This window comes from Njordella aestuarii (genome assembly GCF_056494165.1).
The window spans coordinates 1,153,428-1,211,098 of the sequence record NZ_CM151397.1 but is presented as its reverse complement, the minus strand read 5'-3'; the positions used below and the strand labels follow the sequence as shown (position 1 = coordinate 1,211,098).

General features: G+C 51.0%; 44 protein-coding genes (1 of these 44 only partly in view). 27 read left to right on the top strand and 17 right to left on the bottom strand.

The window, feature by feature from the left end:
• Positions 1 to 412, top strand: the 3' portion of a protein-coding gene (locus tag SH451x_RS04720) for a 3-keto-disaccharide hydrolase (RefSeq protein ID WP_479361290.1). The gene continues 254 nt to the left of window position 1, outside the view; 412 of the gene's 666 nt are visible here — the last part of the coding sequence; its start codon lies beyond the left edge, outside the window; its stop codon occupies positions 410 to 412.
• 36 nt (positions 413 to 448) lie between these two features.
• Here SH451x_RS04720 and recJ read toward each other — a convergent pair whose 3' ends face one another.
• Positions 449 to 2,236, bottom strand: coding sequence for a single-stranded-DNA-specific exonuclease RecJ (gene recJ, locus SH451x_RS04715; protein ID WP_479361289.1), 1,788 nt, complete (start codon positions 2,234 to 2,236; stop codon positions 449 to 451).
• 270 nt (positions 2,237 to 2,506) lie between these two features.
• On the opposite strand from recJ, the gene SH451x_RS04710 reads away from it, so the two are divergent.
• Together SH451x_RS04710 and SH451x_RS04705 are read left to right on the top strand one after the other, a co-directional pair.
• The gene (locus SH451x_RS04710) at positions 2,507 to 6,493 is read left to right on the top strand and encodes a TIM barrel protein (protein WP_479361287.1); all 3,987 of its coding nucleotides are present in this window, start codon (positions 2,507 to 2,509) and stop codon (positions 6,491 to 6,493) included.
• Between the two features lie 5 nt (positions 6,494 to 6,498).
• Positions 6,499 to 9,036, top strand: a complete 2,538-nt coding sequence (locus tag SH451x_RS04705) for a prolyl oligopeptidase family serine peptidase (RefSeq protein WP_479361286.1) — start codon at positions 6,499 to 6,501, stop codon at positions 9,034 to 9,036.
• Between the two features lie 98 nt (positions 9,037 to 9,134).
• On the opposite strand, the gene SH451x_RS04700 is transcribed toward SH451x_RS04705, so the two are convergent.
• The 4 genes from SH451x_RS04700 to SH451x_RS04685 form a co-directional block, all read right to left on the bottom strand.
• Positions 9,135 to 10,412, bottom strand: a complete 1,278-nt coding sequence (locus tag SH451x_RS04700; protein ID WP_479361285.1) for a diaminopimelate decarboxylase — start codon at positions 10,410 to 10,412, stop codon at positions 9,135 to 9,137.
• Positions 10,413 to 10,752: 340 nt separating this feature from the next.
• Positions 10,753 to 14,082, bottom strand: coding sequence for a PVC-type heme-binding CxxCH protein (locus SH451x_RS04695; RefSeq protein ID WP_479361284.1), 3,330 nt, complete (start codon positions 14,080 to 14,082; stop codon positions 10,753 to 10,755).
• Positions 14,083 to 14,299: 217 nt separating this feature from the next.
• Complete coding sequence (locus SH451x_RS04690; protein WP_479361283.1) at positions 14,300 to 15,478, bottom strand: GIY-YIG nuclease family protein; 1,179 nt, start codon at positions 15,476 to 15,478, stop codon at positions 14,300 to 14,302.
• Between the two features lie 137 nt (positions 15,479 to 15,615).
• Complete coding sequence (locus SH451x_RS04685) at positions 15,616 to 17,100, bottom strand: alkaline phosphatase family protein (protein ID WP_479361282.1); 1,485 nt, start codon at positions 17,098 to 17,100, stop codon at positions 15,616 to 15,618.
• Between the two features lie 202 nt (positions 17,101 to 17,302).
• On the opposite strand from SH451x_RS04685, the gene SH451x_RS04680 reads away from it, so the two are divergent.
• The 6 genes from SH451x_RS04680 to SH451x_RS04655 all read left to right on the top strand — a co-directional run bounded on the left by SH451x_RS04680 (position 17,303) and on the right by SH451x_RS04655 (position 23,489).
• The gene (locus SH451x_RS04680; RefSeq protein ID WP_479361281.1) at positions 17,303 to 18,253 is read left to right on the top strand and encodes a WecB/TagA/CpsF family glycosyltransferase; all 951 of its coding nucleotides are present in this window, start codon (positions 17,303 to 17,305) and stop codon (positions 18,251 to 18,253) included.
• Positions 18,254 to 18,780: 527 nt separating this feature from the next.
• On the top strand, positions 18,781 to 19,563 hold the full coding sequence (locus SH451x_RS04675) for a glycosyltransferase family 2 protein (protein WP_479361280.1): 783 nt from the start codon (positions 18,781 to 18,783) through the stop codon (positions 19,561 to 19,563).
• Between the two features lie 37 nt (positions 19,564 to 19,600).
• Positions 19,601 to 20,827: a DegT/DnrJ/EryC1/StrS family aminotransferase gene (locus tag SH451x_RS04670; protein ID WP_479361279.1), complete on the top strand. Its 1,227-nt coding sequence runs from the start codon at positions 19,601 to 19,603 to the stop codon at positions 20,825 to 20,827.
• Between the two features lie 101 nt (positions 20,828 to 20,928).
• Entirely contained in the window at positions 20,929 to 21,939 is a 1,011-nt protein-coding gene (locus SH451x_RS04665; RefSeq protein ID WP_479361277.1) for a Gfo/Idh/MocA family protein, read from the top strand.
• Positions 21,936 to 22,553, top strand: coding sequence for an acyltransferase (locus SH451x_RS04660; protein WP_479361276.1), 618 nt, complete (start codon positions 21,936 to 21,938; stop codon positions 22,551 to 22,553). The genes SH451x_RS04665 and SH451x_RS04660 overlap by 4 nt, the downstream gene beginning before the upstream one ends.
• A 3-nt stretch (positions 22,554 to 22,556) precedes the next feature.
• Positions 22,557 to 23,489 carry a polysaccharide deacetylase family protein gene (locus SH451x_RS04655; RefSeq protein ID WP_479361275.1) on the top strand — a complete coding sequence of 311 codons (933 nt, stop codon included), beginning with the start codon at positions 22,557 to 22,559 and terminating at the stop codon, positions 23,487 to 23,489.
• Positions 23,490 to 24,094: 605 nt separating this feature from the next.
• Here the strand turns inward: SH451x_RS04655 and SH451x_RS04650 are convergent.
• Both SH451x_RS04650 and SH451x_RS04645 read right to left on the bottom strand, forming a co-directional pair.
• On the bottom strand, positions 24,095 to 25,183 hold the full coding sequence (locus SH451x_RS04650) for a hypothetical protein (protein ID WP_479361274.1): 1,089 nt from the start codon (positions 25,181 to 25,183) through the stop codon (positions 24,095 to 24,097).
• Between the two features lie 59 nt (positions 25,184 to 25,242).
• The gene (locus tag SH451x_RS04645) at positions 25,243 to 27,288 is read right to left on the bottom strand and encodes a hypothetical protein (RefSeq protein ID WP_479361273.1); all 2,046 of its coding nucleotides are present in this window, start codon (positions 27,286 to 27,288) and stop codon (positions 25,243 to 25,245) included.
• A gap of 194 nt (positions 27,289 to 27,482) precedes the next feature.
• Between SH451x_RS04645 and SH451x_RS04640 the strand changes: the two genes are divergently transcribed.
• From SH451x_RS04640 to SH451x_RS04625, 4 genes are all read left to right on the top strand, one after another.
• Positions 27,483 to 29,966 carry a CehA/McbA family metallohydrolase gene (locus SH451x_RS04640; RefSeq protein WP_479361272.1) on the top strand — a complete coding sequence of 828 codons (2,484 nt, stop codon included), beginning with the start codon at positions 27,483 to 27,485 and terminating at the stop codon, positions 29,964 to 29,966.
• A gap of 165 nt (positions 29,967 to 30,131) precedes the next feature.
• Positions 30,132 to 33,512: a PVC-type heme-binding CxxCH protein gene (locus SH451x_RS04635; protein ID WP_479361271.1), complete on the top strand. Its 3,381-nt coding sequence runs from the start codon at positions 30,132 to 30,134 to the stop codon at positions 33,510 to 33,512.
• A gap of 104 nt (positions 33,513 to 33,616) precedes the next feature.
• On the top strand, positions 33,617 to 34,855 hold the full coding sequence (locus SH451x_RS04630; protein WP_479361270.1) for an endonuclease/exonuclease/phosphatase family protein: 1,239 nt from the start codon (positions 33,617 to 33,619) through the stop codon (positions 34,853 to 34,855).
• 133 nt (positions 34,856 to 34,988) lie between these two features.
• Positions 34,989 to 36,542: a DUF1598 domain-containing protein gene (locus tag SH451x_RS04625; protein ID WP_479361268.1), complete on the top strand. Its 1,554-nt coding sequence runs from the start codon at positions 34,989 to 34,991 to the stop codon at positions 36,540 to 36,542.
• 22 nt (positions 36,543 to 36,564) lie between these two features.
• On the opposite strand, the gene SH451x_RS04620 is transcribed toward SH451x_RS04625, so the two are convergent.
• The gene (locus tag SH451x_RS04620; RefSeq protein ID WP_479361267.1) at positions 36,565 to 37,932 is read right to left on the bottom strand and encodes a dihydrolipoyl dehydrogenase family protein; all 1,368 of its coding nucleotides are present in this window, start codon (positions 37,930 to 37,932) and stop codon (positions 36,565 to 36,567) included.
• 303 nt (positions 37,933 to 38,235) lie between these two features.
• Here SH451x_RS04620 and SH451x_RS04615 point away from each other — a divergent pair, with 303 nt between their 5' ends.
• The 5 genes from SH451x_RS04615 (at position 38,236) to SH451x_RS04595 (ending at position 41,893) form a co-directional block, all read left to right on the top strand.
• Positions 38,236 to 38,595, top strand: coding sequence for a 2Fe-2S iron-sulfur cluster-binding protein (locus SH451x_RS04615; RefSeq protein WP_479361266.1), 360 nt, complete (start codon positions 38,236 to 38,238; stop codon positions 38,593 to 38,595).
• A 54-nt stretch (positions 38,596 to 38,649) separates the two neighbouring features.
• Positions 38,650 to 39,411, top strand: a complete 762-nt coding sequence (gene pyrH / locus SH451x_RS04610; RefSeq protein ID WP_479361265.1) for a UMP kinase — start codon at positions 38,650 to 38,652, stop codon at positions 39,409 to 39,411.
• A 95-nt stretch (positions 39,412 to 39,506) separates the two neighbouring features.
• Positions 39,507 to 40,070 carry a ribosome recycling factor gene (gene frr, locus SH451x_RS04605; RefSeq protein ID WP_479361264.1) on the top strand — a complete coding sequence of 188 codons (564 nt, stop codon included), beginning with the start codon at positions 39,507 to 39,509 and terminating at the stop codon, positions 40,068 to 40,070.
• 79 nt (positions 40,071 to 40,149) lie between these two features.
• The gene (locus tag SH451x_RS04600; RefSeq protein ID WP_479361263.1) at positions 40,150 to 40,965 is read left to right on the top strand and encodes an SDR family oxidoreductase; all 816 of its coding nucleotides are present in this window, start codon (positions 40,150 to 40,152) and stop codon (positions 40,963 to 40,965) included.
• Positions 40,966 to 41,023: 58 nt separating this feature from the next.
• Complete coding sequence (locus tag SH451x_RS04595; RefSeq protein ID WP_479361262.1) at positions 41,024 to 41,893, top strand: phosphoribosylaminoimidazolesuccinocarboxamide synthase; 870 nt, start codon at positions 41,024 to 41,026, stop codon at positions 41,891 to 41,893.
• Here the strand turns inward: SH451x_RS04595 and SH451x_RS04590 are convergent.
• Positions 41,881 to 43,086: a cysteine desulfurase family protein gene (locus SH451x_RS04590; protein ID WP_479361261.1), complete on the bottom strand. Its 1,206-nt coding sequence runs from the start codon at positions 43,084 to 43,086 to the stop codon at positions 41,881 to 41,883. The two genes, SH451x_RS04595 and SH451x_RS04590, sit on opposite strands and share 13 nt — an antisense overlap.
• A gap of 173 nt (positions 43,087 to 43,259) precedes the next feature.
• Between SH451x_RS04590 and SH451x_RS04585 the strand changes: the two genes are divergently transcribed.
• Positions 43,260 to 44,471: a glycosyltransferase family 4 protein gene (locus SH451x_RS04585; RefSeq protein ID WP_479361260.1), complete on the top strand. Its 1,212-nt coding sequence runs from the start codon at positions 43,260 to 43,262 to the stop codon at positions 44,469 to 44,471.
• Between the two features lie 22 nt (positions 44,472 to 44,493).
• Here SH451x_RS04585 and SH451x_RS04580 read toward each other — a convergent pair whose 3' ends face one another.
• From SH451x_RS04580 to SH451x_RS04555, 6 genes are all read right to left on the bottom strand, one after another.
• On the bottom strand, positions 44,494 to 45,042 hold the full coding sequence (locus tag SH451x_RS04580) for a hypothetical protein (protein ID WP_479361259.1): 549 nt from the start codon (positions 45,040 to 45,042) through the stop codon (positions 44,494 to 44,496).
• Between the two features lie 104 nt (positions 45,043 to 45,146).
• The gene (locus SH451x_RS04575) at positions 45,147 to 45,866 is read right to left on the bottom strand and encodes a hypothetical protein (protein WP_479361257.1); all 720 of its coding nucleotides are present in this window, start codon (positions 45,864 to 45,866) and stop codon (positions 45,147 to 45,149) included.
• 11 nt (positions 45,867 to 45,877) lie between these two features.
• A complete protein-coding gene (locus tag SH451x_RS04570; RefSeq protein ID WP_479361256.1) occupies positions 45,878 to 46,546 on the bottom strand; it encodes a MotA/TolQ/ExbB proton channel family protein in 669 nt (222 codons plus the stop codon).
• A 416-nt stretch (positions 46,547 to 46,962) separates the two neighbouring features.
• Positions 46,963 to 47,361, bottom strand: a complete 399-nt coding sequence (locus SH451x_RS04565) for a hypothetical protein (protein WP_479361255.1) — start codon at positions 47,359 to 47,361, stop codon at positions 46,963 to 46,965.
• 213 nt (positions 47,362 to 47,574) lie between these two features.
• Positions 47,575 to 48,054, bottom strand: coding sequence for a hypothetical protein (locus SH451x_RS04560; RefSeq protein ID WP_479361254.1), 480 nt, complete (start codon positions 48,052 to 48,054; stop codon positions 47,575 to 47,577).
• A 104-nt stretch (positions 48,055 to 48,158) separates the two neighbouring features.
• On the bottom strand, positions 48,159 to 48,719 hold the full coding sequence (locus SH451x_RS04555; RefSeq protein WP_479361253.1) for a four-helix bundle copper-binding protein: 561 nt from the start codon (positions 48,717 to 48,719) through the stop codon (positions 48,159 to 48,161).
• A gap of 159 nt (positions 48,720 to 48,878) precedes the next feature.
• Here SH451x_RS04555 and SH451x_RS04550 point away from each other — a divergent pair, with 159 nt between their 5' ends.
• The 5 genes from SH451x_RS04550 to SH451x_RS04530 all read left to right on the top strand — a co-directional run bounded on the left by SH451x_RS04550 (position 48,879) and on the right by SH451x_RS04530 (position 53,554).
• The gene (locus SH451x_RS04550) at positions 48,879 to 49,454 is read left to right on the top strand and encodes a MiaE family protein (RefSeq protein WP_479361252.1); all 576 of its coding nucleotides are present in this window, start codon (positions 48,879 to 48,881) and stop codon (positions 49,452 to 49,454) included.
• Between the two features lie 62 nt (positions 49,455 to 49,516).
• A complete protein-coding gene (gene mtnB, locus SH451x_RS04545) occupies positions 49,517 to 50,149 on the top strand; it encodes a methylthioribulose 1-phosphate dehydratase (protein WP_479361250.1) in 633 nt (210 codons plus the stop codon).
• A 134-nt stretch (positions 50,150 to 50,283) separates the two neighbouring features.
• Positions 50,284 to 51,249, top strand: coding sequence for a nucleotidyltransferase domain-containing protein (locus SH451x_RS04540; protein WP_479361249.1), 966 nt, complete (start codon positions 50,284 to 50,286; stop codon positions 51,247 to 51,249).
• A complete protein-coding gene (locus tag SH451x_RS04535) occupies positions 51,236 to 52,084 on the top strand; it encodes an HD domain-containing protein (RefSeq protein WP_479361248.1) in 849 nt (282 codons plus the stop codon). Before SH451x_RS04540 ends, SH451x_RS04535 begins: the two co-directional genes overlap by 14 nt.
• Positions 52,085 to 52,606: 522 nt before the next feature.
• Positions 52,607 to 53,554 carry a GGDEF domain-containing response regulator gene (locus SH451x_RS04530; RefSeq protein ID WP_479361247.1) on the top strand — a complete coding sequence of 316 codons (948 nt, stop codon included), beginning with the start codon at positions 52,607 to 52,609 and terminating at the stop codon, positions 53,552 to 53,554.
• Between the two features lie 607 nt (positions 53,555 to 54,161).
• Here SH451x_RS04530 and nhaR read toward each other — a convergent pair.
• Positions 54,162 to 55,067, bottom strand: coding sequence for a transcriptional activator NhaR (gene nhaR / locus SH451x_RS04525; protein ID WP_479361246.1), 906 nt, complete (start codon positions 55,065 to 55,067; stop codon positions 54,162 to 54,164).
• A 151-nt stretch (positions 55,068 to 55,218) separates the two neighbouring features.
• On the opposite strand from nhaR, the gene SH451x_RS04520 reads away from it, so the two are divergent.
• Together SH451x_RS04520 and SH451x_RS04515 are read left to right on the top strand one after the other, a co-directional pair.
• Complete coding sequence (locus tag SH451x_RS04520; RefSeq protein ID WP_479361245.1) at positions 55,219 to 55,575, top strand: hypothetical protein; 357 nt, start codon at positions 55,219 to 55,221, stop codon at positions 55,573 to 55,575.
• A 35-nt stretch (positions 55,576 to 55,610) separates the two neighbouring features.
• Positions 55,611 to 56,501: a sigma-70 family RNA polymerase sigma factor gene (locus tag SH451x_RS04515; protein WP_479361244.1), complete on the top strand. Its 891-nt coding sequence runs from the start codon at positions 55,611 to 55,613 to the stop codon at positions 56,499 to 56,501.
• A 143-nt stretch (positions 56,502 to 56,644) separates the two neighbouring features.
• On the opposite strand, the gene SH451x_RS04510 is transcribed toward SH451x_RS04515, so the two are convergent.
• Positions 56,645 to 57,100, bottom strand: a complete 456-nt coding sequence (locus tag SH451x_RS04510) for a hypothetical protein (protein WP_479361243.1) — start codon at positions 57,098 to 57,100, stop codon at positions 56,645 to 56,647.
• A gap of 239 nt (positions 57,101 to 57,339) precedes the next feature.
• On the opposite strand from SH451x_RS04510, the gene SH451x_RS04505 reads away from it, so the two are divergent.
• On the top strand, positions 57,340 to 57,663 hold the full coding sequence (locus tag SH451x_RS04505; protein ID WP_479361242.1) for a hypothetical protein: 324 nt from the start codon (positions 57,340 to 57,342) through the stop codon (positions 57,661 to 57,663).
• The last annotated feature ends 8 nt before the right edge of the window (positions 57,664 to 57,671 follow it).

Genomic DNA, 57,671 nt, shown 5'->3' with positions numbered 1-57,671 from the left:
CGATTTCGAACTGAAAGTCACTGTTCGCTTGCAAGGGACGGAAGGCTTTGTCAATTCGGGAATTCAAATCCGAAGTGTCCGCGTTGAGGGCAGTCCAGAGATGAGCGGCTATCAAGTCGACGTCGGAGATGGCTGGTGGGGAAAACTTTATGATGAATCACGACGCAACAAGGTCATCAGCGAATCGAAAGAACTAGACAAAGTTGCCGCCGCTGTCAAAAAGAACGAATGGAACGAAATCCGAATCGTTGCCAAAGGAAAACGCATCCAGAGTTGGGTCAATGGCGTCCCAGCAATCGATTACACCGAAGAAGACGATTCGATATCCCAAGAAGGTAAAATTGGCCTGCAAGTCCATGGCGATGGCAAGACCTTGGTGCAATTCAAGGATATTACCATTCAGAAACTTTGACACCTAGTTTGTGAATGAGTCCTAAGGCGACCAGCGTTACGACGCTGAAATTGCTGCTTCGGTCGCAGTGCTGGCCGAAGCTGTCTTGCTGAACCGCCAGTCGACAACGTGCATCTCAACGCGTTTATGATTGTTGAACTCATTGATCACTGGTCGAAATGCGATATCGATAGGGGCGCTTGATTCGTTCAACTTACTGACCCACTCTCCTTGCCCAAAGGCAATTCCACGCAGGATGGTGCTGCCCTGCTTGAAACGTCCGGCGAAGTGGCGATCGCCATTCCCCATCGGCTTCGACGGTTCCGCGAGTCGAACATTGGTTGCAGCCAAGATCGGTCGCGGATTTCCCGCACCGAACGGTGCCATCTGGTCTATCTTGGTCACGGTATCCAAATCGAGCGAACCTAAGTGCACCTGAGCATCGATCGAAATCTCGGGCTGAACCAATGTATTCTTCGTCTGCGACGCGACATACTCGCAAAAAGCCGCGCGAAAGGCTGGCAGATTGGACTCGACGATCCTCAGCCCCGCCGCCGCCGCATGCCCGCCGCACGTTACCAAATGATCACGACAGGCCATCAGGGCCTGATGAAGATTTACATGCGAGGGAGACCTTGCCGAACCGGTTCCCGGCTTTTGCCCAATCGCATCTAGAGCGATGATAATCGTGGGGCGATGAAACTTTTCCGCAATGCGTCCCGCGACAACGCCAATGATGCCCGGATGCCACTGTGGAGCTGCTAATACGAACGCAGGATCGTTGTCGGCATCGTACTGTTCTTTGATTTGCTTCATCGCAGAAAGCACCATACTGCGTTCGAGCGTTTCTCGGTCGCCGTTCAGCTTTTGCAAGTAAGCAGCCAACGCTTCGGCTCGCGTCGAATCGTCTGTTGTAAGTAACTCGACCGCTAGCTGTGCTTGACCAAGCCGCCCGGCAGCATTCAACCGCGGAGCCAGCGAAAATGCGATATCTTCAGTCGACAGCGAGCTCTTGCTTAACAAATTTGTTAGGTCCAGAAGCTTTAAAAGACCAACGGTCGGCCTCGAGTTCAGCGTGGCCAGGCCATGACGCACGAGCGCTCGATTTTCATCGATTAAAGGGACAACGTCGGCAATGGTACCGATCGCCGCAAGCGAAAGTGCATCGAGTAAATATTCGCGAAGCGCCGGAAGAACACGTGTCGCATTGCTGGCCCGTTGACAAACTCCCCAAGCCAGCTTGAGCGCAACCCCTGCACCACAAAGGCCCGCGAATGGATAATCGCTTCCAGGCAACGCCGGATGCACAATGGCATCAGCACATGGCAGTTCTTGATCCATTTGATGGTGATCGGTAATGATCAACTGCAGACCCAGCTCTTTGCACAGCTTGGCCTCTTCCACCGAACAAATCCCACAGTCAACCGTCACGACGACTTCACGACCACGCTGAGCAAGCATTCGCAACGATTCGCAGCTGAGCCCGTAACCATCTTCAAGCCGATTCGGAACGAAATATGTCACGTCAGCCGAAAGCGCCTTCAGGCAGTTAACCAAGATCGACGTCGCGGTCATGCCATCCGCGTCATAATCGCCGTAAATTACGATGCGCTTGTTGGCCTTCACCGCAGCGAACAAAATGTCGGCAGCCTGATTAAGGCCGGGCAGTAGTTCTGGATCGCGAAGATCTGTCAGCTTGGGCTCTAAGAAAGCCCGAATACGATCGGGATCATTGATCTTACGAATCGCTAGCAACTGCGCAATCACCGGGGAGATTCCGGTCTGTTTGATGATCTCTTTTATTACCGTCGTATCAGACGGAATCCATCGCCAGATCTTCTCCATGCTGTCTTGTCCAATCCCTGTCAGTGCGCTCCGTAGAGATCGCTTCTCGATTTGGGTTCAAAATTTAATAACCCGCGATTGTAGCTCGATTCGACCTCATTGCACACCCGAAACGCTCCGCGCCGACTGCTCGACTAACCTAGTATGTGCAAAAATGAAAACAGTAATTGCCGGTGGTACCGTACGCTCACGAACTTTCAAGTAAAATAGTCCCAGTCCGTCGCGACTCCCACCTCATACCTCACCCGCACGTTCAAGAAGATTCTCGCCATGCTTCTGCCAAAACGGATTTGGAATTCACACCACTCTTTTGCTGCCATTGCAGTGCTCGCGATATGTATCATCTCCGTCGGATTGCCCCATACCCGAGCTCAAGACACAAGTGGCGACGTCTTTCGCAGATCAAACCTCATGGCTTGGTGCATTGTGCCCTTCGATGCGAAACAACGTTCACCTCTGCAACGGGCTAAGATGCTGAATGAGTTGGGTATTGAACATTTTGCATACGACTATCGTGCAGAGCACATCCCGACGTTTGAAGAAGAAATCAAAGTCTTGAAAGAGCATAACATCGCGTTGTCCGCGTGGTGGTTTCCAACAACGTTGAACGACGAAGCTCGATTGATTCTGAGTCTCCTAGAAAAGCATGACGAACACCCGCAACTGTGGGTGATGGGAGGCGGCGATGTGAACATGGATCAAACGAGCGAAGAGGCGTTTATTCAAAGCGAACTTGATCGGTTACGGCCTATCGCAAGGGCAGCAGCCGCAATCGGATGCTCCGTGGGTCTCTATAATCACGGGAGTTGGTTTGGTGAACCAGAGAATCAACTAAAACTGATCGACGCGTTGAATGAGCCTAACGTCGGGATTGTCTACAATCTCCATCACGCTCATGACCAGATTGATCGTCTGCCTCAAATTCTTGAAAAAATAAAGCCACATCTCTACGCGCTAAATCTAAATGGCACCAAAACAGACGGCGATAAACTTGGTTACAAGATCCTGCCGATAGGTGAAGGAGATCGCGATCAAGAAATAATTCAACAGATTCGCATGAGCGGCTACGAGGGCTTAATCGGAATTCTCAACCACACTGACGAGGATGCGGAAGCTCGCTTACAAGACAACTTGGATGGCCTCGACTGGGTGCTCAGCCAAATTGCTGGCCAGCCAAAGAACAAACCTCTATGGCGGTCTTTTTCGGGCCTACCAGAACGCAGCGACGCTTTAGTAAATTCACTTGTCCTGGAAAGTGAAAGCCTCGGCGATGCATTACGTGGCGTGAAAGTCTTCACGAATCACACGACGGCGTGCGTATCTTGCCACAAGGTTGGCAACTCTGGTGGAATAGTTGGGCCAGCACTCAGCAAGCTTGGAGTGGAACGGAAGGCAGAACAAATTGTTGCGTCAGTGCTGTGGCCAAATCTGGAGATCCACCAACAGTATCGCTCGATGCAAATTTTAACTTCCGAAGGCATAGTGCTCAAAGGTTATATCCAATCCGAAGATGAATCGACTGTTCTCTTGCGAGACCCTTCGTCAGGCGAATTGACGGCACTTAAGAAAGATGAGATTGAAGAAAGCAAGGAGGCGGCGTCCTTGATGCCAGAAGGAATTGCGTCAGCGCTTGATCGCTCAGAATTGCTCGACTTATTCGCATTTCTACGCCAACTGGGAACAGAAACGTCAACAACTGAAGCGGCTTTAGAGCAAGCAATTGCTACAAATTTCAGGCATGAAGTTGCGTCGTTTGCCTATGATAAGCCGCCGCTATTTCCGCACTTTCATCCGGCGCACAACGAGTTTGTAAATCGCGATCGAATCTACGACTACTATGCCAAGCAAGCCGAACATTTCCGCATATTCGATAGGACGTCGATGTTGCTTCCAGAGTTCCCTGGCGTTGACGGTGCCGATTTTGGCCACTGGGGTAATCAAGACGAAGCATCTTGGGAAGATGACTCCTGGAGCAAAATGGATCTGGGCACAGTGCAGACGAATGCTTTCTGGGGCAAATCAAGTGTTGTGCCACGAGCAGTCTGCGTAAAGGTCAGTGAAAATCCGCACGTAGCGGTCTGCTATAACACCGATTCGATGCAATTCGAAGACGCTTGGACCGGAGCTTTTGTAAATTACTCGGCTGTGCGACATGGCTTTATGGATGGCATGCGTGCCGAAGGCGAATCCCTGAATTCCATTGCTCCGTACGAATGGCCGAAAGGGGCTCGCTATGGAGGGCGATATCGCTACGGTGCGAAAACGATCTTCAAAGTCCTGGTCACCGACCAGATCATGCTCGATTCGATTGAGTACGTCGATGGCAAGCTCGTTCGAACGACTGATGTCGCATCCAGACATCCAGATCGCAACTGTCTTGCCGGTGGTCCTACGCTCTGGCCGCAAGAGTTCACTACAAGAGTATCGAACCGGAACGATTCGCCGTACGCGATCGACACGATTGAGCTTCCATTTAACAACCCGTGGAATGTTCAATTTTATTGCGGTGATTTTGATTTCCTGAGCGACGGCAGCCTTCTTTTGTGCACCATGCGCGGTGAAGTCTGGCACGCGAAAAATTTTGCCCGCCCTAGCTCGGAAGTTGTATGGCGACGTTTTGCCAGGGGACTATACCAACCGTTAGGCATGGTGGTTCACGAAGACATCGCATATGTGTTAGGTCGCAACGAAATCACTACACTTCACGATCTGAACAGTGACGGTGAAGCAGACGAATACCGCAGCTTCAGTCGCGCAATGACTACTTCCACAGCAGGGCATGATTATATTTGCGGTCTGCAGCGTGACACGGACGGCAATTTCTATACAGCATCGGGGAACGAAGGCATTCTGAAAATTAGCCCGGATGGCTCTCAAGCTCAAGTGCTCGCATCCGGCTTTCGAAATCCAGACGGGCTAGGGCTGTTGCCCAGCGGATACTTGTCGGTCCCAGCATCGGAAGGTGAATGGACCCCCGCGTCAATGATTTCTCTGGTTTCCACTGAAAATGACCAGCCTCTTTTTTATGGTTATCCAGGCTCTAAGCGTGGCGGAAGCCCGGAGCTTCCTTTGCTGTACTTGCCACGCGGCGTCGATAATTCAAGTGGCGGGCAGACCTACATAGATAGTGATTCTTGGGGACCATTAAGTAAGCAACTCGTACATCTTTCCTACGGTGCCGGTTCGTTTATGCCAATTCTCATTGACAACGTAAGGGGACGACTTCAAGGTGCAGCGCTGTTAATGCAAGGCGAGTTTCGCTCGGGCGCACACCGCTGCAAAGCTTCTCCGCATGATGGGCAATTGTACGTTTGCGGCATGAAAGGCTGGGGAACTTATACGACTGATACCGGCTGCTTGCAACGTGTCAGTTACATTGAAACCGACCACGAACCGCCCACTGTCACCGGTTTCCACGTGCACGAGAACGGAATCGCACTCCATTTCAGTAACCCCCTACGCGATTCATCGATTGAAGGCTGGGCAGAAAACGTTGAACATCATTTTGCCCAAGCATGGAACTACCGCTACAGTTCTAACTATGGATCTGCGGAATACTCAGTCCAACACCATGGCGTGCGTGGACACGATCGCTTGACAATCCAAAGTGCTCATCTTACAAACGACGCCAAAACGCTCTTTCTTGAGCTACCAGACTTACAAAGATCGAATCAGGTGCATTTAAGTGTTTCGCCGCTACCTGATCTGCGATATGAACTTATGGCGACATGCCATGAACTTGATAAACCGTTTGAATTTCCTGGCTATCGTCCAATTCGCAAGCGTCTCATGAAGCATCCCTTAGGACTGGATCTGGCGATGGTCGAGAAGAAGAAGTTTAATCCTTACACTGCAAAACTGGATGAAGCCAGGGAAATTACAATTTCAGCTGGTCAAAATCTCAGCTTCTCCGCTAAAGAAATCTACGCTGCCGCCGGCGAAGCAGTTAGCTTAACCTTCAAAAATCCAGATGTAGTACCACATAACTGGGCATTGCTGAACGAAGGTAGCTTGCAAACCGTTGGAGAACTTGCAAATCGATTGATTGGTGATCCTGACGCTGCGATTAACCAGTACATTCCTCGCTCCGATCAGATCATCTGTTATACTGATATCGTAGAAGGAAGCGAACAATTCACGATCTATTTTCACGCGCCGATCAAGCCCGGTCGCTATCCTTACGTCTGCACCTTTCCTGGCCACTGGATGGTTATGAATGGTGAACTGATTGTCCAACCTTCAACTATCGAAAAATAATGCCAATGACAGCTCGCATCTGGTTTCTGACCGTCGCATTGACCTTCTTGATATTGGGGGCCTATAAATCCGTATCGGCCCAAGGAACTGCCGCTCTGTACGCTGCTGCTGAATCAATTGATGTGAGCCGACCACTTGTATGGCGAGACAAAGTGAAGCTCAACTGGTTTGGGGAAAATGACGCTTTCGCTTGGTATCGCGTTAGCACAGGGGAAAATCGCTGGGAATTTGCACTAGTTGATACGGCCAAGAAGCAGCGTCTTCCCGCCTTTGATCATCAAGCTTTGGCCAACGAATTGCAATTGGCGTCTCAAGTTCAAACCGCATCGCAAAACTTGGATATCAAGTCAGTTGAATTCTCCCACGATGCTTCCGTGGTCAGTTTCAATTTTGCCTCGCAGCGTTGGCAGTGGAACCGATCCGACAATACACTCACGTCAATTGAGAACATATCTGAAAACGACACTTCAGGCTTACCATTCGAAAAACGTTGGCGACGGTCCCGAAATGGCGGCGAGGATACTGCGATTGTTTTCGTGAATCGCCGCGAGGAGGCTGTTCAGTTATTTTGGATTAGCACCGATGCGAGTCGCATCAAATACTCCATCGTAGAACCAGGCAGTACATTTCGGCAACATACTTTCAGTGGACATGCGTGGTTGATTGCCAAACTAGACGCGAGTCCAATCGGGGTTGTCGTAGCACGTGACGACGTCGGGGAGGCAATCGTCGACGAAACGACTCAACCACCGACAGCTCTTGAGCGAACCCGTATCAACGAGGAAGATCGGGCTCAACTCCAACGGATCATCTCACCCGATGGAAGTCAACACGTTTTAGTACGCGACCATAACTTGTTCTTGGTCGACAATGTATCCAATCAAGAACTACCGCTTACTCACGACGGGCTAGAGAGCCACGCCTATACACGTCAGGTATGGTGGAGCCCTGATTCGAAATCCTTTGTTGCCATGCGACGCAAGATCGGCCAAGATCGCCAGATTACTTTGATCGATTCTGCGCCGGACGACCAATTGCAGCCGAAGCTGATCACGGTTGACTATGACAAACCAGGCGACACCATCGACATACTCGAACCTTATCTCTACTCCATCGAAAATGGCTCGATGCAAGCGATCGAGAACTCCCGATTCCCGAATCCGTTTGAGATTTCTGGCATCAGCTGGAAACCAGACAGCAGTGAATTTCGGATCCTGTACAACGAACGTGGGCACCAGCGATTGAGCTTACTGGGAATCGGTGTCGATGGTTCTGTTCGCACAATCGTCGACGAGAAAAGCGATACATTTATTTGTTATTCCCAAAAGCAATTCCTCGAACTTTTGGATGCAAACAATCAAGCGTTTTGGATGAGTGAGCGAAGCGGGTGGAATCACTTGTATCGTTTCGATCAGTCGACCGGCGAGATCATAAACGCTGTAACACAGGGCGATTGGGTCGTGCGAGACGTGGAGCAAGTCGACCACGAAAATGAACAAGTCTGGCTGACGGTGAGTGGCATTGATGGCGACCAGGATCCTTACTTTCGTCATCTTGTCCGCGTCAACTTGGATGGCAGCAACCTGACGCGAATGACGCGGGACGAGGGGGATCACACTTGGGAATTTTCACCTTCTCGTCGTTGGATCGTAGACCGGTTTAGCCAAATCGATCAGCCACACGTCACGCAGGTCAGAGACGCAGCGTCTGGAGAACTTGTCTGCGAACTTGAACGCGCAGATTGGAGCGACCTTCTTGAATCTGGTTGGCAAAAACCCCAACCATTTGTCGCTCCTGGGCGAGACGGAAAGACTCCCATTTATGGCGTAATCTACCGTCCTTCTCATTTCGATCCAGCAACGAAATATCCCGTCCTCGAATATATCTATGCCGGTCCGCACTCGTCGTTTGTACAGAAGTCGTTCGGTCGAAACGCGATGTTTGAAAAGTTTGCTGAACTTGGTTTTATCGTTGTCCAGATTGACGGCATGGGCACATCCAATCGCAGCAAAGTCTTCCATGACGTCTGCTGGAAAAACCTGGGCGATAGTGGTTTTCCCGACCGGATCGCTTGGTTGCGAGCCGCCGCTGCTCAACACGCCGAAATGGATTTGACGAAAGGCGTAGGAATCTGGGGTGGCTCTGCCGGCGGACAAAGCGCGCTGCGAGCGTTACTCGCCCACGGTGATTTCTACACCGCAGCAGCTGCGGACTGTGGTTGCCATGACAATCGGATGGATAAGATCTGGTGGAACGAACAATGGATGGGTTGGCCCATCGGCGACCACTACGCTGCACAGTCCAACGTAGCGTGTGCTTCCCAACTTCAAGGAAATCTTCTGTTGATGGTTGGAGAGCTGGACCGCAACGTCGATCCTGCGTCGACGATGCAAGTTGTCGATGCGTTGATCGCCGCCGACAAAGACTTTGATCTAGTTGTCTTCCCTGGCCAAGGTCACGGTGCCGGTGGATCTCGATACGGTGAACGTCGCACAATGGATTTCTTCGTCCGTCATCTATGGCAACGCGAGCCGCGCCGTTAACGCGGCTGAATTCGGCTAAAGATCGCTCCCAAGATGTGCTCGAATGCATACAGCTTCGAGCTGATTAATTCTACGTTGTAGGACAACCAGGTTGCGCCCTACGCGAGTGCTCGCTGGGTCTTTTCAACAGGGGCAGGGAAGGAAACGGTAGCAAAGTAATCATCCAATGTTTCAGCGCGTCGAATTTGCCGATAGCTACCATCTTCAGACAGCAAAAATTCCGCCGATCGCAAGCGCCCGTTATATTGAAAGCCCATCGAATGGCCGTGCGCACCGGCGTCATGAATGATCATCAAATCACCCACCTCCATTGTCGGCATCTCGCGATCAATTGCAAATTTGTCGTTGTTTTCGCATAACGATCCGACGACGTCGATCACTCCCGCCGGACTTTGATGCTCCTTGCCTAACACGGTAATGTGATGGTAGGCGTTGTACATGCCCGGTCGCATAAGGTTCGACATACAAGCATCTACACCAACATATCCCTTGTACGATTGTTTGTTATTGATGACTTTGGTAACCAAGAAACCAAACGGTCCTGTCATCGCACGCCCGTTCTCCATCAAGATCCGCACAGGGCTCAAACCAGCTTCGCCCAAAATAGAATCGTAAAGTTCCTTAACACCGTTGCCGAACGCCATCAAGTCAACCGGCTTTTGTCCAGGGCGATAAGGCACACCGATTCCGCCCCCCAAATTGATGAACTCAACCTGAACGCCTGTGGCGGCATGAATGTCAACTGCGAGCTTGAAGAGCATCTGAGCTGTGTCGAGCAACGAGGTGACTTCCAATTCATTGCTCACAATCATCGCATGCAAACCGAACCGTTCGACGCCCAGGTCTTTAAGTCGTCGGTAGCCTTCGATGATTTGCTCCCGAGTGCAGCCAAACTTAGATGACTGCGGGTCGCCAATGATAACGTTGCCGCGACGTTCCGCTCCTGGGTTAAAGCGAAACGAAATTAATTCGGGCATCTCTGGCAGCTTCAATAAATCGTCGATGTGATGCGGCGTATCCAAGTTGATGATCGCACCAAGTTTCGCCGCAGCTTCGAATTCCTCGACCGTCGTGTTATTCGAGGTAAACATAATATCGTGACCGGCAAGCCCCAGCCGATCACTGATCACCAACTCCGCCACGCTTGAGCAATCAGTCCCGCAGCCTTCTTCGGCCATGATTGCAACGATATGTGGATTCGGCGTCGCCTTGACCGCGAAGTACTGACGGAAACCTTCGTTCCAGGAAAAAGCGTCGCACAGATCACGGACTCGCTGCCGAATTCCAGGCTCGTAATAAACATGAAAAGGCGTTGGGTTGTCGCGAGCGATCCTCTCGATGGATGTAGATTCGAAGGGTAGGTCGTATTGGGCCATGTCGTTAAATTTTAACTAGAGTGGGGACGGAGTTCGTTGAGCTTCAATTTAGCTAGACCGTCGAATTTGTTATAGGGTTCACGACCAAATTCTGCCGAGAAAGCTAGCCTGACGGGAGCGCGCAGCAAATCGCCCGCTTGCAACGACCGAAAACTCTTCATTTTCGGTATTTGCAAACGGGCGACTAAGCGATTGTCTTGAATCAACTTTCGCAGATCAATTGTAGCGGTCGGGCGCGAACCCTCCGATTCTGTGACACCAGACGATTTGCACCGCTCCGCCAAAATAGGAAACTGTTTGGGAACAATTCCTAAGCGATTCAATGGTCGATTACAACAAGCTATTTTAACGTGCTGAGGTAGTCAATCAGATCCAAAAACTCGGAAGGCGCGATGGTGCCACCTAGATTTTCAGGCATGCTGCTCTGCAGCGCCGTCTTCTGTTCGACAATGTCGTCCTTCTTGATTTGACGCGTCTTGCCTTCCGGCATCAGCAATGTGATTTCGTCGTCGGTTTCTTGGCTGATAAAGCCGGTGACAACTTCATCGCCTTCCAGCATGATGACCTCGCTCTGGTATTTCTTGTCCATCTTTGCGCTAGGCTCGATGATCGATTCGATCAAATCATGCCGAGTCAGGCGGCGTCCGACGTCGGAGAGATCAGGGCCATAGGTAAAACCACGACCTTTGACGACATGGCAATTAGCACAAACCCGTGTGAATACTCGAGCACCGTTACGCGAGTTCCCCTTCAGTTTTTCCAGGGCAGCATAAGCATTGTTGCGTCGCACCTGAGCTCGCACTTCCGTTTCGGTCAGCAATGTTTTCAGGAACGGAGCGGCAGCGATACCTGGCCGAGCAGAAGCTAGATAGTCGTCGACAGCCTTAAGTCCTGCTTCGCTTACATTGTTAAGCTTGCCTTCCTGATGCAGATCACTCCAAACTTGCTCTGTCGCTCCGATTGAGTGCTCTACGACGTAGTTCAACCACTTGTCGGTCGGTTGTTCTACAACTTGTAATAACAGTTCAACTGCGCGCATTTCTTTTTTGAAGCTGAGTGCCCGAGCGGCTTCGACTCTTACACGCGGACTAGGATCTTTAACTGCGACAGCGTAAATATCTAATGCGTCCGGAATTCGATCGTCCATATCGCTGACGAAACGTACGGCAGCAGCACGAGCGTTATCCGTTTTGCTGGTCAGCAAGGTGTCTAGAAGTTCGCGATCAATATGTTCGTGTCGCTGTAAAGCCCACAATGCTTCGGTTCGAAGGCGGTCCGCGTCTGCAACATCTCCATCCAGAGTCGGTAGCCATTTGGCGATAGCGGCTTGGACATCTTCAAGCTTTCGTTCTTGCAGCTCGCGGCGAACACGGTAATGCGTCCGAGCTTCGTAAACTTTAAACTGTTCAAGCAGTTCGAATTCACTCTTCTCAAATTGCGTGACAGGCTCTAGAAGCGGACTGTCCTTGACAACCAAACGGTAGATGCGGCCGCGTACGTGGTCGCGATTGGGGTCGCGCTGCGAATATTGCATGTGACCAATCAACGCGTTGCACCAATCGCCAAACCACAGCGCTCCATCTGGGCCAATCTGCGGATCTGTAGGCCGGAAGTTTTTATCCGTACTGCTGATCAAATCGGCCACACGCTTGCCATTGAACGCAGCCCCGTCCTCTTCAACGGTAAACCGTGGCAAGCCGTTCATGTTGATGACGCAGCCATAAACAAACTGTCCTTGGACATCATCCGGAAAGTGCTTCGAATAAAGGAACTCGCTACCAACCGCGGGACGCATGCCTTGATTATCAAAGATCGGATCAAGACCACGGCGCGGGCCTTCTTGCGCCCCCGACAATCCGGTTGCCCAGTGTTGCTGTGCGTTCGTCCCGTCCCCAACAACACCTTGTCCCCAAGGATTGAAAGTCATACACCACGGGTTGCCGTAACCAGGCGTCGTAAACCGCTGCAACTTGAGCGTACGAGGATTCAACACATACGCACCAGCCGCGCCGCGCCAACGTTGCGGTCCCCATGGACTTTCAACTGTGGTCGTCATCGATACGCCCTCCAACATATACAGAAGGCCGCTAGGTGACATTTCGAAAGCGCCGATCGTATGATGCGTATCGTCTGTTCCCCAACCATCTAGCAAATCGATTTCCAAATCTGCTACGTCATCACCATCGGTATCCTTGAGAAAAACCAAACGTGGTTGATTCGTCACGATAACTCCACCGTCATACAACTCAAACCCCGTTGGACAATGCAGTTTGTCGTAGAAGACAGTGCACTTATCAGCCTTACCGTCCTTGTCCGTATCTTCAAGAATCAACAAGCGATCATCTGGCTTAGGGTCACCTGGTTTCCATTGCGGATACGTGGGCATGCAAGAAACCCATAGACGACCTTTGTTGTCAAAGCAGATTTGAACGGGCTTGGCCAACTCAGGAAACATTTTTTCGTCGGCAAACAACTGTATTTCGAAACCTTCCGGCACTGTCGCGGTCTTGATGAACTCTTCCGGCGAGTTATATCGCAATTCCTCTGGCTCCGAGTAATCTTGGCGCGGATCGCCAAAGCGAGTCGGCGGTACAAACAGTTCCCCAAGTTTGGCATCGTCGATTTGAGGTGGCTCTTTGCCGTTTGCAATTGCCCAAACCGCTTCGTCTCGAGCGCGAGCCATGGCACGAATACGGTTGTATTCTAGCGGGAAGGTCTCGATATCCCAGGTTCGGCGACCGCCGTAAACGTACCAACCGTTCAGCATGCGGTAGTCCTGCATATGGACCCAACTCTTATCCTGGACCATCTTCAGAAGCTTGTCATATTGGTCATTCTTGATCGACAAAGCTTTGTCATTGAATAGCTGCTGGTCAAGCAACTGAGCGATGAAGCGATAGCCTTCATCATTCAAGTGACAACCGTTCTGCGTCCATTGCAGTCCGGGCATCTCAGCAAATCTCTCCGCAGTCGCAGAGTATATGTCCAAGAACGGCAAGTTGTTTTCGGCCGCAATCGCTTCAATTGCGTTGCTGAACAAGAGTAGCGAACGGTTCAGTTCTTCGGAGTTTGGTGCGAGAGGATCATTGGCATCTTCGAAAGCAACAGGACTAACTAAAACATAACGCACCTTTGCCCCTTCCGAATTTCGCGGGTAACGCTCGGCAAATTTGGTCAAGAAATCCTGGTAGCGTTTTTTAAATTCCTCTAAAGACCCTTCTCCACCGTAAGCTTCGTTGAACCCAAAAAAGCAGAAGACGGTGTCGGGACTAAATGCACTGATCGGGTCGTCTAGTTCGTCGTAGTTACTTGGCCGCTCTTGGACGCCAACCTCATCTGCAGGACGACCGAAATTCCGAACAACCAGCCCCTTACCCGGGTTTCGCAGATGCAAGTAGGTTTCAAAATGGCCAAACAAATTCATCCGTTCTGCCAAAGAGTTGCCGACGAATGCAACATGTTCGCCTTCCGCGAATTCAAGTGGCAGCTTGGCAGGAGGCAGTTCTGGAAGGTTTTTACGCTCGAGATATTTTAGGAATTCGCGGCCAGGAAAACCTTGCGCTGACAGCTCGGAAGTCATCAAGCCAGCGCCCGAACATGTAAGAACCGCGCCGATTGCTGCGAGGGTTGATAGCCGCATCAAAGAGGCCAAATGAATAATCTTTTGCATGAATACTTTATTAGGTGAGTCGGAAGTGCGAGCGAAGAAAGCTGTTCGCAGGGTGAGCAAGGTTCTTTCCGCCGCCAAGCTTACGGGCGGGGAATCCCAAATCTACTCCGTAGGACGGTGTATATTTTAATCATCCGCTCCGTCGCTGCCACCTGGGTAAATCAAATACGCAGTCGCGTTTAGGCAACGTTTTCCCGAATCGCTGGTGATTTGCCGCTTAAATAGTTTCAAACTGGCTTTCGTCAGGCAGCTGGGCAATTGACTTGACCATTTTCAAGTCGTCACGATTCTTGCGGAACCACGCGGCAACGATATGCAAAGTATTTGCGCCGCCATCATACATACCTTCCAAACAACTCGTCGCCGCAGCCCAACTCAGAATTTCGGCGCGAGCCTGCCTCCATGCAACTCGAGAAGTCGGGCGAGCAATCGCATGTTCAACTTTTCCAGCCCGGATCAGATACCAAATATCACGACCATCACAACCTTTTAGTGGAAAGATAAAGTTGTACTGGCTGCGAGCCTGTTCGTTGTCGAAGAGTTTTCGAGTAATCCAGTGCACCATCTGCCAGTCCTCACGCAGCCTCGCTGCCAACTCGAACTGCTGGCGTCCTGCGGCTCGCAACATCGCGGCTTCTAACTCGTCGACCAGTTTCACATTATTCCCTTTGAGAAACTCGACCGCGGCCGCAATTTGCCGATCATATTCGCCGCGTGTACAAAACGCAGCACAAGGGCCTAAGCACGTTTGCAGCTCGGCTCGCAAGCAACCCGCACGACGCGGATCATCAAACAGCGTCAACTGGTCACGGAAATCGAACTTGGTTTTGTCGTTGCAATCTCGCAGCCGCATAATGTGGTTCAGAAGTTCGACAACGCGTCGCAATCGAGTCAGTCCATGAAAGGGGCCTTCACTCGCACGCGCCTTCTTGTCAGGCTTGCTACTAAGATAAAAACATTCCGCAGGCCCACGCCCAACACACAAATACGCAGTCCGCTGTCGGCGCGGCATTCCGACGACGTTGAATCGAGGCTGCCACCTTGAGATCAGCTTCTGTTCTCGCAGCAGTGCGGCAAATTCTGTCGGCTGCGTTTCCCAAAGTATCTCGGTTGCCACAGACGCGATCTGCCCCGCCTTTTCATCTTGATTGTTCGGCAAAAAGTAGCTCAACACGCGACTGCGCAGGGATTTTGATTTGCCGACGTAGACCAATTTGCCTTCGCCATTCACAAAGCCGTAAATTCCAGGCGACTGCGGCAATTCCGATCGGACCGCTGCTCGCAGGCTATGCCGATTAGCGGCTCGGATACGGCATGCGTCGTCGCGCTGATAAGGCATTAACCAATCGCGACCAAAATCGACGAACTGATTTTCGCATTCGAGAATTGCATCCATGCCGTCTGATTCCGTTTCGTAAGCCGCCTGCAGCCAGAACCGCAAATTATGCCCGATTTCCAAGCCTATGACTACGACAAAAGCTTCGCGACTTTCGAAGATCTCGTTGCTGTCGCCGGCGTTTAGCTGACAAAATGCTAGTGAATCGGCGACACAAGCTCGTCGGTCAACAAACTTTCTAATGCTAGCTGTAGTTTCTCTAAATCCAGTCGACCATCCGAACTGTAAAGGGCGGCCTGCAGGCGTTTTGCGATCGGATTCAGTTGCCCAACGATCCTTTCGACTCGGTCTGCGACGTCGTTTTGCTGCCAGCGGTCGTCGGGATTTACAAAGACTTGCCACCGAGCAATCGCGTCCTCGTGAGCTCGCGTTAGCGCTTCCATCGGTTCGTCCATCAAGCCACGTCGCAATTCAAGCCGAGAGCTCCACGCCGCCGTGATGAGCGCAAGTTCGTCTTCGCGCGCCGCCCAGGCCAGCCGATGCCCCTCCGGCCACTGATTGGGTAACAGCGGCGCTTCATTCCAAAACGTAACACTTTCATCCCATCGCAGATCGTTATCGCCGACTCCGAATTCAGCAGTCGAACTCGACGACTCCGAGCCTTTCGCTTGCAATGCTACCACAGAAACATCTTCAGCTCCCGAGGTACATTCAATTGCCTCCAAAAGCATCCGACCGATTTGCCAAGGCTGCACGATCTGCGGATATCGGCGTCCAACGTTCAGTCTTGTAGGTCTGATAATGAGTGGAACATGAAGCCTTTCCGCAAAGAGAGGGCCTTCGACATGCCCAACCATCACATGCTCTCCCATCGGGTACCCGCCAACACCCATCAGCACAACAACCGGTTCGACAGAAACGTCTCCCTGACCAAGCCGGCAAACCTCCTCGATAAGCTCGTTGATGAATGACCACGCATAATCAATTGCAGCCGCTTGAGCAGCCGCACCACAAATTGCACTGAACAAAAGGTCTGGATCAGAATCGGGCGTAATCGAAAGCCTGGGTGGTTGTGTATCGGCCGACGGTGTAGGGTCGCCTTCATCACAGGGTATTGTCCGCAATTCGTAAGGTGCATCCCACGGCGAACTCAACCCCGTCGCGTGGATCCAGAGCAAGCCTTCCACGGCATCCTCGCTCTCGACGGCCGATTCGATATATCGTGTGATGGCGTATTGGAACAAGTTCGCGATTCGAGTTTGCTCTAATGATTCTGCAGAAGCATCGGACGCCTCAAAATCGACGACGGAGGCTTCTGTGAATCGTTCAAGAAACGGATGCTCGGCCAGTTCCGGCGCATCCGTGATAAATCGAGTCGGTAAATTTCGCGATTCATAGAATTTACAGAGATCCAATGCGGATTCGTTCCGCGGCACGCCATCGCTGGTCGTCTGTTGGGCTAAACCATGCCACTTATCCGCCGCAAACAACGCGTCCGAGCCTGAAAGGATGGCGTTCAACGAGTCGACGACGCCCAGAGACTGAAGCCAACACTGGTCGAAAACGGTGGCTGTACCGGCGAAATTATCCAGCTGCGGAGTGCGCGAAATCGCGCCGCCGTAACAACCTAAGAGGTTCGTACCAAGTCCTTCAATCGTCACCACAATGCAAGGGTGCGGCATTTGTCTCTTCAATCCATACAGTCCGGAGAATCGTTAAGTCCGTTTCTACTGTAGTGATTCCTCAACTTTTGCGTAACTACTCAATCCGCAGAACGATCAATGTCCCACAAGTCAGGCATGCTTTCTATAGGAAGCCTTTTTCCTTCGCAAAGTCGCGTTCGACGGCCATAACTCCGGCCTCCGCAGTTTCCACTTGGGACCAATGAGCACGCCAATTTTACCTACGTCGCCATCGAACTTAACCGGTAGCGAGTATTTCGACACGAACTTCCTCGTGGTTCCCCCGCTGCAACCAGTCGGAACCGAGCAGCCACCGGTCGCACTCGTCCCACCCAACTTCAGTGATAGACAAGTCGCATCGCAGCCGACCGAAGCAGATCTTCGTACTCCGGCAATCCTCAAGCTAAATCGTTGCCATGTTTGGGGTGTCGACTTCGACTGCGTCACGATGCCTCAAGCGGTATCACTGATCGACGCTGTAGTTCAAAGCCGTGCTAACACGTACGCGATCACGGCCAATCTGAATTACCTCATGCTGTGCAATATGCATCCGCGCCTCGCCGCCTTCACAAAGCGTTGTCCGCTCGTCCTTTGCGACGGGAAGCCGATCGAATGGCGTAGCAAGCTAGAAAAGCATCCGTTGCCCGAACGCGTCGCCGGCTCGGACCTTATCTACAAACTTTCAGAGCTTGCCCATGAGAGAAACTATGGCATCTATTTCTTAGGTGGCGCCGAAGGAATTGCGGCTTCTGCAGCCGAAAAGCTGAAAAGTTTATATCCACGCATGCGAGTCAGCGGGGTCCATTGCCCACCGTTTGGCAAATGGAACGGTGCGCAGCGTGCCGAAATGACGAATCGCATCATCGACGCCAGTCCCGATATTCTGCTGGTCGCTTTTGGCCAACCTAAAGGTGAATATTGGATCGAGGAAAACTATCGGCAGCTCGATGTCCCGATGAGCATTCAGGTGGGGGCCTCTTTCGACTTCGTGACCGGAAACGCTAAACGAGCCCCCAAACTTCTGCAACAAACGGGCGCTGAATGGTTGTATCGCACCTACATGGATCCGCGGCGGCTGATTCCACGCTATTCTGCCAATCTTTGGTACCTGCTCAAAGCCTTTCGCCAGGACCTTTTGACGCGCCTGAAGTAATACCGCCGCGGACAAGGACGCGCTCCGCAGTGCCAATTGTTAAGATCGGATTCGGACGCATCTAAAAATCTTGCAAGCCGCAAAAATTTTCGGTTCGAGCACGAATGTCCCGAAATGACGCGCAACGTTAGGGGTTAAATTCTAGACGTGGAGATATCTTTTTCGTCTCCCGTTAAGTAAGGGTTATTAATTTCGCGTACGGCCGCAAAAAACCAGACCTTCGCAGCCCATCGCAAACCCTAGACTGATTCACCTCGATTCGAGCCTCGCAAAAATTCTGCAAACAACGGGAGAAGGTAAGTAAGTTCGTTGCCAACTGCCCAAACAACCGTTGAGCGAATTAGTGATATAGGCGTTAACAGCGTCGATACCTCGTTTACAATCTTCGCTGTCGAACTATCGTAAAGATGTCTGAGTGCGAACAATATCTCAGAACCTCCGGTTCGGCAGTCCTTTGCTTAACAATGCGACCGGTCTTAACAATATACGCCCGTTTCGCGCATCCCCTTCGCCGTCGTTCAATTCGCGTGTCCAAGTCTGTCCTTCAACGAGTTTCGCAGGAAACGCGATCGTCTGTCGTCACGGCAGTATCGATCGTGATACCGTGCTATAATGAAGCTGGGACGATCGCCGCTTTATCGGAACAATTGGCCGCTGTTCAACGCAAGTTTGAATCGACATTCGAATCGGAATTTATCTTCATCGACGACGGCAGCAGCGACACAACTCTCGAAGAACTACGCGGTCATTTCGGTGCCAAGGACAACTGCCAGATCATAAAACATGCGGCGAACCGAGGCATCGCGGCAGCGATCATGACTGGAATGATCGCAGCCAATAACGAAATCGTCATTTCGATGGATTCCGATTGTACTTACGATCCTCAAACGATCGACACGCTAGTTGAGCGGCTCGAGGGCAACATAACGTTAGTTACAGCCTCCCCCTATCATCCAGATGGGCACGTTGTAGGCGTACCGAAGTGGCGTTTGTTCCTTTCCCGTGGAGCATCGCTGCTCTATCGACGAGCCATTGGAGTCAAACTTTATACCTACACCAGCTGCTTCCGAGCGTACCGTCGACGCGACTTTATCGGACTGGAACTTAAAGAGAACGGATTCGTAGGTATCGCTGAAATGCTATGGCTGGCGGCTCGAAACGGCGGCCAAATTGTCGAAGTGCCAGCGACTCTTCGAACCCGCAGACTAGGCTACTCCAAACTCCGGACGTTGCCTGTGATTCGCACACATTTGAAACTTCTTGGTCGCATTCTTACCACGCCCCCGGCAAAAAAGAAAAAACTTGTTTAACAGACTCATTTCCATTTGATTGCACGGATCTAACTTCATGTCGATTGCACCCAGCACAACCAACCTCACACTTCCATCCGATCAAGACTCAAGCGGGCGAACTTTGGGCCGCGAGGAGATCGAAGCGGTTTCCAAAGCAATTCTCTCTGGCGTGCTGACTGCGACGAAGGGGGAATTTGCCAAGGAGCTAGAGCGTCGCTTCGCTCCGATGGTCGACTCACTGCACGCACACGCTCTATCGTCTGGATCGGCTGCCATGCACACCGCAGTCGCTGCACTTGACCTAGAACCCGGCCAAGAAATCATTACCACCAGTATCACCGACATGGGTGCACTGACGGCAATAATCTATCAAGGCATTATCCCGCGATTTGCTGACGTCTGTCCCAAAACGTACAACGTCACAGCCGAAACAATCGAAGCATGTATCGGACCTCGAACTGGGGCCATCGCTGTAACGCACTTGTTCGGCAACCCTTGCGAGATGACCAAGATTTGTGCGCTAGCTGCCAAACACAACCTGCCGATCATCGAAGATTGTGCACAAGCGTTTCTGGCTACTCATCAAAATAGGATGGTCGGATCGTTCGGCACTATCGGCGCATTTTCTTTGCAGCAAGGCAAACATATTACGACCGGCGAAGGGGGCTTGGTCGTTGCGAATGATGCCGACATCGCTCGACGCATGTACCTGTTCATCAACAAAGCGTGGGGATACGGCGATGCGAATCCAGATCACTACTTCCTGGCTCCCAACTACCGCTTGAATGAACTAACAGCGGCTGTCGCTCTGGCGCAACTAGATAAACTAGACATGTCAGTTCGGAACCGACGCACTGCAGCCGCGTTGATGCAGGAGATGACTGCTGATTTGCCTGGTATTGAAGGGCCATTTATCGCGGCTGGCGACGAGCATTCTTTCTGGAAATACTGCGTGAATGTAGACGCCGATGTAATCCCCGGCGGCACCGTTGCACTCGCTAAAAAGCTAAAGGAACGGGGGGTCTTCTCTGCACCGCGATACATTCAAAAGCCTGCGTTCCAATGCCAAGTCATTCGTGACCAACGCACTTTCGGTAACAGTCGCTGGCCTTTCAACCTCGCTGACAAAGAAGCGCTTGACTACTCGCCCGAGCGATTCCCAGGCACGTTCGAAGCTCTGGCTAAAATCTTGGTTCTACCATGGAACGAAGCTTATCAAGCAGAGCACGTGGCGTATGTCGCAAATGCCATGCGTGAAGCCATTACCGAACTGCGTGGCTAATATCTCCCGCGCATTGACGAGCGAGGAATATTGGTCTCGCTCGTTGACAACAATCTACGTGACTGAAAGCAACTGTGAATATGCATCCTGAGGTGAACAACATGGCAACGAAAATAGCACTGATTGGCGCGGGCGGTATCGCGCAGACGCACCTGCAAGTGTTCGACTTGGTTCCCCAAGCAAAATTGGTCGCGGTCGTCGACGTCCGCGAGGAGACGGCGAAAGCGGTGGCGGAAGCCCACCATTGCCAAGCGTTTACGAGCGTCGAGGCGATGCTCGCTAGCGAACAAATCGATGCAGCAATCGTGTGCACTCCACCATCGACGCACCCAGAGATATGCAAGCTGTTGCTCACGAGCGGTATTCATGTGCTATGTGAAAAGCCGATGGCGATCGATCGCAAGTCTTGCACGGAAATGATCGAGACAGCCGATCAAAATAACTGCATCCTGACGATGGCTTCCAAGTTTCGTTTCGTCGACGACCTAGTCTACGTAAAACAATTGATCGAATCAGGTGTTTTGGGCGACATCGTCCTCTTCGAAAACACGTTCGCTGGTTTCGTCGATATGAGCAAGCGTTGGAACAGCCAGGTTGCGATGAGCGGTGGTGGCGTCCTTATCGATAACGGTACACACTCGGTCGATATCGTTCGCTACTTGCTCGGTCCGATCGTGAAGATTCAAGCGATTGAAGGCAAGAACGCTCAGAATCTAGCTGTCGAAGATACTGTACGCATCAACGCCATGACGCAATCTGGCACACTCGCAGCTATCGACTTGTCATGGAGTTTGAACAAGCAGACGCCATGGTTTGTCAGTGTCTACGGTACGAGCGGAACAGCGCTTGTCGGATGGAAAGAATCCAAGTATCGCCGCGCGTCAGATTCGGACTGGACTATTTTTGGGACAGGGTACGACAAGCATTCGTCGTTCGCAAATCAACTGCGAAACTTCATCGGCGCGATCAATGGTACCGAACCACTTCGCATCACCGTTGAAGACGCACTTGCTTCGGTAAACGCAATCGAAGCGGCTTACTGGTCAATCAAACGTCATGACTGGATCGATTCCCGTTTTGAAGCGTCTACTCCTTCTATTGCCCGTCCATGAGCATCCGGATCCATCCGACGGCAATTGTTGAACAGAATGTAGTCATCGGTGATGGATCATCCGTTTGGGACAACGTTCATATTCGACACGATGTCGTTGTCGGCGAACAATGCATCATCGGCGGCAAATCGACCATCGCCTATGGCGTAAAGATTGGCAATCGTTGCAAGATCAATTCGGCGGCCTACCTCTGCAATGGAGTTGAGCTGGAAGATGGCGTGATGATAGCCGCTGGCGTCATCTTCACCAATGATCGCTTTCCGCGCGCGGCGAGTGCCGACCTAACGCAACTAGCCTCCAGCGAACCTGACGAGCACACGTTGCCGACCTTGGTTCGATCCGGAGCGACAATCGGCGCTGGTTGCATCATTGGCTGTGATTTAACAATCGGGCGTTGGGCTATGATCGGTATGGGCTCAGTCGTGACCAGCAGCGTACCCGACTTTCACCTCGTGTACGGAACGCCCGCCCGTAGTGTCGGCGCAGTTTGCCGCTGTGGGCAAATTGTCGCGAACTTCGCCGCTATCGAATCGAACTCAGCTCAATACATATGTAAGGCTTGCGCGCGGCAGTACAAAATTGTAGGCCAAATCGTCGAGGAAGTGGAAAGCTAACGTATGCTGGCAAGTCTTTCGCTCGATCTTGACAACAAGTGGTCTTATCTAAAAACGCATGGTGACGAAGGCTGGGAAACATTCCCCACCTATCTTCCCAATATGGTGCCTCGCGTTTTGGATTTGTTAGAGAACGTCGGCCTCACAATTACCTTCTTCATCGTTGGTAAAGACGCATCGTTGCCCGTTAATCATACGGCAATCAAGTCTATCAGCGATGCTGGGCATGAAATTGGCAACCATTCGTTCCAACATGAACCTTGGTTGCACTTGTACACGCCGGAAGAGATTCATGCAGAACTGAGTCAAACGGAAGAGGCTTTGAAGGAGATCACCGGTCAACACACTGTTGGGTTTCGTGGGCCAGGTTTTAGCTATTCTCCGACGCTGCTCGAAGTTCTCCGCGAGCGAGGCTACAAGTACGACGCCTCGACGTTTCCTACTTTCCTAGGACCTGTTGCTAGAGCTTACTACTTTTTTCACGCACGACTTAACAAGCAAGACAAAGAAAAGCGCAAGCTCTTGTTTGGATCGGCGACACAAGGCTTTCAAAGATTGCGACCTTATCGCTGGCATGGGCAAGCGGCGCCTTTGTTGGAAATTCCTGTTACGACAATGCCATGGTTCAAAGTACCGATCCACTTAAGCTACGTCATGTTTCTGGCGGAGAAGTCACGTCTGTTGGCAAAGACTTACTTTTGCAACTCCATGCGTTGGTGCCAGATCAATCGCGTAGAACCTTCCCTTCTGCTCCATCCGCTCGACTTTTGGGGCTGTGACGACGAAAAAGACTTAGGGTTCTTCCCAGCCATGAGGTCAACGACGGCAACCAAATGCGAGCTTGCCCACGAGATGCTCGGCTGGATGTCAAAGAAGTTCGACTGCGTTACCATGGGACAGCACGCCGCAACCATCGAAACGCGGATTGGGATGTAGCCTAGGCGACAGAAAAATTTAACGACAGGAAAATTTCATCGTGAATGATTACTCGAATCTCAATTTTTTTCGACTAATTTTCCTGTCGTAATTGAACCTTCGCAGGCACAACTACTGGGTTTGCAACCAGGGTATGGAACTTCTTGATTGCCGAAGCGGTGGCTTCGCGACTCCAAGTGGACCTGCATGAGGACACAACTGGCGTGTCCCCAGGTGTAGCGATTTATTCTGCTGCCCTTATTCTCTTGCCAATTCGATCACATGTTGAGATTCCACTTCGTGCCTCAGCTCCACTCCAGGCTAGGGCATGCCGCTACTTTGTAGCCGAAACGCAGCAAGACAATGAAGGTGCAATGGATAAAAAGTGCAGACGCAATCCTCTGGGGCAACCAATTGAATAGCTACTTGATTGACGGTGCCATCTGGCATTCTTCTATCCAGGTTGACTGTTTCGGAAGCCTCGATGGAGAGTTCACTTACGTTCACAAAATTGCGAGATCAGTAGGAACTACTGTGGAAGCTTCAAAGATAAGGAATCAACCGCAAGTCAACTATCTCAGGCAGTTACCGAGTGCTTATGCATGAGTAGCGGATGGTTTGAAGCACTACTGAGATTCGCTGGCGAGACGTTTGAAGTAAGCCTCGATAATCTCACGGTAGTGTGACGGCAGATCCTGTGTCATATTCTGTAACGCTTCTTGTCGCTCCGCAGGCGGCAGGTCGCCCCATCCCGAAGACTTTCCGATGTTCTTCTTTTCGACATCGCCAGGGCCACTACCTCCAGCGGCTTGCGATTCTTTCATCGGTTGAGAATTCGGGTTCGATTCTTGTTGCTGTGCCTGTGACTGCTGTTGCTGCATTTGCTGCAACTGATCTTCGATTTCATCGATCTTCTTGTCGAGCTTTTCGATGATTGTATCTTCTTGATCGCGCACGATCTTGCCGCTACGTTCCAAGTCCAAACGCCGCTTGACATCGTTCATTAGCCTTGCGATTTCATCAAGCGAATCTTCTTCCATCGGCTGGATATCTGCTCGCATCAGTTTAGAGAGAACTGCATAGCGACTTACCAATTCACTTTCACGTTGCAGGAGTTGATCGATTGATGCCAAGCATTCGTCGCGCCGAAGAATATTGTGGAAAGCGACGGCGCGGTAGAAAAGGAGCGTCGATGGATCAATGACCTCATCCACTTCAACTGATTCTAGGACATCGAGTGCTTCGTCATACAACTGGTTCTGAGCCAGATGACGACCGACGGCCAATCTCAAGTTTTGTTCGATGTAAGGCTGCAGACTAGCTGAGATCGACTGAAACTCGCTAAGCACTTCCGCGGCGCCTGCCGCGCGATTCGCCGAAATCAATCCGCTCAATAGCTCTTTGAGGTTTGGGTTCGCTGGGCTGATCAAACGCAACCAACTATCAAGAAGTTGAGGTCCCTTGAGACTACTGGCGGCATCATTCCAATCGCGAATCAAATTCTCCTTTTGCGCAAAGGGATCATTGGATTGTTCGTTGTACCGCTCCAGATGAGACTGGAAGGCATTTTCCAGTTGAGGCGCAGTTGGCCACCCCCAAGTCGCCTTCTTCTCCAAACCGCTGTCGCAAAATCCCGTCACCGAAATACTTGAGAACAGCACGGTGGCGAAGAACTGAGAAACGCGAAACGACCAACGATGGAAAGTAAAGGTCATCGATTTAACTTTGCTAACTTATTGAAAAATTCTCACGCGATTTAGAAGGCTTGTATTCGCTACTTTCGAGCTGCTTCCAGAATAATCTGTCGCATAACGTTCTCGATGCGCGACTGCCGTTCGGCCAGCTCTCGTACCTGTCGGCTCAGCAATGGATCCTCGACGTAACCGAACGGGTCGTCTACTTTGTTTGCTTGTTCTGCCAATGAGAGCGTGCGTTTGTTAATTCGCATCTGCAACGTTCGAATCAGCCGCAATTCCGCCAATGCGTCGACAAGAGCTTGGTCTTGTTGTGGTGGAGGTGAGCCGCCAGACGATTGCTGCTGCTCTTTTTCTTTCTTCTTCTTTTCGTTTTCCTTTTGAGTCGCCGTCAACGATTCGATTAGCTCTTCTAACGTCGAGATGACCTGCTGCTGCAAATCGACGTTGGCCTTGTCGATCCGTGAATTGTTGAACATTTCGATGACGATCGCCAAATCGCTATTAATTTGTTCAACCGCTTCCGGAAAGGCCATCGAGCTGCCTTCTTCTTCCAGCAGCAACATCGCGCGTTGGCCTTCGATCAATACCTTACGTTCTTCAATGGCAAGTTTGATCGCTTGCAATTCAAGTTGGCGGGCGTCGATACCACCCTCGGCATGCGAGTATTTTTCGGTGTCTTTTACGATCTGCGTTTGCATTGTGAGCATTCGACGAAAACGTGATTCCAAGTCCGCAAGTGAACGCTCGATCTCTTCTTCTCGCATCTGCTTGAGGAATCGCTCCAATTCTTCGACTGCTTGCGCAAGCTCTTGTTCTGCAGCCTTTTGCTCCTCAACAGCTTCTTTGCGTTGTTGTTTTTGCAGCTCCTCGACAGCTTTCTGCATGCGTTTCTGAGCTTGCTGAACTCGCTGCTGCGCTCGCTGTTCTTGATTCTGCGGTTGAGGCTGCTGCTTCGAATCGCTATCTGACTTTTCACCCTGCTGCTGGCCTTGCTGTGGAGCTTGGCCTTCAGATGGCTGGCTTTCCGACTTTTGGCCTTCAGAGCCCTGGCTAGGAGAGTCCGATGGAGGCGACTCGGATTTTGGAGATTCAGGCTGGGGAGATTTCTCGCCGCTCTCGCCGCTCTTGCTACCTTCTTTCATGTCCGATTCTTTTGACTCTTTCGACTCAGCATCCGACTTCTTTCCGTCCGATGCACTATCAGAAGGTTTCGATTCGTTCTCAGCGTCCGACTTTTCTGCATCAGAATCGTCTGGCTTTTTGTCGGAACTCTTTTCGCCATCTGACTTCTGACCATCGGTTTTTTTGCCATCCGATTCGTTTGCGTTCGCGTCCTGGCTATTAGGTTCCGTTGGCGACTGTTCCTGAGCAGAGTCGGATTCGGTCTGAGGTTCGTTGGCTTTGTTGACTTCCTCCAAGTTCGAAGAGAGTTCGCCTGTTTGAGCTTCCAAGCTCTTTTGCTCTTCGGAGGATTCTGACTCTTTTTGGCCTGCTTCGGTGCGGCCGCGTAAGGATCGCTGCAGGCGGCTGATGCGTTGCACTTCTTTGATCAGTTCTTCGACCCGCTTGCGATCGTCGCGTAATCTTTCGGAACGATTCTCTCGTTGCAAGAGTTCCAGCAGCTTCCGAAGATTATCTCGAGCGGCTTCTTGCTCTTGGAGTGCGCGGGTGAACTGGCCTTTATTCAAATAATCAACGGCGATAGCGAGTCGCTGCTGGGTCGACAACTGTTTGCTCAACTGAGCGGCTTGCTGCAATAAGTTGGCTCTGGTCGGATTCGCACTGCCTTCCAATTCGGCAAGTCGGATGAAGAGTTCCTCAAGTTTCCCGAACTGCTCGGCCAAAATCCGCTGTTCGCTGTCGATTGGCAAACTGTCTGCGGCCTTCAAGCTGGGCTGAAATCCCAGCAGGGCGACGACAAATATAATGAATTGGAAGGACGACTTCAAAGCTTGCATTCCTTTCCCTATCAAACTGCTGCAGCCTGACGACCAAGATTCGCACACGGCATGCTGCGGCAACTGCGGATCATAAACCTTTGTAAGTATACGCGGCGATATCAGTTTCTGGCCAACATAATGAATGCCAATTTTAACATTTTGGACCATTTCAAGCCGCTTCACTGGCGAAATCCTAACGAAAACTGACCGTTGTCTCGCGGAAAACGGCACTTATTCTTTCGCGAACCTAACCTGCCGCCCTCCAATGAAGTTTGCGGCGAATCGTATCCACGCCATTGCAGTCGCCCAAATCGGTATGATGGAACGTCGCAATGCCCGCCCCCAGTCCTACCCGAATGATGCCTCGAGGTCTTCCAATGATACCATCAGAACCGAGAAGTAACTCTACAATTCACCGTTGTTACTGTGCGGCGCACATATATCTAGTCCTAGCAGTTCTCTTGCTCACGCCAGCGTTACTCCCAAGCTTGGCTCAAGCCCAGAACGAACCGCACGTTGCCTCACATGCGATCATTGCCGACGTGGCTCGGCAACCGTTCGAAGCATCCGTCCAGCGATTAGTGGATGCCTTGCAGATGGCAGGCAGCCCTCTTCCGTCAGAAACGTTGCAATCCATCGCGGATCTTCGAGCCAGCAAAGACGATGAGCACGTCGTATCAGCTTACCAAAGGTTGCTCGACCCACTCTGCCTTGCAGTCGTTTCCATCAACCCCGAAAGTCGAGTAAAGGTCGATCGAGGTCCACGTCCATCGACTCTCGACCAGCACGGGTGGACTAATGTGTTAGTAAAAGTCCACAACGAAGCTGGCGTGACTGCGCCGCTGGTTTGTTTGTCTCCGCAGGCGGCACCGATGTTTCGTCAAAGTCGATCTTCGGCGAAACCTTCGATTGACATTACTCCTGCAGAAGCCGATCGGCGATGGCTGGATATTAAGAGCCTCGATAGTCAACCGATGACAGCAACCTTAAGCGGCCTGACGTGCGAGTATCGCATCATCCAGTTGTATGCCAGGGATGCAGGGCCACGGGAAGCGACTCTTTCGATGCACGTTGGCCAAGGCACACAGGACCTGGGCTTTCGAAGTGAACTACCGATTCTGTTTGAATGCCGTCCTGCTATTACGGTTCCCTTGACGATACTTGATCACGACGGCGAACCGACGACATGTTCACTTGTCGTGCGAGATTCCTTTGGGCGAGTTTATCCAAACCCGTCGCGACGACTGGCGCCGGATTTCTTTTTCCATGAGCAAGTTTACCGTTCGAGCGGAGAATCGATTGAGCTGCCTCCGGGCGAATATACCATTGATGCTTATCGTGGACCGGAGTACGAAGTAACACGACTTTCGATAGCGATAGATACGCCGAAAGACATACGTTCCGACGCAGTTCAAACAGCAATGCCTGTGACAATCCAGCTAAAGCGATGGATTCATATGGCTCGTCATGGTTGGTTTTCGGGCGACCATCATGTACATGCCGCGGGTTGTGCGCACTACGAGAACCCGTCGGAAGGAGTGACGCCAACCGATATGGTGCGGCATCTTGTCGGCGAAGACCTTAACATTGGATGTGTACTGAGCTGGGGACCTTGCTGGTACGCTCAAAAGCAGTTCTTTGATGGACGTGTTTCCAAGCTTTCAACGCCGTGGAACTTGATGCGCTATGATGTAGAAGTGAGCGGGTTTCCTTCTTCCCACGCTGGTCATTTGTGCTTAATCAATTTGACTGAAGACGATTATCCCGGGACCAAAAATATCGAGGAATGGCCTTCCTGGACGTTGCCGGTATTGAAGTGGGGCAAGGAGCAGGATGGCGTAGTCGGATATTCTCACAGCGGTTGGGGACTTGCGCTTCCAGATTATCTGCCCGACGGATCGCGTGGCGCAATGCCGCAAACGTGGGGTGGATCGGGCAATCCTGCAGCGGGACGTGCGGCAGACAAATTGCCTGACTTTGCGATGCCACCTTTTGATGGAATTGGAGCCAACGAGTACATAGTGACGGTTGCTCATGACGCTTGTGACTTTATCAGCGCTGTTGATACGCCGGCGATCTGGGAGCTTAACATTTGGTATCACACACTGAATTGCGGTTTTCGAACACGAATCAGCGGAGAAACCGATTTCCCCTGCATTTACGGTGAACGAGTCGGGCTTGGACGCAGCTATGTGAATATTCCCGACGTCAAGGAGGCCAACGACCTAACGTACCTTGACTGGGCTCTGGGTTTAAAGGACGGCAGCAGTTACGTCGGCGATGGGTCGTGTCACATCACTAAGTTCACAGTTGGCGATCTTGCACTTGGTTACACCGGTGCGAACCTCGAACCAAGCCAGGTTGATCTTAAACAACCATCGCTTCTTCCGGTTCGATGTACGATTGCAGCAATGTTGCCACCTGAGCAAGACCAAGTTGGGCGATCTATAGCTTCCCGACGTTTGGACGAAAAACCTTACTGGCATATCGAACGCGCGAGAATCGAGTCGACTCGCAAAGTGCCAGTGGAATTGATCGTCAACGGCGAGGTTGCCGCGCGGACAGAGATTGAAGCCGACGGGATGCTGCACGACGTAGAATTTGATTGCCAGATCGACCAGTCATCGTGGATCGCAGTTCGCGTTTTTCCGACGATGCATACGAACCCTGTCTTTGCCATTGTCGACGGCAAACCGATCCGCGCTAATGCCGAGAGCGCCCAATGGTGCCGCGATGCCGTCGATGCTTGCTGGAATCAGAAGCGTGGTCAGATTCGTCAAGAGGAATTGAATGCAGCAAAGGAAGCCTATGACTTTGCTCGTGCGGCTTACGCCAGGATTTATCACGAATCGCTCAAATAGGTGATGTGAAGTGACTTGCCGCTGATGCTCGAACTAAGCTCGAAACTGGTGCGAACTTAGCAATTGGCGGTTCTTTATAATCTAACTAAGATAATGCCTGCCGCTTTTACGAGCTTCCACGTTTAACCGACTAGGAATCCCACCTCTAGAGCTATAGAAAATCCCATGAAATTTCGTGTCCGTCCGCATTTTTGGTCTCTGGCTATCGTTTCCACGACCGTATGCACAATTGCCAGCCTTTCAAATGCAGCCGAGATCGTTGAGCCGCGAGCCCCAGAGACGCCGCAGGTTGCCGAGGCATCGAGCGACGCACAGGATCAGATTGGAACTTTTCGCAAACCAGCGGATCTAGAGTGCACGGTGTTTGCCGCTGAGCCAGACGTTGCGAATCCAGTTGTGTTCGCCATTGATAATCAAGGCCGCGTTTTCACTTGCGAATCGTTTCGCCAGAGCGATGGCGTTACCGACAATCGATCCCACGACGACGAATGGCTAAAGGCCGACCTTGCAACACTGACAGTTGCTGATCGAATCGAATATCACCAGCGTTTACTGGGCTCGCAAGCGGCCGACTATATCAAGAAGGATGATCGGATTCGCATGTTGGTCGATAAGGACCAAGATGGAAAAGCAGACGAGGTAGTTGTCTTCGCCGACCGCTTCAACAACTTGGAGGATGGTTCAGGCGCGGGTGTTTTAGTGCGTGGCAATACTGCATACTACACGAATATTCCGCATCTTTGGAAGTTGGAAGATGAAGATGGCGATGGCGTGGCCGATCAACGAACGAGCTTGGCCTATGGATTCGGCGTGCGTGTTGCATTCCGCGGCCATGACATGCACGGTTTGATTATCGGTCCCGATGGTCGGCTATATTTTTCGATTGGTGACCGCGGCTACCATGTTCAGACGCAGAACGGAACGCTTTCGAACCCCGAAAGCGGTGCAGTATTCCGTTGCGAACTCGATGGCAGCAATTTGGAAGTAGTTGCAACCGGCCTTCGTAATCCTCAGGAGCTAGCGTTTGATAATTACGGAAACTTGTTCACGGGTGATAACAATTCCGACAGCGGCGATAAGGCACGTTGGGTTTACGTGGTAGCTGGAGGTGACACTGGTTGGCGCATGAACTACCAGTACTTTCCAGACCGTGGTCCCTTTAATCGTGAAAAGATTTGGTATCCCTACAGCGAGGAAACGCCAGCGTATACGGTCCCACCAATTGCTAATTTTTCTGATGGACCATCGGGTTTGACATTCGATCCTGGCACTGGACTTACCGACGAATTTCGCAATGCGTTTTTACTTGTCGACTTCCGTGGACAAGCATCTAATAGTGGCATTCGCTTGATTCGCAACGAAGCTGATGGCGCGTTTTTCAAGATCAAAGAAGACTCTCAACCTATTTGGAACATCCTTGCAACCGATGCGGATTTCGCACCTGACGGATCGTTGTTTGTGTCCGACTGGGTGAATGGTTGGACAGGAGAAGGCAAGGGACGCATCTATCGTTTCTTTAATGAAGAACAAGTCGCCAGTGACCTTGCGAAAGAAGTCAAACGCATCCTTGCCAGCGATTTCTCCCAATATCCTAACAATGATCTGCTCGATCTGCTTTCGCATCAAGATCGTCGAATTCGAAATGAAGCCCAATGGCAGTTGGCCGAAAAGTCTGCCATTGCGGAGCTTCTTGGCAAAGCTCAATCGAGCGACGCTGAGCAGTTTGCCAGGCTGCATTCGGTGTGGGGGTTGTGGCAGATTGCGAGAAAGAACGGTTACTCTACCGACATCAAGACAGCGTTGTTGCAATTGGTCAAAGGTGACGATGCAGAGCTTGCGGTCGCCGCGATCAATGCCTTAGCAGATTCTCGCGACGTATCGATTGGTCCTACCATTAATGAAGCGATCGGAAGTGCTCAGCCGCGCGTTGCTGCGGCCGCAGCGATTGCCGCTGGCCGCCTTCGTCTAGCCGACTCGATTGACGTCGCCTGCCTGATGTTAGCTGCCAATGACAATAAAGATCCAATTCTGCGACATGCGGGCATCATGGCATTGACCGGCCAGTCGGATATGAATCGTGTGGTTGCGCTGCGAGAGCATGAGTCGCAAGCGGTCAGGTTGGCAGCAGTCGTCGCTCTTCGCAAACGCGAAGACAGCCGAGTTATCTATTTCCTGAACGACAATGATGAAGCGGTTGTGCTCGAAGCAGCACGGGCGATTCATGACACTGAGATTTTGCGTCGGCATTTGCCCAAACTGGCAATGCTTGACTTGAAACCAGACGCCTCGCCTGCTTTAGCGCGACGTGTGCTTAACGCAAACTATCGCATGGGTGGTGAAGATGCTGCAAATCGAATCGCATCGATTGCAGCCAATAATGAGCAAGCAACGGAGACTCGACTCGAAGCTCTTGAAATGCTTGGCAAGTGGGGTTCACCTGGTAAGACGGATTGGGTCATGAACCGATTTGATCCACTTCCCGATCGCGATACTTCGCCTGCAATTAAAGCTCTCGAAGCAAACCTTGAAAGCTTAATTGCTTCAAACGACAACGTTGTTCGGGCATCGTTAAGGATTGCATCGGAGTATGGATTGGAATCGGTCCAAGAGCTCTTTAAGAAGATGGTCGCCGACACAAACATTGACTCTAGCCAGCGGGTGATCGCCCTTCAGGGTTTAATGCGGGCAAGTGCTGCCGATGCTGACCAAATATTGAACGCTGCGATGACCGATGCGGACCCTGGTTTGCGTTCGGTTGCTCTCGAGCTATTCGCAGAGCGATCGCCAGATGAAGCGTTGCCTGCCTTGCAAAAGGCTGTTCAGAGCGAGTCGGTGCTTGAGCAACAAACGGCTTGGGATCTGATCGGGAAAATTCGCAATGGAAATACGGAAACAATTCTTGCTAATGGCTTGAAAGGCTACCTTGATGACACGATAGCGAAGGAAGTTCGGCTGAACGTTTTCGAAGCGGCGCGGCGATCCCGGTCGGACGCAATCCGTCAAGTTTACAAACAAATAGAGGACTCTCGCGAAGGATTGGACACGAGCAATCCAGTCGTATATTATGCCGATAGTGAGTTGGGCGGAGATCCTGCGAAAGGTCAAAAGCTATTTTTCGAACGAACTCAGTTGTCTTGCGTCCGCTGTCATAAGATTTCGGACAAAGGCGGCGAAGTCGGGCCAAACCTTACAAAGATTGGCACCGAACGAGCCACGGATTACTTGTTAGAGTCGATAGTAGCGCCGAATGCAAAGATCCCCGACAACTTCAAAACAGTTATTGTCCAAACCGAAGATGGCAAGATAATTTCGGGCGTCGTCCGGGCGGATACGGACGAATACCTTGAGCTAATGAATGCGGAAGGCAAGATCGAGCGCGTCGAACAAGACAACATTATAGGCCAAAAAGAAGGACTTTCTTCGATGCCTGCAGATTTGATGAAGTCGATGAACGCCCGAGAACTCCGCGATTTAGTGGCTTTCCTCAAGACGCTTGACGGCACCGTCGACGTCGGAGGATTCGTCGAAGGACATGCTGAAGAATAACCCAGCCTAAAACGTAGGTTGGCGTTTTGATCAATAGAAGCGAGAACAGTCTAAATCAACTCCAACTCCGAGCAACTGTAATGTGCAAGAAAACGAATTCTGCGATGTCATTTGGAGTATTCAGTTTCGTTTTCTTGATCAGCAATTTTGCGACCGCGCAAGAAGTCGATGTTGATCGCGCTGCCATAGCGAAATTGAATTGTGAGCCGATTGCCTCACTTCAAATCTCACGCGATTCCGAAACCGCAATTCGCTTCGCGTCTTTCAACGCATCTCTTTTTCGCAAAGAGCATGGGGAGCTGACGAAAGAACTAAAGCAAGGAAGCGAGCAAGCCGCACAAGTAGTGAAGATTATTCGCACAGTGAATCCCGATGTCTTTCTGCTGAATGAATTCGATTACGCGGACGGTCAGAACGCATCTCTTTTTCTTGACCACTACCTGAATGGGCATGATAGCGAAAAACCTTGGAAGTATCACTACAATGCACCTGTCAACACGGGCGTAGATTCTGGCTATGACTTAAACCGGGATTCGAAGACCGGGACGCCGGACGATGCGTGGGGATTTGGAACGCACCCAGGTCAATATGGCATGCTGGTCGTTAGCCGGTTTCCCATCGACGAAGCAAACATTCGTACGTTCCAGAATTTTCGTTGGTCCAAGATGCCTAACGCGAAACAGCCCAAGCTTCCAGATGAAACACTTTACTACCCTCAAGAGACCTGGGAACAATTGCGACTAAGTTCGAAAAGCCACTGGGATGTGCCGATTAAAGTCGGAGACAAAACGATTCACTTCTTGACGCTGCATCCGACGCCTCCTGTTTTCGACGGCAAGGAAGATCGCAATGGACGCCGAAACCATGACGAGATTCGGCTCATCCGTGACTACGCCTGCGACGAGTTCGACAGCGAGTACATCATGGATGACCAGGGCAAGCAGGGAGGACTGGCGACTGGATCGTTGTTTATTATCGCCGGTGACCAAAACGCAGATCCCGTAGATGGTGATGGATCGCACGATATTGTTCAAACCCTGTTAAACTCACAGTCAGTTAACAATACTCAAACGCCCGAAAGTCAAGGTGCGGTTGAAGCGGCGACAATGCAGGCCGGTGCGAACTTGAATCACAAAGGCGATCACAAATCTGACACAGCCGACTTCAACGATCGCAGCGTTGGAAACCTGCGTTGTGACTATGTGGTACCTAGTCGCGATCTGAAAATCGCCAAGTGTGGCGTTTTCTGGCCAAAGTCGTCAGAACTGCCAGAAGATGCAGCCAACCTTTTGGAAGTCAGCGACCACCGTTTGGTTTGGATTGATGTCGAAATCGGTAATTAAGCTCACCATTTTTCGAAAAATTTGCCAGCAACGTTCACGCACGATATAACCAACTGAAACTAACTCGCAAAAGAATTAATTTTGCAGTCGGTGCCACCTCTCTTCGTTGGTTTATCAATCAGGAACGATCGCGATGCGTCAACTCCACTCACTCCTGCGGCTCAGCACCGTAGTTTCGCAACTCTGGTGCGGACTTCTGTTACTAACCTTGACGGCAGGATTCGCGATTGGGCAACCTTTTCCCCAATCAGGACAAAGCGGAACATCAAGCCCGGCCGTATTGAATGGCATACCAGGCGGTGTTGGGACAAATCCCAGTGGTGGTGGCGGAGCAAATGCCGACTTCACCACGTTGATCGATTTAATTCAAACAACCATTCCTGGCGATTGGGATACCGGCGAAGATACCATTACACAATTTCCAAGCGGTGTTTGGGTCGACCCACAGGGCGTTATGCGGCGACCGTCAGCGACTGCGACCAAGCCACGTTTTATCGCCAACGATCAAACTGCTGACGAGCTCTCAAAATTGCTTGGCAAGAGTCAGGCGTCACAAGAACTCCGCTGGATTTCTCTAGGTGAAATCTCGCGTTTTATCGCCGACCCAGCTGCGCACAAATTACTCTCGCAACCGTCAGCCATAATCGTTGGAGGGCTCTCGCGTATCGACTATTTGCATTTTGAGCCCTCAGACAAGCATTGGTACATCGGTGGTCCTGCGGGAGGTTTCAAGCTGAACTCAAATGGAGATTTGATAAGTGAAGCGACCGGACTTCCCCCAATTCTTTTAGAAGATTTACTGACGATTGCTCCACAAGTGCTGCAGGGCCAGAAGCCTTTTGGGTGCACCATTGATCCTACGGCCGATGGCCTGGCGGGCGCGGGAAAACTGCTGCAGGATCCGACGGCTGTTCAGATGCTGAGTCGTAATCCGGCAAAGTTTGCTGAGCTTTTAGGCAACGCTGTTGGTCCACAGAAGCTCACTTTGATCAACTTGCCTGAAGGTTGTCAAACCGGTGTTGCACTGCTGGCTGCAGACGAGCATATGAAGCGTATCGGATTAGAACTCGCAGTAGCTCCCAAGAACATAACAAGCTATTGGGATGCAGCGGAAAAGCGTCGCCAACAACCTAGCAATGCGATGGTCCGTTGGTGGTTCGCTCTCGCCGATTCACCGATTGCATTGCTTGAGAATGAAGAGGGCCAAAGCATCGACTATAAACTCGACCAATCATCTGTACGAGTGCTATCTCAAGCGCAGTGGATGAATGCTACGGGTGAAAGGTTTGATTTGAACGCACGCGACGAAGCCGCGGATGATTTTGCTGCTAGTTTCAGCGAGAATTTCGTCGAACTCCAACAGCAATATCCGGTTTATGGTCGATTGCGACACATATTTGATATCGCGGTTATTTCCGAAATGATTCGACGCGATGCCGAAAGTGGACTAGCGGCAATGCCGAAGGGCTTAGCTACCTGGGACAACCGCCAGCAAAAAGCCCTGCGACTCTCTACGATCGATACGCTCGTTGCCTGGAAAAAGCTAAACAAAAAGTCGGTATCCGCCGTCGCCAGCGGTGGTGTTCTTGCAGAAACAAAAGGCTTAAAAATCCGAGACATGCAAAAGACCTCGGAAGAAATGTCGCGGTTAGTACTGGATAGAGCCTCGATATTCAATCTTCAATAAAACGTTCGTATTTGATTGCGTCTTACGGGTGTGGCGAAGTATCAAAATCTTCGCCCACCATTCGTTTCAAATCGGAGCCGAATGTTGGGTAAGCAAGCGGTGTGTCGAGGAATTGCGTCCGCGTTAAATTGTGCCGCATTACGACCGAAAGAAGGTTGATCTGTTCGCTGGCTTCAGGGCCTAACAAGTGGGCGCCAAGAAAAACTTCCCCACCTGCATCTAGCAGAAATTTGTAGCCAGAGGCGATTGGCTTGCCGAGTTTTCGGATGCTGCCTTTTTCGCTGAAGTCACCACTTATCTTCTTGTAAGGAACTCTTTGCTCTACAAGTTCGTCTTCCAGTTTGCCGATCATTGCCAGCGACGGGTAGCAAAACACGGTCTGCGCAATACCTTTACGGTCAAAAACTCTACTCCCATTGCTGCACCAATTGTCCGCAACCAGCGATGCCTGCATTTCCGCCACTGGTGTCAAATCAGGAGCTCCATGCGCAGCGCAGTCGCCAACTGCCCAAATGTTTTTGGCCGATGTTCGGCATTGATCGTCCACGACGACGCCGTCTTTCGTAAACATGACGCCTGCTTGCTCTAGTCCGAGATTGTCAATGGATGGACGTCGCCCCGCTGCGCCGACTGCTCTATCGCACGTTAGCGTTATGCCTGATACGAGCCGAATTGATAGTCCATCATGCACCTCTTCTACGAAAGCGACATCATCTTTGGTTATGATCTTCAGCGTCGGACCGGTCGCATAATCGCTCCACTTCTGCACGAGGTCGGGGTCAAAGCCGTCGAGCAACCTTGTGCGGTCGACGATGGTGACGTTACAGCCAGCTTGAGAAGCGAAAAAACTGAATTCAACACCGATATACCCTCCGCCCACAATCACCAGCGATTCAGGCAACTCTTTCCAGTTTAAGAAATCTTCACTGTCGGACAACATTTCAGCGCCGGGAAACTCAAGCGCAACTGGTATTGCTCCCGTTGCGATGACAATGCGATTGGCCTTCAGCTTGGTATCGCTCAATTCGAGCGTATGGGAATCCAGGAATCGAATCGGTTGCTGAAAGTAGTGGATGCCATGCTCGTTGTAGTCATGCAGCCGCAGTTCTGGCACCGGCTGCGTAAATTCGTTCTGGTATTCATGCAGCTTGCTCCAATCTTGCATCGGGGCGGTGCGTTGAAGGAGCGTACCTTTCGCGTCGGTCGTCATAGCCGAGAGCCTAGCTGCATTCGCCAAAACTTTTTTGGGATTGCAGCCACGCAAGGCGCACGTCCCTCCGGGTTCGCGGTGATCGACAATCGCGACCCGATGTCCTGCCTTAGCACATTGCAATGCGATGTGGTTTCCGCCGGGGCCAGTACCGATGACGACGTCGTCCACTTCGATCATTGCGTTCAGTCTTTGTGCAGTTCGGGATTTACGGTTCCATGTTGAACTTTACAGATAAGAGCAACCGAGAGACCAAATCACAGTCAATGTGCCGAAAATTCGAGCTGGAATCGGTCGAGCTCTGATGGTTGGAATACGAGTCCAGTAAACTGAGCACGATAGCTGCTAAGACGACTGTTAAAATGTGCTTTAATCTACTTGGCGATCTAGCGGAAGTCGCTACAACGTTTGGATAAAGAGCGGTTGCGTCTTGTGGGAAATGACGTGCTGATTTTCAAGTCTTTTGCAGAAATTGAAACTAAAATGCCAAAACTAACAGTCGAGAACGTAGGGACTTTCGAGGTCCCAGCTCAGAAACGTTTGGTTTCAGCATTGCGAGAAGAAGCCAATACTGACCAACTGCATGCTTGCGGCGGAAAAGCCCGCTGCACAACTTGTAGAGTCGAATTTATTGACGGCGAGCCAGAGAAAATGACGGTCGCTGAAAAAGAAATTCTTGCTGCCCGCGATGTTAGCGGCGTACGATTGAGCTGCCAGATCCTTTGCGATCAAGACATGTCAGTTCGATTGATCAGTCGTTTCGAAGGCAGCGGGCGGAAGGATTGCGGTTCGCCTGTCGCAGAATCGATTGAACCAGCCCCTGAATGGACGACGATTGGCTGATCTTTGGCTGCTCATCAAATTCGCTTGCAACTTCCATTGCCGACATAGGTTTATATGCCCGAAACTGAATCAACGTCACGTCGCTATAACCGCGTTATCCTGAAGCTCTCCGGTGAAAGCCTAGCTCATAGTGGCCAACGCGGCATCAATATGGACGAAGTTGTCGCGATTGCTCGTCAAGTCAAAGCCGCCCATGACCTTGGCTGTCAAATCGCTTTGGTGGTCGGCGGGGGCAATATTCTCCGCGGCGGTCAGTTTAAAGGGACGGCCGGTGAAGCGATCCAAGAAGCGACAGCCCATTACATGGGTATGCTCGCAACAGTGATCAATGCACTGGCGATGCAGGACGCATTGGAAGCGATTGGTTGCACGACGCGTGTGATGTCTGCGATACGAATGGACGGTGTGGCGGAAAGCTTTATTCGTCGTCGCGCTATCCGTCACTTGGAGAAAGGCCGGATCATTATTTTGGCTGCCGGAACTGGCGGTCCATTCGTTACAACCGACACCGCCGCCGCTCAGCGAGGCTTGGAACTGGACGCTGACATCGTTCTCAAGGCGACGCGTGTGGACGGCGTTTATAGCGACGACCCGGAAAAAAATCCACACGCAGTCCTATATCGCGAACTCGATTACGATACTGTCATCGAGAAAAACCTGAAGGTAATGGACTCAACCGCGATCGCTCAGTGCCGCACGCACAATTTGCCGATTCTCGTCTTCAACTTTAAGAAAGATGGAAATATCGTCAAAGCAATCAGCGGTCACACGGTAGGTACCAAAATTAGTCCGCGCGTGACGGGTAACGCTAGTTAAGAATCGCGTGCTATAATTCTGATGGCCCGTCACGAGTTTGTTATACGCGGGCTCTGCGAAAAGTGCTTTAACGTCATAGATTAGGAATTACGACCATGAGTGTAGAAGACATTTTAATAGACGCCGAAGAACGAATGGAAAAGGCAGTCAGCGTCTTAAAGCACAATCTATCTGGTATCCGTACTGGTCGCGCAACTCCAGGCTTGGTCGACTCAGTCAAAGTTACAGTGTACGGTTCGCAAAGCCCTCTGAAGCAACTCGCATCGGTCGGTGCTCCCGAGCCAAGCCAGCTTGTGATTCGACCTTTCGATCCCAGTACGATCAAGGAGATTGAAAAAGCGATCGTTGCTAGCGAGCTAGGGCTGAATCCACAGAATGATGGCCGCATCATTCGCATCAATATTCCGCCATTGTCTACCGATGTGCGAAAGAAGTTGGTCACGCGCATTAAGGATCTAGCGGAAGAAGCCCGCATCAGTATTCGTTCCATCCGACGTGATGCCAATAAAGCTGTCGAGACGGAAGAAAAAGACAAAACAATCAGCGAAGATGATCGGGATCGAGCAAAAGAGTCAATTCAGGAACTGACCAAGAAATACGAGAATGAAGTTGGTGATCTCGCTAAATCTCGCGAAACAGACGTGATGGAAGAAGGCTAAACCTTCTTCGTGCCCACCTTCCGCCGGCCCTTTGACCGGCGGATTTTTATTGATAGATCGAGCATTGTTGGGTGATATTATGGCAGCAGAAGACATCTTCTCCTTAAAAGGCTCCGTCGCTGTGGTTATTGGTGGCACGGGCGAGTTAGGTGGCGCGATGGCTCAAGCACTCGCCAATGCGGGGGCTGCAGTGGCCGTTGTTGGTCGCAACGAAGAACGCGGCGCGAAACGCGTGGCAGCGATTGAAGCGGTCGGGTGCAAGTCAATCTTCGCCAGTGCAGACGCGCTGGAACTTACTTCGCTCGAAACTGCTTGCCGCACAATTGAATCACATCTCGGTCCGGTAGATATACTCGTCAACGCGGCTGGTGGTAACAAACCTGATGCAACGTTGCCTCCGGGGTCCGACTTTTGCAAGCTTCCACTGCCTGCTTGGCAAGACGTCTTTGACCTGAACCTTGTTGGAGGAGCGCTTTTGCCGTGCCAAGCTTTTGGAGCGGGCATGGTGGAACGCAAGCGTGGTAGCATTATCAACATTGCGTCGATGGCCGGGATGATTCCTCTCTCGCGAGTAGTGGCTTATGCAGCGGCCAAATCAGCCGTCATCAACCTAACGCAGTTTTTAGCTCGAGAATGGGCCACGCAAGGAATACGTGTCAACGCGATTTCGCCTGGCTTCTTTCCCGCAGACCAAAACAAAACGCTCCTCTATAAACCGGACGGCAGTTTGTCCGAGCGGGGCGGTCAGATTATTTCGCACACGCCAATGGCTCGCTTCGGAACCGCTGAAGAACTCTCGGGCGCTGTCGTGTTCCTCGCGGCACACGCAGCTAGCTCGTTTGTTACGGGTCAAAACATTGTTGTTGATGGCGGCTTTTCATCAATGACTATCTAGCGTCACACGTCTACCCTTACTCACATCGATCGCGATCAGTATTCGGATCCACAAAATCATGGCCACCCTTAACGCCACCGATCTTCCTTTTCCAAAACGTAGCGGAAAGGTCCGAGACTGCTACGATTTGGGCGATTCACTACTAATCGTAAGTACCGACCGCATCAGCGCCTTCGATTTTATCCTTCAGCCGGCTATACCTAACAAAGGGTGTGTCCTTACCAAGCTGAGCGAATTTTGGTTTCATCGGCTAAATGTCGAACACCACTACATGGGCAGCGAACTTCCTACTCAAGTTGCTGCGGTTCCGGGTATCGAAGCGATCGCCGGTCGCTACATGATTGTCCGAAAGGCTGAGGTCATCCCATTCGAATGCGTCGTGCGTGGATATCTAGAAGGCTCTGGCTGGAAAGAATACCAAGCGACTTCGCAGGTTTGTGGTGTAGACCTTCCGACCGGCCTCAAGCAGTGCAGCAAACTTCCTGAACCTATCTTCACACCGGCCACAAAAGTAGACGATGGACATGATGAAAATGTTAGCTTCGATTATATGCGTAATGCCATCGGAGATGAAACGAGTAACAAACTTTTAGAGTTGAGCTTGTCGGTCTATAGCCAGGCCGCCGATTACGCTGCTACTCGCGGTATTATCATCGCTGATACAAAGTTCGAATTCGGCTGGTACGATGGTCGAATCATTCTCATTGATGAAGTCCTAACACCCGATTCTTCTCGTTTTTGGGACAGCGACCAATATGAACCTGGACACTCGCAACCATCAATGGACAAGCAATTTGTGCGGGAATACCTGTTGAATTCCGACTGGGATCGACAAGGTCCACCGCCGGAACTTCCGGAAGAGATCGTCGACGCTACGTCGAAACGTTACATTCAAGCATACGAACGACTCACTAGCTATCGCTTTTGAATCTTCCGAACACACTGCGTGATGCGGTTGACGGCGGCTCCAACTTGTTCCATGTCCGAAAATGCGGAAAACGAAAACCGAAGCGCAGACTGGACAATCTCTTCATTCAACCCCATCGCCTGCAACACGTGGGACGGTGTTGACGATCCGCTCTCGCAGGCCGATCCTGTGCTGCAAGCGATGCCAGCCATGTCCAAAGCCATTTGAAGTGCTTGGCGGGAGATCGACGGAAAGGCAATGCAGCTTGTGTTAGGTAGCCGCTCGCTTTTGACGCCAACAATTTCCAGCGTAAGGCCGACCGCAGCGAACTGTCGTTGTAGCTCTAATTCGAACTGATCGCGGAGGGCTTTCATACGATCGGCTCTACCCGTGTCTTCCAATCCCAACTCGACCGCGTAAGCGAACGCATCTGGCAGCCACACTGATTCTGTTCCGGCACGAACTGCGCCCTGCTGAAAGCCACCGACGGTTTGTGGTTCGAGCTCCAGACCATGGCGATGTATCAAAGCCCCGGTGCCAACCGGTCCATGAACCTTATGCGCACAAATAGTTACACTGCCTGCTTGCCATGCCGCAAAGTCGACTGGCATTTTGGTCAAGCATTGAACGGCGTCGACATGAAATCGCACATTCGCTTGACGACACAACTGCCCGATGGCCGCGACCGGTTGTACCACTCCCGTCTCGTTGTTCGCTGCCATCACCGCGACTAATGCGACAGCAGTTTCCACGTTCTGCTGGCCTTGGGAGTTCGTCTCGCTGTGTTGGCCAAGCCGCCGTTCCAGCCAATCGACATCGATGACGCCATCCTTGCCGCAGGGGATGTAGTCGACGGCGCGTCCCCGTTTTTCCGCTAGTTGTGCGGCGGCCAGGACACTAGGGTGCTCGATGCTGGAGACCAAGATCTTGCCAGCCGATTCATACGGTAAGCCAAGAACAGCCAGGTTGTTGGCTTCCGTGCCGCTTGCACAAAAAAGAAGTTGGTCTGCCTTCATTCCCTGCGTGCATGCGTTCACGGCCGAAAGCAGGCTCTCTCTCGCTAATTCAACGATTTTGCGGGATTTTCGGCCAAAGCTGTGCTGGCTAGCAGGATTACCGAGCTCTTGCTTTGCTAGTTCCGCCATCCGATCAATGACGCGCGGATCGGCAAAAGTCGTAGCATTGTTGTCCAAAAAGATGGGGGAATTTTCCATGAATACAAGCTTAGCAGATCTGCAACTTTATTTTACTCCAGTTCCAAGTTGCCCAGGACAACTTCAATCTGTCAATTATACTGGTGCCAAATGGACTGTTTCGGTCTAACCGCACTGACCACTTCATCTCAGTCGCATTCCAGCATACCTTATTTCGCATTCTAGTTTACGCAATGAACAACGCAGTGGTCACGGAGCCATTGAATTTTCAGACAGAACAAAGTACTGCGCCTGTTCCGTTTGAGGTGCTCAGCGATGACGCGCACGTTTTGTTGATCAACGTGATCATGCGGCACCAGCACCCTCAGTTCGCAGTTGCCGCGCAGCATCTTCCGCATCTCAAACTTTTGTTGTCGGTACCCAACGAACCTCATCGCGACTACCAACCTGATTTTCGCTCGCTAGACGTGTCGGTGCAAAAGTCATTAACGTTTCGTAAAAAGTGGAAGCACAAAACGGGTTTCTCTGACAATTTGTACGTCCATGTTCCATACGACACATTCAGCCAACTTGGTCGCTTAAAACCCAAGTCGATCGTTTCATTTGAGTTGGGTGCGAGGTCGTTGGCGAGTTGCATTTATCGAAAAATGCATCGCAAAACAGGACTGACAATTGTCGTTAACGAATCGGAGCATACTGCGGCATCTTGGGGGGCGGCGCGGCGGATGTTGCGACCGTTCATTCTGAAGACGGCTGACGTTGTGACGTACAATGGATCGTCCGGCAAACGTTACTTGTTGAAAATGGGCGTTCCTGAAAATCGCTTGCGTCATATGCCTTACACAGCCCATCCACAGATGATTTACACCGGCAGCACGAATCGCAGCGCCGCAGATCGTCATCGACTCCTTTACGTCGGCCAGGTCACCGAACGCAAGAATCCATTGGCCTTTATTCGAACTTTGACGCGATGGTGTGCAGAACATCCAAATAGGAACGTTGATCTGTCGATTGTCGGACGCGGGCCGTTGATGGACGCTGTCAAAATGATTGAGCGACCGAGTAACTTCAAGCTGAATATCTTAGGAATAGTTGATCCGGAGAATCTGCCACCAATATATGCGCAACATGGCGTTATGGTGTTCCCGACTCTTGCCGACGAATGGGGACTGGTCGTCAATGAAGCCATGCACTCGGGGATGCCCGTACTGTCCAGCATCTACGCGCAAGCGACCCTCGATCTGGTGCGCGAAAACGAAAACGGTTGGCAGTTTCAGTCGGACGATGAGAATTCGACTTATCAGAGCATCGATCGAATGATGAACACTTCCGCCGAACGACTGGATGAAATGGGAGCGATCGCCCGACGTGACGTTAGTGACCGAACGCCAGCGTGGAGTGGTCGCTTACTGGCAGAAGCTACCCTGGCATCAGTCCGAGCCTAACACGCGAGAAGCCTCGAGTCCGTCATTCTACCAGGCGAGTCCTTAGATCGACTTGATCATCCTTGAGTCCAGCCGCATATAGCGCTGTCAACAAATCTCGTTCGGCTTCGGCAATCGCGTTGGGCGTTCGGAAGATACGAACTTTTACTCCCGTGCTATCGCCTGGCAATTCGCGAGCCAATCGCACAACCTCATATTCCGCCACACTTTTTCGCGATCCTGTCGCAGCAGTGTCATTCCCGAGAGCAGTCGCTGAAGATTCGGCGGTGGATCCGCTGTCGTCGTTGACTCGCAACAAGTACCGGTCGCCATCGATCAATACATCGACGTAATCAAGTCCCACGTAGGAGTTTTCCGGCAATTGCGACGGGTCAACCTTCTCGTCTGCAACTAATTGTTTTACGCCTTCAAGCCCGTCTTGAATCGTGTCGACAACTTCATCGGCCACTTCCTGACTGGTGTCTGCTTCAGGTCGGTCTGTCGCGTTAAAGCCGCCCGACCAGTCGAAGAACTGACTTAGAAAGACGAATGCAACGCCGCCAATAACTACTATCGGTAATGCTTTTCGCACTTCGGAAGCCCTCTATAACTTGTTTGATTGATCACTCGTCCGCTGGCTCTTGCCCGACCATGCGCTAAACAGGAAGCGACTACTGCTGGCCGCTCGCGTCGAAACTACAACGACTTTTCCTTGAGCGGATCTTCGGTAGGGCCGATGATGGTGTACTCAAAACGGACCGAAGATGCGTCGGGCCGCAGCCTGTCAATAGCACGGGGCATACCATCAATCATACTTTGGTAAACGCCAGCAGTGCTGCGAAGATCATAGGAAACGAGAATGACGACCAGATTCTTGGGCTGCGTTAACTGTTTGTACGCTGCGAACAGGCGGTTGGTAAACTCTTCCGTCCGCTCGTCTTGCGTGGAACTTTCTAATCGGAACGATTGTACCTGCGAATTTGCCGCGATTTTGATCTCGCCTGTACTACTGCCATGGATCGTCCAAACCTCTGCTCGCTTTAGAAGTTCTTCATGGCTGATCAAGAATCGCACAATCGTATCGGGATCTGCTTCAGCTAGTCCGCGAGCTCGCTCTCGAATACGGTCAAGCATTGCTTCATTAGCCGTCGATTCGTCCAACTGAAATAACTGCTTGACGACGTTCATCGACCGTTCTAGTTTCGCCGACTGGGCAGCAATACTCTGTCGCGCAGACTCTAACTGCACGTTGTAGTCTGATTCAATCCTCGCTAGTTGCCGCGTTTGCGCCTCTGTCGACTCGTCGGCGCGTTGTCGGATTTCAAGAAACTGCGCGAATACGATAATTAGCAACAGATCCATCAATGCGGTAAGTTGAAAGCGGATCGCTTTCGGCGTAAACAGTGGCCGTAACATTGTCCGTCGCATCACGCGGCTCCGTCATCGATAACAGTCGCTGCGGAAGCAGAGCTCGGATTCACGCTAGCTGCTCCGAGCTCTCTTTTGGCCCGTGCAACGGTCTCGCGCACGTGCAATCGATTCTCCGCTAGCCGAGAGAACCCTGGCTCCAGCAGGCTGTTAATCAACATCAGCGCGATGGCGGCCACTAGCCCAGCAAAAGTGCTCCAGATCGCATCCCCAAATCGCCCTACAATGGCAGCCACAGTGCCACCTTGTTCACCCGAGAGTGCCGCACCTATGGCACAGATTGTACCTAGCACTCCGGCCAACGGATAAGCTTCTATCATTGTCCTTGCCACATTCCACGCTGTCTCGAATCGCAGCGACTGCACGTAGTCACGACGTTCATCCAAAATATTCATGCGATGATGAAGTGACTCGCGGTCAACCGACCTTTGTGGGGCTAGCAGCACATCGTCGATATCTGCTAAAAACGCTTCGATCTGATCCGATAGATGAGCATCCCAGTCAAGCTGGCTGCGATTGGGCAACTGGTCGGTAAACCTTCGTAAAGTCTGCGCGATATTGGCTCGAGACCGGTTTGCCCAAGTGCGCAATACCGCAAAACCCGCCACATGTAAAATCGCAAGTACTGCAATGACGGTTGTTGACCAGCTTGAGATTTGTTCCAGCATGTGTCTTCGCAAAGCTCCAATGAGTCCAACGTTTCTTGAGCGCCTCGACAGGATGTACTTGTCCAGTTTACTCCGAATCTGTCAACGACCGCAGCAGCGAATGATTCAAAACATTTCGCCAGTTCGTCAGACAAGTGCTGCTCACCACACGCGTACCTGATGCATCCACAGCCTAACTCCTCGCCACCAATCAATTGTAAAGCAGGTACAGTTCGCTTTCCAATGGTCGGCTGTCGCAGCTTAGAGTATTTGCGTGAACGGGCGGCACGATCCCAACAAGTTTCTGCGCACAAAAAAACGCTCTAGAGCCTGAATGGTCCTAGAGCGTTTAAATTATCATCTCTGTGGCTGGCATCTGTTCAAGCATCTTGGAACGCTGCCAGCGATTTTGATTCAATCGATAGGTGGCACCAAGATTAGTTGGTGACTACTTCGCTTTCGAAGCCAGCTTTCTCCAAACCCTTAACGGCAGCAGCAGCATCGAAGTTGCCAGTGGTGGCAACGTACACATAAGGGTTATCGATGGTATCTTTGTCTTTTTGTTCAGCCAAAGTTACGCCTTCAACGCCAGCTTCACTCTCCAAAGCTTCCTTGACGGCTGGGTAACATCCGTGCGGGCAATGCATTGACACCTTCATCTTAACCAGCTTTACGCTCTTATTCATGCTTGGAATTGCAGCGTTTGTTGAACCGCTGGTCGCATCAACATCGCCGGTTGCTGGCGGAGTTACAGGAGCAGTTGGCTCAGCAGCTGGTGGATTACATCCGACGAAGGAAACGGACAAGCCAAGGATCACTAAACCCAAAATTCGCATCAGATTGCTCTCAATTATAGAAAACGGCCATGTCCGAATCGACGCGATATAAAGTGGCGAACGGACTTCAAAAACACTGCCTTATTATAGCTGCCAACTAACCCCCACGACAACCGCCAGCAGACCAGAATTGTCGCTGCATGCACGTTTATTGTGAATTTCTGACGCTTGAGCAAACTTTTCTGGGCCGGATTGCCCTAACGTGCCAACTGTCTAATTTCCATGCAAAAACTGGCGTCGTTTCTCAAACCGTTCCAGATAGGTCTCGATTAGATCTCCCGTTTCGTTGATATTGTCGACGGTATCAAGCGTTTCAGGAATCGATTGGCGAATGCGGTCTACCAAACTCACGAGGCTTTCGTCCAGCTCTACCACCTCTTTCAGTTTGGCGGCATCAACTTTTTGCTCTGCAAACCAGCCGCTATAGCCTTCGAAGGCCGCAAGCGTTTTTTGTTGTGCCATATCGAGTTCGCCATGGATTCGATCGGAAATCCCAAGCAAATCGAACTTGTTTTGACTTTGCAGTGACTGCATTTTCTGCGACAACGCGGCTTTGCATTCTCCCAGCCGCGAAGCTAACAACTTTCGAATCTCGCGGTCTTCTGCCCGCCGTTCTTCTGCGGCAGCATAGCCGCGATAGCCAGGCAAAATGGACGCGATCGATTTGACCACACAAGATGGAGTACTACTCATTTGGATTTTTCTCAACAACTAAGTCAATTTCAAGTCTGACTGCACGCGTCAAACAACAAATGCAATTCTAATGGCAGACGCGATTTTAGTGTGCTCAGGATACCCTATTTTGCTCGCTCGCTTTGGTCAGACACCTCATTCTTGGCCTCATTTTCCAGCGATTTCACCTCTTCACCTAGGTGAGAATTACATGCAGAAATACACGCTCGGCAAGATTCTACACACGCGCGTAACTGGTCATCGTCGTGTCTCTCGCATTCCGCAATACAGATCTCACACGCTTTGACACACACCGGCATCAAAGCCTCGTGAAGCTGAGATTGGCGTGATTCCGTTTCGCCAGTAAGCCTGCAGATCTGAGAGCAGTCGCGGCAGGCTTGCGCACACGCTTTAAACCGTTCACCCTGAGCTTCACAATATTCCATCCCCAGTAAACATGTCTTGGCAGTCTGTAGGCACTGAGCGGCACAAGTTTCCGCGATGTCACCCTCAGCAATCACCGATTCGGCTGCTGCGACACTCTCTTGAACTGATTTTTGCGAGCGACCAATTTCATGTTGCGGTGGCTCCCCTTGCGCGGAAGTCAGGCCTGTATACAAAAACAATAGAGCGCTTGCCATAATCGAGCACACAACGCCATGGACTAGGCTATTTGAACCACTCATTTAATCGTTTCCTATTTCAGTTTAAATTGTTAGCGCTGGTACAGTTGCCACGCATAATTCCACAATGCAAAAAAGCAGCCAAACGTAACAATTGCCTCAACTCAGCCATAACTTTCCGCACTACGCAGCTCGTAACTCCCTAAAACTACTTACTTCTTGATGCTTCACCTTCAAAGTTCCACGCAGAAACGTTGGCTCGAACAAGTCGACCAAGACCTGACCGCAATCCTGATCGATCACGCCCATTGCGAGCACAAGGCGGCAGCCACCGCAATGAGCCTGCTTGGCAGCTACATTTGCGACGAGGAATTGACGAAGCAGATGCGGATCATCGTCGACGAAGAACTTGATCACTTCCACCAAGTGCTCGAGTTGCTGAAAAAGCGGAACATCGTCTTTAAACTTCAACCACCGGGCAACTACGGGAAAGACCTGAACAAGCTGGTCCGCCAAAATGAGCCCGAGCGAGCGGTGGATCGATTGCTGATCGCGGGCATGATCGAAGCACGTTCGTGCGAACGATTTTCACTTCTGGCAGAACACATTCAAGATCCCGAGCTAGCCGAATTTTATCGCAGCTTGTTTGAGTCTGAGGCGCGGCACCATACGACTTACGTTAAACTTGCAAAACACTTTCAAAGCCCTCAAGAAGTCGCAGCCAGACTCGATGAACTCGCAGCAGCAGAAGCAGAGATCATTGCAAAAGGTTGCGAACTTCCGCGGATGCATTCGTAACCAGAATTTTGTATTGAGCCCTACGCAATAAGCCAACACGACACAGACAACAAAAAACTATCATGAATGACTTATTGTACTCGGACGAACGACAATCGCTGATCCGCATCGGGCAAGACTTTTGGGCTCGCGGTTGGTCACGCGGCACCAGCAGCAACTACAGCGCGTTGGTCGTTCGCACTCCGTTCCAGCTACTTATCACGGCAAGCGGAAAAGACAAAGGCTCGCTCACAGAACGAGATTTTGTTATGGTCGACGAGAACGGCAATGCATTAGAAAAGGACCAACCAAAATCGAGTGCCGAAACCCTACTACACTGTTGGGCGGCTTGCAAACGAAACGCCGGCGCAGTCTTACATACACACAGCGTTTGGGGCACATTACTTAGCCAGAAATTCCTCAGTCAAGGAGGCATGTGGATCGAAGGCTACGAAATGCTCAAAGGGCTCGAGGGCATTACAACACATGCGACCAGAGTCTGGCTCCCCATTTTTGCAAACACGCAAGACATGCCACACCTGCAATCGCAGCTGACAGCCTATTGGGAAAAGAATCCTGAGCAAATCGTACCAGGCTTCCTCATCGCCGGGCACGGCATGTACGCTTGGGGGAACGATCTTGCAATGGCGACGCGGCACACAGAAGTGCTCGAATTTCTGCTCGAGTGCACCGGCCGCAATATGATGCTACGCTAAAATTCTAGATCGCCGTATCCCAAAGTCATCACTCACCTTTACGACGGAAACGTGATTAAGATGCGGTTCGTGCATTCGCCGTTGCGCCACGTTTGGGCTTTGGCAACAAACATGCATTTTCGGCGTTAAAATGAATGAACCAAATGATCGGGGCACCATCCTTTAGTGTGTTACACATCGTTTTTCATATGCCAAGTATTACCAAACAACTCACCGAAAAGTCGCTCATCCGTCCACCTTCGTTTCTCGCATCCAATGTGATGTATGAAACATTGATGGGGTCGGTCGCGTATGGTGTTTCGAGCGATTCGTCAGATTGGGATGTCTACGGTTTTTGCATTCCGCCCAAAGAAGAAGTCTTTCCACATTTGGATGGCGAGATACAGGGTTTTGATGAACCCAAAGAACGATTCGCTCAGTTCCAACAGCATCGTGTCAAAGACCCCTCAGCCGATGGCGGCAAAGGTATCGAATACGATCTATCGATCTACTCCGTTGTTCGCTACATCCATCTGTGCATGCAATGCAATCCAAACATGATCGATTCACTATTTACGCCTCGTGAATGCGTCCTCCACATAACGGCCGTTGGCACGATGGTTCGTGACGCACGACGGATGTTTCTGCACAAAGGATGCTGGCCGAAGTTCAAAGGCTATGCTTACGCCCAAATGCATAAAATGCGAGCTAAGAATCCAATTGGCAAGCGAGTTCAGTTGCGCGAGGAGTTTGGTTACGACGTGAAGTTCGCGTATCATCTAGTGCGGCTGATCGGCGAATGCGAACAGATCTTGATAAATGGCGACATTGATTTACGCCGCGACAAAGAGCACCTTAAAGCAATTCGCCGGGGCGAGATTCCAGAGCAAGATGTACTCAAGTGGGCAGCCGAAAAGGAACGGCACATGGAGTCCTTGTACCATACTTCCAAATTGCCAGATCGTCCCGATCGAGAACGAATTCGACAATTGCTGCTTGATTGTCTGGAACATCACTACGGATCGCTGGCAGCATGTGTCGTCAACGTCGATCCGGCCGTTGCAGCGCTGCGGCAGATCCAAGAAATTGCCAACCGTGGGCTTCGAAATGCAGGAGAATGATGAGGCTGGATCGAATTCAGCTAGCGAAATTGCAACCGATCGTAGCTGGGCGGCGTGGGAAAAGTGGGCAACGCGAAGCCGACGTCCGTCATCCGGTCTTAAGTTTCTACGTAACACTCACCGGCTCACACTTTACCCTCAGTTAGCAGCGATCATCGATATTCCCCAAGATCCACAATGGCATCCAGAGGGAGACGTTTGGACGCACACCCTTCATGTCTGCGATGCTGCAGCAGCAATTGCCACACGCGAACAGCTTGGCAAGTTCGATCGAACCGTCTTGGTATTAGCCGCCTTGTGCCACGATTTTGGCAAAGCGACGCACACTGAACTTTCTAACGGACGCTGGCATGCTTATGGGCACGAGGCGGGCGGCGTAGAACCAACGCGCGCTTTCCTTCAACAAATCGGTTGTCCGATTGCTATTTGCGAGTCAGTCACACCCCTGGTCGCAAACCATCTAGCCCACATGGCCGACAAAATCACACTGCGTTTAGTCCGTCGTTTGGCAGTTCGAATGGAGCAGGGCTCGATTAAACTTCTTGCCTACCTGATCGAAGCTGACGCCTCCGGCCGTCCTCCCTTACCAAAGAGAGTACCGGAGCACGCCAGGTTGATCTATGAGCTATCGAAGCAACTGAGAATTGAACGTGATCCTCCAAAGGCGATCGTCTTAGGCAGGCACTTGATTGCGCTGGGCTATACACCGTCGCCTTGGTTTGGCGAGGTGCTCAAACAATGCTTCGAAGCACAACTCGATGGCGTATTTGTTGATGAAGCAGGCGGCGAGCGTTTTCTGCGGGAGCTAGTTTTGCCAGGAAACAGCTGCGACTGAAGTGCACGCTTTTCCCACGAGCCGCCCCAATTCAAACCTTCGAAGATAGGTTAGCCAAAGGCGGACTCTGGCAACCCTGTCTCCTCAATAATAGCTCGTTTCGAATTAGAGGAGCACTGATTACAACCGATTGCATATTCACGTTGTCTTTCCAAAAGCACCTTCCCGAGCGTGCGATGCGATTGTCATGATTGGCAGACGCAAAATGTGCGGTTGGGATGACAATGCTCTTCCCTTTTTGCCGCTGCAGATCATGCCCGAAAAAAAGGAACGGCTGAACGACTTATCCGAGCCATACCGTCAAATTGGTAATACGGGGTGCGTGGTCGTCAAGCGAAAACTCTTGCAATGCGACGTAACAATCGCTACAGCCGAACCATTCAGAACGTCGAGCGTGTGCATCATTGCTAGCCATGGATTTTAATGTAAATCCGGCTGCATCGACACTAATTTCTATGTCGTCTCATTAACAGTATCCTAACTTTCCCGTAAACCGTTACACTCTCAAGCGTCAGCAGAATCATGAAAAGTAGTTTTGATATCCTTCTCATTGAAGACTCAGCCTTTGATGCGCATTGGATACAGACCGAATTGGAGTGCAGTCGTCTCGAATGTCAATTGACGCGTGTCAGTTCACTGGAGGAAGCGGTTGCAATATTCAATAAATCATTGATTCAATTCGATGTCATTATTCTTGACCTTAACCTTCCCGACTCCTTTGGACTCGATACTCTACGCCGAACTCTGTCCTTGCGATCCGATACGCCGATCGTCATCTTATCTAGCGAGCATAGCGAACAGTTAGAGTTCGAGGCTGCAGAGATTGGGGCACACGATTTTTTGGTCAAAGGAAAGCGGTCTGGACTCGAGCTTCGCAAGGCCCTTCAGTTCGTGGTGTCTCGGCAGGTCGTCGTCAAAGAATTAAAGAAACGCGTCGAAATTCTTGCTGAAGCTAACATTCTGGATCCTCTCACTGGCGTGTTTAATCGTAGGCACCTAATCGAGCAACTCGGGGAGTTGTGGACAACGTACAAGAATGAGGGAACGACTTCGTCTTGCATTATGATCGACGTCGATCATTTTGGCGAACTGAACAATACATACGGCCATCTCGTGGGCGATGAAGTATTGCGCAACTGCGCAGTCAGTTTGGCAAGCCGCGTCCGTTCGCGAGACTTGGTCTGCCGGTTTGGCGGAGAAGAGTTCGCTGTCGTGCTTCCTAAGACAGTAGAACGAGATGCATGGCGGATTGCGGAGAAGATGCGGGCGATCATAGCGGACGATACACTGAGAATCGGCGAACATACTATCCGTTATACTGCCAGCTTTGGTGTGGCGCAGTTGACGAACGAGATGTCGAGCTGCAAGGAGCTCCTCGCGGCAGCCGACGTCGCACTTTATAAGGCGAAGGAAACAAGAAACTGTGTGGTTGCTTTAACCGAGACGAATCCACTTGAGTCGCTGATATAGCGTCGTAACGCATAAAGCCACAGAACCTCACGTGTATTCAATTGGCAAAAGAATGAAGGCAGAAGAATAGTTTGCGTCTCATACTTGCCAATATCTTTTTCGTTTCGACCTAGTAGAACGGATCATTTCTCGGGCTGACGGATTGAAGTTTCTTCCAGATCGGTTCGCATCGGCCGTCTGTTGGATAAAGCGGCTCCCTTCGCGTGAATCAAGTTGGCAGAAGAATGGACTGCGTTCATTCTCAAGCCTCCATTCTTTTGCACTTCGTTTATCGTTCTACGACGTACTGGATCTGTTCAAATTGGGAGAACACCAGTAACCACTAGTTGAACATATGGAAGCTCGAGATGCTGCAGCTCTCAGTTCGCTAACGCAAAAGGAAGCGAGCGCGGCCCCAAGAATCCTGCCGCGAGCGAACCAATTCGAGCATGCTATCAATCGCATTTTCCAATTGATAGCATCGATTTAATCAATGGAACAATTGACGCTCCGCTGCGTAAAGTCTCTTGTTCTTGATCCTTGAACGTTAACGTGCCGCCTACTCTCGAATATACCTATATTGCTCCGTGTATGGATTCGAGAGTTAGGATGAGCATCGTGAACGTCATCAAGCATTAAACAATTTTTCGCGCGCGGATTTCGAAATCGCAACAACGGCAGGATGTTTCAAACGACGTTCGACCGAAATTGCATAGAATCTAGTAGTGACTCCAGAAATGCGGCCTATTGGATGAAGCGAATACTGTGCGGCGACGTCGTCGGAGACGGCGGTGGGAACGACAATCATTCCTTCGCCCGCCTGACCAAAGACCTTTAAGACGGCGCTGTCTTCAAACTCGTGAACGGTCTCAGGGTAAATGCCTTGTTCGTCAAACCATTGCTCGAGGGACCGACGCAGCGAAGCGTTTTGCGTGGGCAGCAACATCGGCGCGCCATCAAGCGATTTCGGAAAGCCTTTCGCGTACTTTTTAACCATCTCGGTCGTTCCAAATATGGTAACATCGCACTCCCCCAACAAATGATTGAAAGCGCGAACATTCAAATCGGGCGTCAGTTGTGAATCGGCAAGCACGACATCTAGCCGGTGCATCGCAAGATCTGAAAGTAAATCTTGTAGTTTGCCTTCGTAGCACACCAGCTTCACACGCTCTTCCATCTCGAGCACAGGTTTGAGAATTCGGTATGTGACAAGCTTTGGTAACACATCTGGCACACCGACCAGCAACCGCAGTTTTTGGTTAGTGGGTCTACCTCGAACGATATCCGCTAACTCATTGCCGAGCGTGAAGATTTCGTTGGCATATCGAAAGACCATTTGTCCGCTGTCGGTCAGGCATAATGCGCGACCTTTTCTCTCGAACAACTTCATGCCCAACGACTTTTCAAGTTTCTGAATTTGTGTGCTGAGCGTTGGCTGTGACAGATGAAGCACTTCAGCAGCCGGCGTAATACCACCTTCTTTGGCAACCATCCAAAAGTACATCAAGTGATGATAATTTAGCCAATCGACCATCCGAAACCTCAGTTAGTTTTAATCTATGCATCGCGTGCTCAATTTCTAATTGTCTAACTGTACGTACCAACCGTAGATTTAAACAGTGTTCTCCAGATTTTTCATCGACCGTCATTTGCTTGATTGTCGTGGCTTTTTGAGAGTTGAAGAGATGCCGATAAACATTACCGACCGCAGTGACATTCTCGACCCTGAATCGCGCCGGTTGACGGAGCGTCGCCTGCTATTCGCCATGTCGCGATTCAGTTCACGGATCAAAAACGTCAAGTTGGTCGTCGCCGATGAGAACGGCCCCCGTGGCGGCGTCGACAAATGCTGCCGCCTGTCGGTTGCTCTGTACCATGCAACGGACGTCGTGATTTCTGACAAGGACACCGACATCGTTCGCTGTGTTTCGCGAGTCGCTGAAAGAGCAGGTCGCGCGATAGCGCGCGTTATCGACAAGTCCAATGACTTTTCACGATCCCGTCCGCTCCCGTTGGACTCGGAAGCGTTCGCGCGACCGTAACAACTGCTGATAATCCCTTTGAGAAGCTTTCTATAATGCAAAAGAAGACTACTGACCAGTCTAAAGAGGTCCTCATGCCGGACGATGTGAAAGACGGATTTTTCTACCTCAGCCTATTTGAGGACCAAAATGCAGATGAGATGCTGCTTGGGCCGATGCCAAAGGGAGAAAGCGTAAACAAATGTAAGGTACCCAAAGGACTACCTTCATATCTAGCGATGCTCTGGGAACGACCATTACTCACTGCTGAGCAAGAGCAACATGGTTTTCGCAAGCTCAACTACTTGAAGTATCGCATTTCAGTGTTGAAGAAATCAGTTCACTCGTGTCGTGGGTGCGTTACGATGCTGAATGACTTGAGAAGTCTCACGAGGCAGAGTGAAGAAATGCGAAACACTCTTGTCGAGTTCAACCTGCGTCTGGTCGTGTCCTTCGCAAGGCGGTATGCAAAAAGCAATTCCAACGAATTCGAGGAACTTGTTTCGATCGGAAACCTGGCCCTGATACGCGCAGTTGATCTTTTTGACTTTCGTCGAGGCGTCCGCTTTAGCACTTATGCTTATCAAGCGATCCAAAGTTCCATCTTCAGCCGATTCCGCAAAGAAAGCCGCGTTCGAAGCAAATTTGTCGCGAGCGGAACAAGAGCGGTCGAATCGTCGATCGGCGACGCAAGTGCTGCCGATATACTGGAAATTGAATCGGTCGAATTGCGGGAACAGCTGATGCTTTCTTTCAAACGCCTAGGGGAGCGTGATCGACAAATTTTGAGTGCCCGATTTGGAATCAACCAAGATCACAGGGGAAAATCATTCCAAGCTATTGGCAAAAAACTCGGGTTAAGCACTACTCGCACGGTACAGCTGTATCGTCGTAGTATTGCCGTACTCCAGTCTTTATTAGCAAAGAGCAACTCCTTCCAGATTTAGTGCCGATGCGACGCAAAATAGGCCCTAGCAAAAGGCAGTCGACTCTCAAACTGATTGAGTTCTCTGTGAAATGTTCTCTGTGAAATGTTCTTGGCAGTTCACTCGTTCTGCTAGTCGGTACGATCGTCTAAGATCATTTCCAGTTACTCGGTTGAGGGCTGTTCTAAATCCAAAAAGTCTTTCGCGTTGAGGTAGTAGCCGACATCGCCTTCGCTGCTGCCGTAGCACACGACAAGAAAACTGCAATTCGCAAGTTGCTCAGGCTGTACAGAAAAAGCAACTGTTGTCACACCTTCTGGTTGACGATGATGTGACGGGTTGGGTTGAAGTTCAGCAGAAAGCACGTGTTTGCCGTTCTCGTCCTTCAGCCGAATTTCAGCATAGGTAAACTTTTCTAGCCAACCTTCCTTCTTGAATTCGAGCCAGACCTTTATACCTGCATCGCCGTTGTTTCGAGCATGCATTGTGATGCCATATCTTTCTTTCGCTTGTTCTTTGGTTAGAACACCGACAGAAATCATCGCGAAACATGCTGTGGTTACTACGGTGAAGCAGCAGATTGATAAAAATGCGGCGGTAATGAATTTGTACGCTGTCATGTGCTTGTTTCCAGACGGGAGGTTTGAAACGTTGAACCAATTGTCTAGACACTTGAGGAAACGATTTATTAGTAAGGATCAGATAAAAAACTGAGGACTCACTCAGTTCCACCACGACCTTTTGTCCTCTAAACCAAAGAAACTAAAAGGCATCGCACAACTTTCCATAGGCTCGAACTATACTTCGGAAGTTCCTCGGAACTCCCCCCTGCTGATCCTCGCCTTCTAAATGTTTGTATATGCGTCTTGAACCAGCGCTCTGCGCGATCTGCAACGTTGACGACTGTACACCTGTCGCAGTAGGCGAGGACTTTGAATACGCGACGACCGATATTGAGTTCATGGCGGTCCAATGCCGCCGATGTTCTTTAGTCTATCTCAATCCGCGGCCGGACTCGACAAGTATTGGTGACGCATACCCGTCACACTATCATGCGTTCGATTTCAAGAAGGAGGGCTTCGGTTTTATTTACCAAATCCGCGAACGTCTAGAAGCTAGAAGGCTGCTCAAATGGTGCCGCACGTTACCGGAAAATGCGAGGATACTTGATTTCGGCCAATAGCGATACGA

What these genes read in the sequence shown, in the direction of transcription:
- recJ (WP_479361289.1), bottom strand. Translation starts at nt 2,236, where the DNA reads ATGGAGAAGATCTGGCGATGGATTCCGTCTGATACGACGGTAATAAAA.
- SH451x_RS04710 (WP_479361287.1), top strand. Translation starts at nt 2,507, where the DNA reads ATGCTTCTGCCAAAACGGATTTGGAATTCACACCACTCTTTTGCTGCC.
- SH451x_RS04705 (WP_479361286.1), top strand. Translation starts at nt 6,499, where the DNA reads ATGACAGCTCGCATCTGGTTTCTGACCGTCGCATTGACCTTCTTGATA.
- SH451x_RS04700 (WP_479361285.1), bottom strand. Translation starts at nt 10,412, where the DNA reads ATGGCCCAATACGACCTACCCTTCGAATCTACATCCATCGAGAGGATC.
- SH451x_RS04695 (WP_479361284.1), bottom strand. Translation starts at nt 14,082, where the DNA reads ATGCAAAAGATTATTCATTTGGCCTCTTTGATGCGGCTATCAACCCTC.
- SH451x_RS04690 (WP_479361283.1), bottom strand. Translation starts at nt 15,478, where the DNA reads ATGGATGCAATTCTCGAATGCGAAAATCAGTTCGTCGATTTTGGTCGC.
- SH451x_RS04685 (WP_479361282.1), bottom strand. Translation starts at nt 17,100, where the DNA reads ATGCCGCACCCTTGCATTGTGGTGACGATTGAAGGACTTGGTACGAAC.
- SH451x_RS04680 (WP_479361281.1), top strand. Translation starts at nt 17,303, where the DNA reads ATGAGCACGCCAATTTTACCTACGTCGCCATCGAACTTAACCGGTAGC.
- SH451x_RS04670 (WP_479361279.1), top strand. Translation starts at nt 19,601, where the DNA reads ATGTCGATTGCACCCAGCACAACCAACCTCACACTTCCATCCGATCAA.
- SH451x_RS04665 (WP_479361277.1), top strand. Translation starts at nt 20,929, where the DNA reads ATGGCAACGAAAATAGCACTGATTGGCGCGGGCGGTATCGCGCAGACG.
- SH451x_RS04660 (WP_479361276.1), top strand. Translation starts at nt 21,936, where the DNA reads ATGAGCATCCGGATCCATCCGACGGCAATTGTTGAACAGAATGTAGTC.
- SH451x_RS04655 (WP_479361275.1), top strand. Translation starts at nt 22,557, where the DNA reads ATGCTGGCAAGTCTTTCGCTCGATCTTGACAACAAGTGGTCTTATCTA.
- SH451x_RS04650 (WP_479361274.1), bottom strand. Translation starts at nt 25,183, where the DNA reads ATGACCTTTACTTTCCATCGTTGGTCGTTTCGCGTTTCTCAGTTCTTC.
- SH451x_RS04640 (WP_479361272.1), top strand. Translation starts at nt 27,483, where the DNA reads ATGATACCATCAGAACCGAGAAGTAACTCTACAATTCACCGTTGTTAC.
- SH451x_RS04635 (WP_479361271.1), top strand. Translation starts at nt 30,132, where the DNA reads ATGAAATTTCGTGTCCGTCCGCATTTTTGGTCTCTGGCTATCGTTTCC.
- SH451x_RS04630 (WP_479361270.1), top strand. Translation starts at nt 33,617, where the DNA reads ATGTCATTTGGAGTATTCAGTTTCGTTTTCTTGATCAGCAATTTTGCG.
- SH451x_RS04625 (WP_479361268.1), top strand. Translation starts at nt 34,989, where the DNA reads ATGCGTCAACTCCACTCACTCCTGCGGCTCAGCACCGTAGTTTCGCAA.
- SH451x_RS04620 (WP_479361267.1), bottom strand. Translation starts at nt 37,932, where the DNA reads ATGATCGAAGTGGACGACGTCGTCATCGGTACTGGCCCCGGCGGAAAC.
- SH451x_RS04615 (WP_479361266.1), top strand. Translation starts at nt 38,236, where the DNA reads ATGCCAAAACTAACAGTCGAGAACGTAGGGACTTTCGAGGTCCCAGCT.
- pyrH (WP_479361265.1), top strand. Translation starts at nt 38,650, where the DNA reads ATGCCCGAAACTGAATCAACGTCACGTCGCTATAACCGCGTTATCCTG.
- frr (WP_479361264.1), top strand. Translation starts at nt 39,507, where the DNA reads ATGAGTGTAGAAGACATTTTAATAGACGCCGAAGAACGAATGGAAAAG.
- SH451x_RS04600 (WP_479361263.1), top strand. Translation starts at nt 40,150, where the DNA reads ATGGCAGCAGAAGACATCTTCTCCTTAAAAGGCTCCGTCGCTGTGGTT.
- SH451x_RS04595 (WP_479361262.1), top strand. Translation starts at nt 41,024, where the DNA reads ATGGCCACCCTTAACGCCACCGATCTTCCTTTTCCAAAACGTAGCGGA.
- SH451x_RS04590 (WP_479361261.1), bottom strand. Translation starts at nt 43,086, where the DNA reads ATGGAAAATTCCCCCATCTTTTTGGACAACAATGCTACGACTTTTGCC.
- SH451x_RS04585 (WP_479361260.1), top strand. Translation starts at nt 43,260, where the DNA reads ATGAACAACGCAGTGGTCACGGAGCCATTGAATTTTCAGACAGAACAA.
- SH451x_RS04575 (WP_479361257.1), bottom strand. Translation starts at nt 45,866, where the DNA reads ATGTTACGGCCACTGTTTACGCCGAAAGCGATCCGCTTTCAACTTACC.
- SH451x_RS04570 (WP_479361256.1), bottom strand. Translation starts at nt 46,546, where the DNA reads ATGCTGGAACAAATCTCAAGCTGGTCAACAACCGTCATTGCAGTACTT.
- SH451x_RS04565 (WP_479361255.1), bottom strand. Translation starts at nt 47,361, where the DNA reads ATGCGAATTTTGGGTTTAGTGATCCTTGGCTTGTCCGTTTCCTTCGTC.
- SH451x_RS04560 (WP_479361254.1), bottom strand. Translation starts at nt 48,054, where the DNA reads ATGAGTAGTACTCCATCTTGTGTGGTCAAATCGATCGCGTCCATTTTG.
- SH451x_RS04555 (WP_479361253.1), bottom strand. Translation starts at nt 48,719, where the DNA reads ATGAGTGGTTCAAATAGCCTAGTCCATGGCGTTGTGTGCTCGATTATG.
- SH451x_RS04550 (WP_479361252.1), top strand. Translation starts at nt 48,879, where the DNA reads ATGCTTCACCTTCAAAGTTCCACGCAGAAACGTTGGCTCGAACAAGTC.
- mtnB (WP_479361250.1), top strand. Translation starts at nt 49,517, where the DNA reads ATGAATGACTTATTGTACTCGGACGAACGACAATCGCTGATCCGCATC.
- SH451x_RS04540 (WP_479361249.1), top strand. Translation starts at nt 50,284, where the DNA reads ATGAACCAAATGATCGGGGCACCATCCTTTAGTGTGTTACACATCGTT.
- SH451x_RS04535 (WP_479361248.1), top strand. Translation starts at nt 51,236, where the DNA reads ATGCAGGAGAATGATGAGGCTGGATCGAATTCAGCTAGCGAAATTGCA.
- SH451x_RS04530 (WP_479361247.1), top strand. Translation starts at nt 52,607, where the DNA reads ATGAAAAGTAGTTTTGATATCCTTCTCATTGAAGACTCAGCCTTTGAT.
- nhaR (WP_479361246.1), bottom strand. Translation starts at nt 55,067, where the DNA reads ATGGTCGATTGGCTAAATTATCATCACTTGATGTACTTTTGGATGGTT.
- SH451x_RS04520 (WP_479361245.1), top strand. Translation starts at nt 55,219, where the DNA reads ATGCCGATAAACATTACCGACCGCAGTGACATTCTCGACCCTGAATCG.
- SH451x_RS04515 (WP_479361244.1), top strand. Translation starts at nt 55,611, where the DNA reads ATGCAAAAGAAGACTACTGACCAGTCTAAAGAGGTCCTCATGCCGGAC.
- SH451x_RS04510 (WP_479361243.1), bottom strand. Translation starts at nt 57,100, where the DNA reads ATGACAGCGTACAAATTCATTACCGCCGCATTTTTATCAATCTGCTGC.
- SH451x_RS04505 (WP_479361242.1), top strand. Translation starts at nt 57,340, where the DNA reads ATGCGTCTTGAACCAGCGCTCTGCGCGATCTGCAACGTTGACGACTGT.